Origin of the sequence: Bradyrhizobium sp. 35 (assembly GCF_023073215.1) — a bacterium.
Taxonomy (GTDB): domain Bacteria; phylum Pseudomonadota; class Alphaproteobacteria; order Rhizobiales; family Xanthobacteraceae; genus Bradyrhizobium; species Bradyrhizobium canariense_D.
This window is the reverse complement of record NZ_JADPJC010000141.1, coordinates 55,714-96,096: the sequence shown is the minus strand read 5'-3', so window position 1 is coordinate 96,096 and position 40,383 is coordinate 55,714. Positions and strand designations below refer to the sequence as shown.

At 62.5% G+C, this 40,383-nt stretch carries 39 protein-coding genes and 3 pseudogenes (1 of these 42 only partly in view); 19 read left to right on the top strand and 23 right to left on the bottom strand.

Annotated elements, in window-relative coordinates; genetic code table 11:
- Positions 1 to 282: 282 nt before the first annotated feature.
- Complete coding sequence (locus IVB36_RS28540) at positions 283 to 822, top strand: RDD family protein (protein WP_039800407.1); 540 nt, start codon at positions 283 to 285, stop codon at positions 820 to 822.
- Positions 823 to 985: 163 nt separating this feature from the next.
- A complete protein-coding gene (locus tag IVB36_RS28535; RefSeq protein WP_018458387.1) occupies positions 986 to 1,762 on the top strand; it encodes an arginyltransferase in 777 nt (258 codons plus the stop codon).
- 121 nt (positions 1,763 to 1,883) lie between these two features.
- Here IVB36_RS28535 and IVB36_RS28530 read toward each other — a convergent pair whose 3' ends face one another.
- A complete protein-coding gene (locus IVB36_RS28530) occupies positions 1,884 to 3,236 on the bottom strand; it encodes an Nramp family divalent metal transporter (RefSeq protein WP_247393915.1) in 1,353 nt (450 codons plus the stop codon).
- A 167-nt stretch (positions 3,237 to 3,403) separates the two neighbouring features.
- Between IVB36_RS28530 and IVB36_RS28525 the strand changes: the two genes are divergently transcribed.
- Positions 3,404 to 4,648 carry an MFS transporter gene (locus IVB36_RS28525; protein ID WP_018458389.1) on the top strand — a complete coding sequence of 415 codons (1,245 nt, stop codon included), beginning with the start codon at positions 3,404 to 3,406 and terminating at the stop codon, positions 4,646 to 4,648.
- Positions 4,649 to 4,762: 114 nt separating this feature from the next.
- Here IVB36_RS28525 and IVB36_RS28520 read toward each other — a convergent pair whose 3' ends face one another.
- Complete coding sequence (locus IVB36_RS28520) at positions 4,763 to 6,022, bottom strand: adenylate/guanylate cyclase domain-containing protein (RefSeq protein ID WP_026233569.1); 1,260 nt, start codon at positions 6,020 to 6,022, stop codon at positions 4,763 to 4,765.
- Between the two features lie 184 nt (positions 6,023 to 6,206).
- Between IVB36_RS28520 and IVB36_RS28515 the strand changes: the two genes are divergently transcribed.
- A complete protein-coding gene (locus tag IVB36_RS28515) occupies positions 6,207 to 7,364 on the top strand; it encodes an MFS transporter (protein ID WP_018458391.1) in 1,158 nt (385 codons plus the stop codon).
- A 31-nt stretch (positions 7,365 to 7,395) separates the two neighbouring features.
- Positions 7,396 to 7,588 (top strand): annotated as a pseudogene (locus IVB36_RS28510) (hypothetical protein).
- On the opposite strand, the gene IVB36_RS28505 reads toward IVB36_RS28510, so the two are convergent.
- The 3 genes from IVB36_RS28505 to dmeF form a co-directional block, all read right to left on the bottom strand.
- The gene (locus IVB36_RS28505) at positions 7,585 to 8,463 is read right to left on the bottom strand and encodes a DMT family transporter (protein WP_018458392.1); all 879 of its coding nucleotides are present in this window, start codon (positions 8,461 to 8,463) and stop codon (positions 7,585 to 7,587) included. The pseudogene IVB36_RS28510 and the gene IVB36_RS28505 overlap by 4 nt on opposite strands.
- 83 nt (positions 8,464 to 8,546) lie before the next feature.
- Positions 8,547 to 9,386, bottom strand: a complete 840-nt coding sequence (locus IVB36_RS28500; RefSeq protein ID WP_018458393.1) for an N-acyl homoserine lactonase family protein — start codon at positions 9,384 to 9,386, stop codon at positions 8,547 to 8,549.
- 89 nt (positions 9,387 to 9,475) lie between these two features.
- Positions 9,476 to 10,423: a CDF family Co(II)/Ni(II) efflux transporter DmeF gene (gene dmeF / locus IVB36_RS28495; RefSeq protein ID WP_018458394.1), complete on the bottom strand. Its 948-nt coding sequence runs from the start codon at positions 10,421 to 10,423 to the stop codon at positions 9,476 to 9,478.
- Between the two features lie 195 nt (positions 10,424 to 10,618).
- Between dmeF and IVB36_RS28490 the strand changes: the two are divergent.
- The 3 genes and pseudogenes from IVB36_RS28490 to IVB36_RS28480 all read left to right on the top strand — a co-directional run bounded on the left by IVB36_RS28490 (position 10,619) and on the right by IVB36_RS28480 (position 13,738).
- Positions 10,619 to 11,379, top strand: a pseudogene (locus IVB36_RS28490) (chromate resistance protein ChrB domain-containing protein).
- On the top strand, positions 11,379 to 12,764 hold the full coding sequence (chrA, locus tag IVB36_RS28485) for a chromate efflux transporter (RefSeq protein ID WP_018458396.1): 1,386 nt from the start codon (positions 11,379 to 11,381) through the stop codon (positions 12,762 to 12,764). Before IVB36_RS28490 ends, chrA begins: the two are co-directional and overlap by 1 nt.
- A gap of 278 nt (positions 12,765 to 13,042) precedes the next feature.
- Positions 13,043 to 13,738: a DUF899 family protein gene (locus tag IVB36_RS28480; protein WP_018458398.1), complete on the top strand. Its 696-nt coding sequence runs from the start codon at positions 13,043 to 13,045 to the stop codon at positions 13,736 to 13,738.
- A 196-nt stretch (positions 13,739 to 13,934) separates the two neighbouring features.
- Here the strand turns inward: IVB36_RS28480 and IVB36_RS28475 are convergent, their stop codons facing one another.
- A complete protein-coding gene (locus tag IVB36_RS28475; protein WP_039800398.1) occupies positions 13,935 to 14,324 on the bottom strand; it encodes a nuclear transport factor 2 family protein in 390 nt (129 codons plus the stop codon).
- Between the two features lie 828 nt (positions 14,325 to 15,152).
- Between IVB36_RS28475 and IVB36_RS28470 the strand changes: the two genes are divergently transcribed.
- Entirely contained in the window at positions 15,153 to 16,568 is a 1,416-nt protein-coding gene (locus IVB36_RS28470) for a site-specific integrase (protein WP_247393903.1), read from the top strand.
- Between the two features lie 472 nt (positions 16,569 to 17,040).
- Complete coding sequence (locus IVB36_RS28465; RefSeq protein ID WP_247393901.1) at positions 17,041 to 18,738, top strand: AIPR family protein; 1,698 nt, start codon at positions 17,041 to 17,043, stop codon at positions 18,736 to 18,738.
- A gap of 174 nt (positions 18,739 to 18,912) precedes the next feature.
- Here the strand turns inward: IVB36_RS28465 and IVB36_RS28460 are convergent, their stop codons facing one another.
- Positions 18,913 to 19,302: a response regulator gene (locus IVB36_RS28460; protein ID WP_247393899.1), complete on the bottom strand. Its 390-nt coding sequence runs from the start codon at positions 19,300 to 19,302 to the stop codon at positions 18,913 to 18,915.
- Between the two features lie 194 nt (positions 19,303 to 19,496).
- Here IVB36_RS28460 and IVB36_RS28455 point away from each other — a divergent pair, with 194 nt between their 5' ends.
- Positions 19,497 to 19,805 carry a hypothetical protein gene (locus IVB36_RS28455; RefSeq protein ID WP_247298197.1) on the top strand — a complete coding sequence of 103 codons (309 nt, stop codon included), beginning with the start codon at positions 19,497 to 19,499 and terminating at the stop codon, positions 19,803 to 19,805.
- Between the two features lie 1,053 nt (positions 19,806 to 20,858).
- Here the strand turns inward: IVB36_RS28455 and IVB36_RS28450 are convergent.
- Entirely contained in the window at positions 20,859 to 21,116 is a 258-nt protein-coding gene (locus tag IVB36_RS28450; protein ID WP_247393897.1) for a PepSY domain-containing protein, read from the bottom strand.
- Positions 21,117 to 21,450: 334 nt separating this feature from the next.
- Between IVB36_RS28450 and IVB36_RS28445 the strand changes: the two genes are divergently transcribed.
- Positions 21,451 to 21,663: a hypothetical protein gene (locus tag IVB36_RS28445; protein WP_247294908.1), complete on the top strand. Its 213-nt coding sequence runs from the start codon at positions 21,451 to 21,453 to the stop codon at positions 21,661 to 21,663.
- Between the two features lie 824 nt (positions 21,664 to 22,487).
- A complete protein-coding gene (locus tag IVB36_RS28440) occupies positions 22,488 to 22,769 on the top strand; it encodes a hypothetical protein (RefSeq protein ID WP_247393895.1) in 282 nt (93 codons plus the stop codon).
- A 325-nt stretch (positions 22,770 to 23,094) separates the two neighbouring features.
- On the opposite strand, the gene IVB36_RS28435 is transcribed toward IVB36_RS28440, so the two are convergent.
- From IVB36_RS28435 to IVB36_RS28425, 3 genes are all read right to left on the bottom strand, one after another.
- Positions 23,095 to 23,454 (bottom strand): PRC-barrel domain-containing protein, encoded by a 360-nt coding sequence (locus tag IVB36_RS28435; RefSeq protein WP_247393893.1) that lies wholly within the window; start codon positions 23,452 to 23,454, stop codon positions 23,095 to 23,097.
- Between the two features lie 305 nt (positions 23,455 to 23,759).
- Positions 23,760 to 24,017 carry a hypothetical protein gene (locus IVB36_RS28430; protein ID WP_247393891.1) on the bottom strand — a complete coding sequence of 86 codons (258 nt, stop codon included), beginning with the start codon at positions 24,015 to 24,017 and terminating at the stop codon, positions 23,760 to 23,762.
- A 128-nt stretch (positions 24,018 to 24,145) separates the two neighbouring features.
- Positions 24,146 to 24,703: a DUF305 domain-containing protein gene (locus IVB36_RS28425; protein WP_247393888.1), complete on the bottom strand. Its 558-nt coding sequence runs from the start codon at positions 24,701 to 24,703 to the stop codon at positions 24,146 to 24,148.
- Positions 24,704 to 25,302: 599 nt separating this feature from the next.
- Here IVB36_RS28425 and IVB36_RS28420 point away from each other — a divergent pair.
- Positions 25,303 to 25,947 carry a cation transporter gene (locus IVB36_RS28420; RefSeq protein WP_247393885.1) on the top strand — a complete coding sequence of 215 codons (645 nt, stop codon included), beginning with the start codon at positions 25,303 to 25,305 and terminating at the stop codon, positions 25,945 to 25,947.
- Positions 25,948 to 26,138: 191 nt separating this feature from the next.
- Here the strand turns inward: IVB36_RS28420 and IVB36_RS28415 are convergent, their stop codons facing one another.
- The 5 genes from IVB36_RS28415 to IVB36_RS28395 form a co-directional block, all read right to left on the bottom strand.
- The gene (locus tag IVB36_RS28415) at positions 26,139 to 26,456 is read right to left on the bottom strand and encodes a hypothetical protein (protein WP_247393882.1); all 318 of its coding nucleotides are present in this window, start codon (positions 26,454 to 26,456) and stop codon (positions 26,139 to 26,141) included.
- 1 nt (position 26,457) lies between these two features.
- The gene (locus IVB36_RS28410; RefSeq protein WP_247393872.1) at positions 26,458 to 26,781 is read right to left on the bottom strand and encodes a hypothetical protein; all 324 of its coding nucleotides are present in this window, start codon (positions 26,779 to 26,781) and stop codon (positions 26,458 to 26,460) included.
- An 11-nt stretch (positions 26,782 to 26,792) separates the two neighbouring features.
- On the bottom strand, positions 26,793 to 27,119 hold the full coding sequence (locus tag IVB36_RS28405; RefSeq protein WP_247393869.1) for a hypothetical protein: 327 nt from the start codon (positions 27,117 to 27,119) through the stop codon (positions 26,793 to 26,795).
- Between the two features lie 102 nt (positions 27,120 to 27,221).
- Positions 27,222 to 27,464 (bottom strand): hypothetical protein, encoded by a 243-nt coding sequence (locus IVB36_RS28400; RefSeq protein WP_247393866.1) that lies wholly within the window; start codon positions 27,462 to 27,464, stop codon positions 27,222 to 27,224.
- A gap of 169 nt (positions 27,465 to 27,633) precedes the next feature.
- Entirely contained in the window at positions 27,634 to 28,302 is a 669-nt protein-coding gene (locus tag IVB36_RS28395; RefSeq protein WP_247393863.1) for a hypothetical protein, read from the bottom strand.
- Positions 28,303 to 28,614: 312 nt separating this feature from the next.
- On the opposite strand from IVB36_RS28395, the gene IVB36_RS28390 reads away from it, so the two are divergent.
- The 5 genes and pseudogenes from IVB36_RS28390 (at position 28,615) to IVB36_RS28370 (ending at position 33,730) form a co-directional block, all read left to right on the top strand.
- Positions 28,615 to 30,072: an AAA family ATPase gene (locus IVB36_RS28390; RefSeq protein WP_247393860.1), complete on the top strand. Its 1,458-nt coding sequence runs from the start codon at positions 28,615 to 28,617 to the stop codon at positions 30,070 to 30,072.
- 508 nt (positions 30,073 to 30,580) lie between these two features.
- On the top strand, positions 30,581 to 30,790 hold the full coding sequence (locus IVB36_RS28385) for a hypothetical protein (RefSeq protein ID WP_247393857.1): 210 nt from the start codon (positions 30,581 to 30,583) through the stop codon (positions 30,788 to 30,790).
- A 480-nt stretch (positions 30,791 to 31,270) separates the two neighbouring features.
- Positions 31,271 to 31,582 carry a hypothetical protein gene (locus IVB36_RS28380; protein ID WP_247393854.1) on the top strand — a complete coding sequence of 104 codons (312 nt, stop codon included), beginning with the start codon at positions 31,271 to 31,273 and terminating at the stop codon, positions 31,580 to 31,582.
- Positions 31,579 to 31,857 carry an AlpA family phage regulatory protein gene (locus IVB36_RS28375; protein ID WP_247393839.1) on the top strand — a complete coding sequence of 93 codons (279 nt, stop codon included), beginning with the start codon at positions 31,579 to 31,581 and terminating at the stop codon, positions 31,855 to 31,857. Before IVB36_RS28380 ends, IVB36_RS28375 begins: the two co-directional genes overlap by 4 nt.
- A gap of 665 nt (positions 31,858 to 32,522) precedes the next feature.
- A pseudogene (locus IVB36_RS28370) lies at positions 32,523 to 33,730 on the top strand (YeeE/YedE family protein).
- A 53-nt stretch (positions 33,731 to 33,783) separates the two neighbouring features.
- On the opposite strand, the gene IVB36_RS28365 reads toward IVB36_RS28370, so the two are convergent.
- From IVB36_RS28365 to rnc, 7 genes are all read right to left on the bottom strand, one after another.
- On the bottom strand, positions 33,784 to 35,328 hold the full coding sequence (locus tag IVB36_RS28365) for a GMC family oxidoreductase N-terminal domain-containing protein (RefSeq protein ID WP_204511382.1): 1,545 nt from the start codon (positions 35,326 to 35,328) through the stop codon (positions 33,784 to 33,786).
- An 84-nt stretch (positions 35,329 to 35,412) separates the two neighbouring features.
- The gene (gene parC / locus IVB36_RS28360; RefSeq protein ID WP_247370589.1) at positions 35,413 to 37,671 is read right to left on the bottom strand and encodes a DNA topoisomerase IV subunit A; all 2,259 of its coding nucleotides are present in this window, start codon (positions 37,669 to 37,671) and stop codon (positions 35,413 to 35,415) included.
- 60 nt (positions 37,672 to 37,731) lie between these two features.
- Positions 37,732 to 38,016 (bottom strand): hypothetical protein, encoded by a 285-nt coding sequence (locus IVB36_RS28355; protein ID WP_018458403.1) that lies wholly within the window; start codon positions 38,014 to 38,016, stop codon positions 37,732 to 37,734.
- Between the two features lie 100 nt (positions 38,017 to 38,116).
- A complete protein-coding gene (gene recO, locus IVB36_RS28350; protein WP_247393836.1) occupies positions 38,117 to 38,869 on the bottom strand; it encodes a DNA repair protein RecO in 753 nt (250 codons plus the stop codon).
- A 122-nt stretch (positions 38,870 to 38,991) separates the two neighbouring features.
- Positions 38,992 to 39,372, bottom strand: coding sequence for a hypothetical protein (locus tag IVB36_RS28345; protein WP_018458405.1), 381 nt, complete (start codon positions 39,370 to 39,372; stop codon positions 38,992 to 38,994).
- 21 nt (positions 39,373 to 39,393) lie between these two features.
- Positions 39,394 to 40,320 carry a GTPase Era gene (gene era / locus IVB36_RS28340; protein ID WP_018458406.1) on the bottom strand — a complete coding sequence of 309 codons (927 nt, stop codon included), beginning with the start codon at positions 40,318 to 40,320 and terminating at the stop codon, positions 39,394 to 39,396.
- On the bottom strand, positions 40,310 to 40,383 hold the end of the coding sequence (gene rnc / locus IVB36_RS28335; protein WP_085357520.1) for a ribonuclease III. It continues 793 nt past the right edge of the window; 74 of the gene's 867 nt are visible here — the last part of the coding sequence; its start codon lies off the right edge, out of view; it ends in the stop codon at positions 40,310 to 40,312. The genes era and rnc overlap by 11 nt, the downstream gene beginning before the upstream one ends.

Genomic DNA, 40,383 nt, shown 5'->3' with positions numbered 1-40,383 from the left:
ATTGCCGCCTACAACAACACCCCGCGCAAATGCCTTGACTTCAGAACCCCGGCAGAGGCCTTCTCCTCTCAACTGTTGCACTTCGAGTGTGAATCCACCTCCTGGCTTTCGCCAGGACGACACTGAGGGTGTGGCGCCGCGTCCTTTCCTCCCGCCTCCGCCGCCCCCGAATCGCCGGAATATTTCGGCTTGTTAATCTCGGCGCCCTTGGCACGCGGACGGCCTGTTCCCATGTCCTTCCACGGGAGTCCTGCCACGGGAGTTTCCCTCGGGAGAATGGTCATGTCGTACTCGGACTCGGGCAATGCCTGGCGCAATGACGGTGGGGCGCAGCCACATGCCTACGATCCCTATCTGCACCCGGAACTGTTCCGCGGCGTTGCGACGCGGCGGGTCTTCGCCTTCCTGATCGACATGGTTGTGATCTCGGTGCCGGTGATCCTCGGCTACCTCTTCATCGCGGTGTTCGGCGTGGTCACGCTCGGCATCGGCTGGGCGCTGTTCTGGCTGGCCTGGCCGGCCTCCGTGATCTGGGCCATCGTCTATTACGGCGCCTGCATCGGCGGTCCGTCGTCCGCGACCATCGGCATGCGCGTGATGGATCTTGAGTTGCGCACCTGGTACGGCGCGCCCGGCTATTTCGTGCTCGGGGCCACCCACGCCGTGCTGTTCTGGGTGACCGTCTCGTTCCTGTCGCCTTTCGTCGTCCTGGTCGGCCTCTTCAACGGCCGCAGGCGCTTGCTGCAGGATTTCTTGTTGGGAACGGTCGTGATCAACAATTCCGTTCGTGCGCCGGTGCCCCAGGGCGCCAGGACCTACTGATCAGCGACCTTTCGATCAAGGACCTACTGATCAACCAACCTGGATCAAGAACCTATCAACCTGGACCCGCTATGCTGTCCGATCTGACCTGCCGAGTAGACCGATTGACCGGGGGCTTTCGTAGCGCGATGCTGATGCACATTTTGGAGGCCCACGACGTCCCTTGACCCAGCACTCGCGCGACACCCCACAATTTTACCTCACGGCGCCCTCCCCCTGCCCCTATCTGCCGGGCCGGCACGAGCGCAAGGTGTTTACGCACCTCGTAGGTGAGCGCGCCGGTGACCTCAACGACCTCCTGACCCATGGCGGCTTTCGTCGCAGCCAGTCGATCGCCTACCGTCCCGCCTGCGACCAGTGTCGCGCCTGCGTCTCGGTCCGGGTGATCGCCAACGAGTTCCGCCCCTCCCGCAACTTCCGCAAAGTCATCGCGCGCAACGCCGACATCATCGGCGAGCAGCGCAGCGCGGTGCCGACCTCCGAGCAATATTCGGTGTTCCGCGCCTATCTCGATTCCCGTCACCGCCATGGCGGCATGGCCGACATGACCGTGCTCGACTACGCCATGATGGTCGAGGACAGCCACGTCGAGACCCGTATCATCGAGTACCGCAAGCGCGGTCCCGACAGCGGCATCACCGGCCGCGGCGAGGAGTTGATCGCGGTGGCGCTGACCGACGTGCTCAGCGACGGCCTGTCGATGGTCTATTCGTTCTTCGAGCCGGGCGAAGTCAGCCGCTCGATGGGCACCTTCATGATCCTCGACCACATTGCCCGCGCCCGGCGGCAGGGATTGCCTTACGTCTATCTCGGCTACTGGATCGAGGGCTCCAAGAAGATGGACTACAAGGCCCGCTTCCTGCCGCAGCAGCGCCTCGCGCCGTCAGGTTGGCTGCGCATCGACGCGCAAGGCGATGCGACGTCCGAGCCGCAGGATTAGCTCTCCGTCATGCCCCGCGAAAGCGGGGCATCCAGTACGCCGCGGCGCCTCGGCTCAGTCACTACTGTCTCTGGAATACTGGGTCGTCCGGTCAAGCCGGACGACGACAGCCGTGGTGTGGTCACCCGAACAGCGTGTCCGCGAGCAGCTTCAAGTTCAAAACCACGATGATGCCGGCGACGATCCACGCGATCGCCGCGACCCATACCGGTATGACGAACTTGCCCATCTTGCGGCGGTCGGAGACGAAGCGGACCAGCGGGATGACGGCGAAGGGCAATTGCATCGACAACACGACCTGGCTGAATACCAGCAGATCAGCCGTGCCGCGCTCGCCATAGATCGCGGTGACGACGATCACGGGAATGATCGCGATGCCGCGGGTCAGCAACCGCCGCGCCCAGCTCGGCAGGCGCAGGTCGAGAAAGCCCTCCATCACGATCTGGCCGGCGAGCGTCGCCGTCACCGTTGAATTCAGGCCTGAGGCGAGTAGCGCCACTGCGAACAGCGTCGAGGCGATGCCGAGGCCGAGCAACGGAGACAGCAGCTCGAAGGCCTGGCCGATCTCGGCGACGTCGGAATGGCCGCTCTTGTGGAAGGTTGCAGCAGCCACCACGAGGATCGCGGCATTGATGAACAGCGCCAGCATCAGGGCGATGGTCGAATCCGTCGTCGCCCATTTGATCGCCTCGCGCCGGCCTTCGTCGTTGCGCTCATAGGCGCGCGTCTGCACGATCGAGGAGTGCAGATAGAGATTATGCGGCATCACGGTGGCGCCGATGATGCCGATCGCGATGTAGAGCATTTCGGGGTTGGTGAAGATCTCGGTCTTCGGCACAAATCCCCTCAGCATCTCGGCGACCGGCGGGGCTGCCGCGGCAAGCTGGACGGTGAAGCAGACTGCGATCACGACGAGCAGCGCGATGACGAAGGCTTCGAGGAAACGGAAGCCCCGATTCATCAGGATGAGCAGCAAAAAGGCATCCAGCGCGGCGATCAGCGCGCCGCCAATCAGGGGAATGCCGAACAGCAGCTTGAGCGCGATCGCGGTGCCGATGACCTCGGCGAGATCGCAGGCGATGATCGCCGCCTCGCAGGCAAGCCAGAGTAGAAAGTTCACGGCCGGCGAATAGGTCCCGCGGCAGGCCCGCGCGAGGTCGCGGTCGGTGACGATGCCGAGCCGTGCCGCCAGCGATTGCAGCAGGATCGCCATCAAATTCGAGAGCAGGATGACGGAGAGCAGCGTGTAGCCGAACTTGGACCCGCCGGCGAGATCCGTCGCCCAATTGCCGGGGTCCATGTAGCCGACCGAAACCAGATAGCCCGGGCCGACGAAGGCGAGCAGGCGCCGCCACCACACCCCCGCGATGGGGAGGGCGACCGAGGCATTCACCTCGGCCAGGCTCTTTGTCATCGGCGCGTCATTGCGCCAGCCGGCAGCATCTCGGGTCAGATCGGGAGAGCGAGCATCCATGCGGCGAGAATACCGAAGTCGAGCCTTATTGCAACTCATTTGCAACTGCATCTAGCCGCGTCGGTCCCTCGGCGGTCGCTATGTGTCGCCCCTGTCGGGAAGCGGGTGGGTTTGGGAGCCTCCCGAGGCGGATACTGGCGCCAACCCGACTTTGCAGGAAACGAGCCATGTCAATTCCCCCGCGCCTCCCCGAGACATTCAACCGCCTCGCCTGGTCCAATTTGGCGGCACAGTCGGCCGAACAGATCGCGCTGGCCGCGGCCCCCATCGTCGCGGTGCTGACGCTCGGCGTGGCAGAAGGCCAGACCGGCCTGCTCCAGACCGCGCTGACCCTGCCCTTCGTCCTCTTCGCCATCCCCGCCGGCCTGCTGGCCGACCGCATCTCCCGCCGTTCGCTGATGGCGGGCGCCGAGGCGCTGCGGGCCGCGGCCCTTGCAGCGATCGTGCTGCTGCTCGCGCTCGGCGCGCTCAATCTGCCGCTGCTGGCGCTGCTCGGCTTTGCCGCCGTGTGCGGCACCGTCGTCTACAGCGTGGCCGCGCCGGCGCTGGTGCCCTCGCTGGTGAGTTCGGACCTGCTACCGGCGGCCAATGCGCGGATCGAGCTCGCACGCACCATCGCCTTCGCCAGCGGCCCTGCGCTCGGCGGCGCGCTGGTCGGGTGGTGGGGCGCGAGCCCGGCCTTCGGCTTTGCGGCCGCGCTGTCCGCGATCGCCGTCGTGCTGCTCTCCGGCATCTACGAGCCCGCCCGCACGCCGGCGCCACGGCGGCATCCGTTTCAGGACATCCGCGAAGGCGCGGCCTTCGTGTTTCATCATCCGCTGCTGCGGCCGGTGTTCATCACCCAGTTCATCTTCAACACCGGATGGTTCCTGCAGATCGCGGTGTTCGTGCCCTATGCCGTACGTCACCTCGGCCTAAACGCGGTCGGCGTCGGCACCGTGCTGACGATGTACGGTGTCGGCATGGTGATCGGCGCGCTGTTCGCGACGCGGGTGATGAAGCGCATCGCGTTCGGCACGGTCGTCGGCCTCGGCCCCGTTACCGGCTTCGTCGCGGCGGTGGTGATGGCGCTGACGGTGCTGGTCCCCTCGCCCTGGCTTGCGGCCTTGAGCTTCTTTCTGCTCGGCGTCGGGCCGATCCTGTGGGTGATCTCGACCACGACGCTGCGCCAGTCGGTGACGCCGCCTCGCCTGCTCGGCCGCGTCTCCGCCATCAACATCATGAGCTATGGCGCCCGTCCGGTCGGCTCGGCGCTGGGTGCGATCGTCGGCGGCCTGTGGAGCGCCGAAGCGTGCCTCTATCTCGCCGCCGCCGTGTTCGGCGTGCAGGCGCTGGTCATTTGGCTCTCGCCCGCGGTGGCGCTGGACCGGCAGCCGGACATGGTGGGCGATGAGGCGGTGGCGCGGTGTTAGCTGCACCGTCATTGCGAGCGAAGCGAAGCAATCCAGAATCCGTCCGCGGAGACAGTCTGGATTGCTTCGTCGCAAGAGCTCCTCGCAATGACGGAGTATGTTGAAGCAGCCAGCCTAGTTCGCCAGATACCGCTCGTAGCTGCCTGTCACCGGCTCGCTCGCGTCCACCTCCGGATCAAGCGTGTAGAGATCCTGCGCACGGCCGATGCCACGCAGCGCGTAGCGGCCTGTGGAGACGAGATAGCGGCGGCCGGCGGCGTCGAGGCCCTTGTAGAATTCTGCCGATGCCAGCAGCTCGCGATCGACCGAACGGCTCATCGAGGCGATGCGGCTGACCTCGTTCACGGTCGGACCGACCACGGTGAAGTCGAGCCGGTCCTCGCTGCCAATATTGCCGTAGAAGACCTCGCCGACATGCAGGCCGATATAGGCGGACGTGGTGGGACGGCCCTCCGCGCCCCGCCTCAGGTTCAGCGCAGCGACGTTCTTGCGGAACAGATGCTCGGCGCGCAGCGCCGCGCGCCGGGCATGCGCCATGTCTTCACCGGTGAACATCGCAAGCACGCCGTCGCCGATCAGCTTCAGCACGTCGCCGCCGGCGTCGTGGATCGCGTCGATCACGGCCTGCGCATAGTCGTTGAGGAACGGGATGATCTCGTCGGGGCCGATGCTCTCGCTGATTCCGGTCGAGCCGCGCAGATCCGAATACCACAGCACGGCGTTGATGCGCTCGGTGACGCCGCGCGAGATACGTCCGCTCAAGACCTGCTCTGACGCATCGCGGCCGAGATAGACGCGGCCGAGCGTGCGCGCGATGTCGACCTGCTGCGCCGACTTGATCGCGAGCCCCAGCACCGGCACGAGATCGCGCAGCGCGGCGAGTTCGGCGTCGGCGAAGCCGCTGTCGCGTCGCGTTGTCCAGGAGGAGTAGAGGCAGTCCATCTGCCCCAGCGCTCCGGTCTCCCCGAAGCGGTGCACAAAGGCCAGGAAATGGCGATGACCGGTTTCGGCGAGCTCGCCGATTTGCGAAAAATCGAGCGAGGGCGCGTCGGCGAGGTCGATCACCATCTCGTCGTGACCGTGCTCGAGCAAATGATAGAAAACCGACCGGCGCCAATTGTTGGCCGCGTCGCCCTCGGCCGTCGAGCCGTATTCGACGACGTCGCTCTCGTTGGTCGGTGTATCGCTCCAGCGGAAGGCGCGACCCTCGTAGATCGGGTGCAGCGTATCGATGACGACAAGGCCACGCGAGAGTTCCAGCCCCTCGGCGCGGCAGCGCTCGCAGAAGCCGCGCAGCAGTTCGGGTTCGGGCAGGCCGGTGAGCCCCTGGCCGGCCAACCAGTTCATCAGCGCAAGGCGAGAGGTCAATTGCATGCGCCATTATGGCGTGCATTCGTGACGAGCGAAAGGCGGCGCGCGGAGCTTGCGTCGCCAAAGCTCCGCTCACGGCCAAGGCTCCCGCCCGCGGCAGGTCGCATATGTCGCGGACGCTGTTGACGCGCTCCCGCCTCGGGCGGCAAATGCGAATGATGACACCGCCGATCAGAAATACGGGGATATGAGCCAGCGCCAGCTTCCGATCATCCTGGCGCTCGGTACCACGCAGACCCTGGCCTGGGCCTCGAGCTACTATCTGCCGGCGCTGCTCGCCGATCCCATGGCGCGCGATCTCGGTATCTCCTCCAACTGGGTGTTTGGCGCGTTCTCGGCCTCGCTGGTGATTTCGGCGCTGCTCGGGCCGCGCATCGGGCGACAGATCGATCTGGTCGGCGGCCGGCAGGTCCTCTCGGTGTCGAACCTGACGATCGCCGCCGGCCTCGTTCTGCTCGGCCTCTCGCAATCGGTGGCGGTGATGGCAATGGCCTGGCTCGTGCTCGGCATCGGCATGGCGATGGGTCTCTACGACGCCGCCTTCGCCGCGCTCGGGCGCATCTACGGCACCGAGGCGCGCAGGCCGATCACCGGCATCACGCTGATGGCGGGCTTTGCATCGACCGTCGGCTGGCCGCTCACCGCCTGGGGCCTGTCGCATTTTGGCTGGCGCGACACCTGCTTCGCCTGGGCCGCTGCCAATATCCTGATCGGCCTGCCGCTCAATTTCTTCCTGCTGCCGACGATCAAGGGCGCCAAGCAAGCAGCGGCGACAGCGGCGAAGCCGCATCTGCCGCTCGACCGCACCATGGTGCTGCTCGCCTTCATCTTTGCCGCGGTCTGGACCGTCACCGGCGCGATGGCCGCGCATTTCCCGCGCATCCTGGAGGCAACCGGCGCGACGCCGGTCGAGGCGATCGCGGCCGGTGCGCTGATCGGCCCCGCGCAAGTGGCCGCACGGGTTCTGGAGGCAGGCTTCCTCAGCCGCTTTCATCCGCTGTGGTCGACGCGGCTCGCCTGCCTCACTCACCCGATCGGCGCGGTGGTCGTGGCGATCTTCGGCGGCGCCGCGGCCAGTGCGTTTGCGCTATTCCACGGCTCCGGCAACGGCATCCTGACCATCGCGCGCGGCACGCTGCCGCTGTCGATCTTCGGCCCCAAGGATTTCGGCTATCGCCTCGGCATCATCGGCGCGCCGGCACGGATGGCGCAGGCCGTGGCGCCGCTGGCCTTTGGCCTGCTCATCGACGTCATGGGCGCCAAGGTGCTGATCGTCTCCTCCGCGCTCAGCCTCTCGGCGCTGGCCGCGCTGTTCATGATCCGCGCGCAACCGCGGCCGGATTGACCGGGCCGGAGCTTTCGCGCACAAGCGCAGCATGACCGAAGACACGCGCCCACCCCGCACATTCAAAGGCCTCCTGCGCTGGGCGACTACGCCCGCCGCAGGCCTGGGGTGTCTATCTCTTCGCCGTCATCCTGGTCTGGCTGATCTCCTTCTACGCCGGCTCGCTGAAACCGAAGAAGGCGCCGGAAGCGAGCCCGCCGCCGGTCACGGCACCGCGCACCTAGGCCGGCTTCGTTTCGCCGGTCGCGATCCAGATGCCGGCGAACACGGCGACCAGCCCGATCAGTAGATTTGGCGTGATCGGCTCGCCGATCAGCAGCGCGGCGAGCAAGGTGGCGGCGATCGGATTGACCGTCATCGTATTGGCGACCCGGGTCGGCGTCGCGCGCGCCAGCGCCATGACCCAGAGGACGAAGGCGAGCGCACCGCCGCCGATGCCGAGATAGATGCCGGCAATCCACTGCGCCGTCGTGAACTGCCCCAGCGCTGCAAAGCTGCCCTTCACGATACCCGCAAGCACCAGCACGGCGGCGCCTGCTCCCATGCCGACCGTGAGAAAGCCGAGCGGGCTGGAGCGCTGCATCAGCGGGCGCGACAGCACGTTGTAGAACGCCATGCAGAACACGGCACCGGTCATGATCAGCTCGCCGCGCCAGGCCTCGGGCGGGCTTTGCGCCAGGCCCGCGGCCAGTGCCGCCGCCACGCCGAGCACCGCGATGCCGACGCCGGTGATCTTGCGCGCCGTCAGCCGCTCGACGCCGAGGATGGCGCCGACCACCATGGTGTGGAGCGGCAGCGTCGCCAGCGCGAGACTGGCGCGCGCGGCGGTCGTGTAGGACACCGCGATGTTGTAGAGGATGAAGAACACGCCGAAAAAGCAGATGCCGAGCAGCGCCACGGCCGGCCAGTCGGACCGCTGCGGCCAGCGCACGCCGAGCAGAAGCGCGCACGGCAGCAGGCAGAGAAAGCCGATCCCCCAGCGCAGGATCGCGAGCAGGATCGGATCGGCGCCGCCGACCAGATAGCGGGTGATCGCCGCGGCAGTGCCGCCAAGGCTGCTCGACGCCAGCGCGATCGCAACCCCGGCCCACTCACCCACAATCGTCTCCCGTTGCGGAGCTTGCTGAGGGCGCTAGCACGCCCCTGCTGCCACCGTAGTGGCAACAGGGGCGTCGCGGGAAGCTAGTCGTAAAACTCGGGCGACATCTTCTGGCTGTCGCGCTGGATCTTGTCGTGGTTGATCCAGAGTTGCGCCTTCTCCTTGCCGAGCGTGTCGGCGATCTTCTGCATCGAGGCCGCGCTCTGGTCCTTGTTGGCGTTCATGCTCGGCACACGGCGGTTGTCCCAATTGTCTTTGAAGTGCACCGCATCGCCCGACAGCACGACGGCGCCGGTCTTCGGCAGCGTCACCAGCAGCGATTGGTGTCCCGGCGTATGGCCGGGCGTCGACAGGATGGTCACGCTGCCGTCGCCGAACACGTCCTTGTCGCCCGCAAGCAGCTCGACCGGATGCGACGGCTTGAAGCGCGGCTCGTTGTTGGCGCCGGGCCAGTCATACTCGGCCTTCTGCACATAGAGCATGGCCTGCGGGAACAGCTCGACATTGCCGGTATGGTCGGGATGGGTGTGCGAGACGGCCATCATCTTGACGTCACCGGGCTTGAGGCCGAGCTGTTCGAGCTGCGCGGCAAGCGTCTTCGGCCGGCGCCAGGTCACGGCTTTGGGATCGGCGGGCGCAAGGCCATTCGGCATCGCGGCGACTGCGTCGGCGATGCCGGTATCCCACAGGAACCAGCCCTTGGCGTGCTTCACGAGATAGCAGCTGTCGACGAAGTCCATCGTCTTGCCCTCATTGAGACCGGGCGTCCAGCGCGAGATGTCGCCGGCGGTGCCCTCGCCGCAATTGAGCACGTAGAGTTTTTCGACACCGGTCTTTTCGGACTGCGCGAGCACCGCATGACCGGACAGAACGAGTGCAGCGACAACGACGGCGAGCTTGATCTTTTTGATCTTTGGCATCATTCGTTCCTCCCTTGCAGCCAGGTCGGCTGTCTTGTCGGCTGTGACCGAGGGTCAACCCCGGTCCGTTCGCAGAATTCCCGCAGACCGCTTCAGTGCGGGCAGGTCTCGACCTCGACGGTGACGTGGCTGAGGCCCTTCAGCCCGGCGAGCCGCTTCTTGTAGACCGCCGGCTGCTTCGGCTTGTCCGAGACCACCGACACCAGCACGGCGCAATGGCCGGGGCCGACCTGCCACAGATGCAAATCGGTGACGCGGTCGTCACCGATCTCCATGCGCGCCCGGATCACACGCTCGAGCTTCTCGTCGGCGCGCACGTCGAGCAGCACCGCGCCTGATGTCTTGATCAGGCCGAACGCCCAGCTTGCGATCACGGCACTGCCGATCAGGCCGACCGCCGGATCGGCCCAGGCCCATCCCGAATACATGGCGACCACGAGCGCGGCGATCGCCAGCACCGAGGTCGCTGCGTCCGCCATGACGTGGACATAGGCCGCGCGGAGATTGTTGTCGTGATGGTGGTGGTGATCATGGTCATGATCGTCGTGATCATCATGCGCATGGCCGTGATGGTGATGACCATGGCTGTCGCGGAGCAGCCAGGCACTGGCGAGATTGACGCACAGGCCGAGGGCAGCGACCACGATCGCCTCGCCATAGACGATCGGCACCGGATTGATCAGCCGCAGCACGCTCTCATAGGCGATCTCGACCGCGATCAGGCCGAGGATGATCGCGCTGGCGAAGGCGGCGAGATCGCCGAACTTGCCGGTCCCGAAGCTGAAATGCGAGCTCCCCAGATGCCGCCGCGCAAAGCGATACGCGAACGCGGCAATCCCCAGCGCCGCCGCATGCGTGCCCATGTGCCAGCCATCAGCGAGCAGCGCCATCGAGCCGAACAGCGAGCCGGCGACGATCTCGCCGACCATCATGACCAGCGTCAGGATGACGACGAGCAAGGTGCGCCGCTCGTTCTCGTCGTGCTTGTCGCCCAGAAAGGCGTGGTCATGGGTCCATTGTTCGATGGAATGGGAATGCATCGCAAAGTCTCCGAAAGGTCCGGGCCGTTGACCCCTAATATAGACCTGCGAGTCTTCTGGGCAAAATCGCCGGAATGAGCCGATTGACAGGTAGGTGCCGTTTCGGTGTAATGACGGCCATGGGGATTTGAGCGATCTCCCCACGAGGCGACATGCCCAAGTATCGCGTCCCGTTTGTTCTTACGAGGGCGCATCATGTCTTCCTACACGACGATATCATCTGACAAATTGGCACGGTTGATCGGCACGGCGAACGCCCCTGCCCTGATCGACGTGCGCACCGACGAGGATTTTGCCGCCGACCGGCGGTTGATCCCAGGTTCGATCAAGCTCAGCCACGACAATGTTCCGGAATGGGGTGCCGAATTCGCCGGCCGCACCGCCATCGTCTCCTGCCTGCGCGGCGCAAAGCTGGCGCAGGGCACGGCGGCCTGGCTCAGGCAGCTTGGGGTCCAGGCCGAGACGCTGGAAGGCGGCTTCGAGGGCTGGAAGGACGCAAAGCTGCCGCTGCTCGATACCCGCAAGCTGCCGCCGCGCGACGCCAAGGGACGCACCGTCTGGGTGACGCGGGCGCGGCCCAAGGTCGACCGCATCGCCTGCCCCTGGCTGATCCGCCGCTTCGTCGATCCCAATGCGGTGTTCCTGTTCGTGGCGCCCTCCGAAGTGGTCGCCGTCGGCGAACGCTTCAAGGCAGCCCCCTTCGACATCGAGAACGTGTTCTGGAGCCACCGTGGCGAGCTCTGCACCTTCGACGTGATGATCGAGGAGTTCGGGATTGCAGCGCCGGCGCTGCTCCGGCTCGCAACACTGGTGCGCGGCGCCGACACCGGGCGGCCCGACCTTGCGCCGGAGGCCAGCTCGAGGCCGGCATGCTGCTCTACGACGCCTTCTATCGCTGGTGCCGTGACGCCACGTCCGAGACCCACAACTGGCCGACCAACAAGGCGAAGGCTTGATGGATACCCGCACGATCGAAGCAGGAGCTGATGCCGGTCACGGCGTCAGCTTCAGCGAAGCCTTTCGCGTCTGGCTCCGCGTCGCCTGCCTGAGTTTTGGCGGGCCCGCGGGCCAGATCGCCGTCATGCACCGCATCCTGGTCGAGGAGAAGAACTGGATCTCGGAAGCCCGTTTCCTCCACGCGCTCAATTACTGCATGCTGCTGCCGGGCCCGGAGGCGCAGCAACTCGCGACCTATGTCGGCTGGCTGATGCACCGCACCGCCGGCGGCCTGATGGCGGGCGGGCTGTTCATCCTGCCCGGCATCATCGCCATCATGGGACTGAGCTACGTCTACGCCGCCTACGGCAATGTCAGCTTCGTCGAGGCGCTGTTCTTCGGCTTGAAAGCCGCCGTGCTCGCCATCGTCGTCGAGGCCGTGGTGCGAGTCGGCAAGCGCGCATTGAAGAACCGCATCATGATCGCGCTCGCCGCGATCGCCTTCGTCGCGATTTTCTTCTTCGCGATCCCCTTCCCGGTCATCATCATCGCCGCAGGCGTCATCGGATATATCGGTGCCAAACAGGGACGTCCGGAATTCGCGCCGGCCGGTCACGGCGCTAGCGGCAGCAGCGCCGTGATCGACAGCATGCTCGGCGACGCCGTGCCCGAGCATGTACGCCCCAACACCGCGCGCACTATTCGCGTCGGCGCGTTGTGGTTGGCGCTCTGGCTGGTGCCGGTGATCGCGCTGTTGCTCGCTGTTGGACAGGACAATGTCTTCAGCCACATCGCGCTGTTCTTCTCGAAAATGGCGCTGGTCACCTTCGGCGGCGCCTATGCGGTGCTGGCCTATGTCGCCCAGCAGGCGGTCGAGCACTATCACTGGCTCAAGCCGCACGAGATGCTCGACGGCCTCGGCATGGCCGAGACCACGCCGGGTCCGCTGATCATGGTGCTCCAGTTCGTGGGCTTCATGGCCGCCTACCGCGACGCCAGCGGTCTGTCGCCGATGCTTGCGGCCACGCTCGGCGGATTGCTCGCGACCTGGGTCACCTTCACGCCCTGCTTCCTCTGGATCTTTGTCGGTGCTCCCTACATCGAACGGCTGCGCGGCAACACCGGGCTTGCGGGCGCGCTGAGCGCTATCACCGCCGCCGTCGTCGGCGTGATCCTCAACCTCTCGATCTGGTTCGCGCTGCACACGCTGTTCCGCGAGACCGTGCCGGTGCATGCGTTTCCGCTGGACTTCGACATGCCGGTGCTGACCAGCATCGACATCCCCGCGCTGCTGCTGTCGATCGCGGCGGCAACTGCGATCTTCCGGTTCAAGCTGGGGATGTTGACGGTGCTGGCCGGCAGTTGCGCGGCGGGCGTGGCGTTGCGGCTGGCGGGGGTGATCTAGGACACCGACTGATTGGTTCGTCACGTCCGGTTTGCCAATGGAAGGCATCGCTAGGCGGTCAGGGTTGCATGGCGACTATGCTCAGGGGCAAGGACCCAAGGACCGACCTTGATGAGCAGGCGTTTGGCCTAGAGGCCACGCGCGCTCGAAACACCGCAGCGACCCGCAGCAGGATCTTTTGGACCAACCGAGCGCTTTCCAAATAGTTGAGCGAAGGTGTCGGAACGAGGTGCCGCCGGACGTCTTCCCAGATATCGGCCCCAACCAGAGGTCATGCAATGGATAGTTCCATCCTGAAGCCTGCTTCGGAGCTTGCTGGTACGAACAAGGCTCATTTTCCCAACGAAAGCGTCGATTATCGCCGCGCCCGGCAAGACCTCCTGACGAAGGAGATCGAGCTGCGTCGTCAGATCGAGCGTGTCGCTGAACTGCGCCGGGCGCTTCCGCCCGGCGGCGAGGTGAAGAAAAACTACGTGTTTGAAGGCGAGAATGGCAAAGTGAATTTCGCCGATTTGTTCGACGGCAAGCAGACGCTCGCGGTCTACAGCTACATGTTCGGGCCGCAGCGGCAGACGCCCTGCCCGATGTGCACCTCATTCATGAGCACATGGGAGCACAAATTACCCGACATCGAGCAGCGTATCGGGTTCGTCTTCATCGCGCGGTCACCGATCGCCAGGTTGATCGAGGCAAAGAAGGCGCGCGGCTGGACGCGGCACAAGGTCTTCTCTGACATCTCCGGCGATTACACGCGCGACTATGTCAGCGCCGAGGATGCCGACGTGCCCGGCTACAGCGTGTTCACACAGCGCGACGGCACGATCCGACATTTTTGGTCCGGCGAGATGAGCGGCACGATGGCCGACCCCCAACAGGATCCGCGCGGCGCGCCCGACTTCGATCCGCTCTGGACCATCCTCGATACCACGCCAGAAGGCCGCGGCACCGACTGGTACCCAAAGCTCGCTTACTGAGCCTCCTGCCGTCAGTGATAGTGATAATGCGCGCGCGGCTTCGCTAGCATGTTGCAATGCCATCCGCGCGAAAGCGATGCCTGTGATCCTGACGAACCCGGACGAGGTCGAGACGTGGATGACCGCGCATGGGATGAGACCAAGGGCCTACAAATGCCAAAGCTGCGTTGTTGATCGTAGCTCGACCGGCATCCCGCTAAGCGTGACCCTCGCCGTCATTTTCGACGGAGCCGCCTTTCGGCGCTTTGTGAGGCATATCCCATCCAAAGTAGACTTCCACCCGAACGATCTTGTCTCCGCGAGCAGTGGTTACCTCGCAATTACGAAACCTGTGCCCCCCTGCGGCAGCTGCCTCATAGACGATGACTGCTCGGCTTCCATCCTCGGTCGCGATGACTTCATCGAACGAATTGGTCTTCTCGCTGTTGGGCCAGCAACGGCGCAGATAAGTCGCACGATCCAACTCATTGTCGACTGGACTTGAGAAGTGATAGTCGTCCGCAAGAAGCGCTTCGATCGCTGTCCGATCCTTATCGACGTATGCCTTTAACCTGGCACGTGCCAGATCGAGCGTGCTTTTCGTCATGCCGTTTTTCCTTTTAGAGTTCGACCGAACGTAAGGCCGACCGCGACTCTTCAACAAAGAGCTCGGGGCCTCAAGCTGGGCGAAAGCGCCTTCCCTTGCTGGCGTCATGCCACGATAGAAGCGACATCAGATAATTTGAGCCTTAACAACCTTCGGTAAAAATCGTTCCGGGCTCGCGCTGCACGCGCTTGGCCAGAATTCCATGAGGAATTTCGAGGTTTCCGTTGAATGTCCGTCCAGGGGCACAAGCCGTCGATGATGACCGCGCCGGCGGACTTACTCTCTGTCCTCAAAAGCTGCCGTCTCAACTCTTTGGGCGAAGCCGTCGTCCTCGCCTGCCCGTGCCCGTCGGGCAAAACAGCGACGACCACTTCCGCCACATCGCCCGTCAAGCCCACCTCGTAAAATATTCCACTTTACCGAAATTCGGATTTGACGTACAAGCGACATACCCTGGCCCGAGACAAGGGGCGGATCGCGATCGTCACGAACCGCGGGCTGGGCAGCGATGGACGCGACGGCGTCGGGCATAATAGGCATTGCAGGGCGGCTTCGGCTGTGAGCAATGGCTTTCGTGCCTACGACACGATGCCGAAAGCGTCTTGGCATGGCTTCGGGTGTGAGCACACGCCAGCACCCGAAGTCCCAGCGAGGACGTGCGCGGACGAACAAGTCGTGTGGTCTATATTTTGGCATTCGGTGAAACACGCCGAAACTATGAAAACCCTATGAAAACAAGCCTTTTTGGTTAGGTTTGTTGCGGGGCGTTTCTGCGGGGTTCATCAAATCCAGGGCCTGGCCCTAGTCCAAAAGCAGGAGCCAAAGCACATGACCAGCACCGACATCATCGAACCAACTGGGGAAAAATCCCCAGTTGCCAAGCGCCCCCGCCGCACCAGCACCATCCTCACCGACCGCCTCTGCCAGAAGCGCGTCAACGAGCGCACCAAGGTCTATGACCGCAAGTGCCGGGGACTCTATGTCAGCATCATTCCGGCTGGCGTGGCGACCTTCAATTTCAAGTTCACCGATCCCGCGACGGGCAAGCAGCGCTCGACGGTGCTGGGCGTCTACAATCCCGAGACCTTCGGAGTCGAGGATGCCCGCAGCAAGGCCTACGCGCTGAAGGTCCTCGATCCGGCGGCACTGGTCGAGCAACTGCGTCAGACCAAGACCGCAAAGGGCAGGCACGGCAGAACGGTGGCGGAGATCGTTGAGGCCCGCATCGACTGGATGCAGCAATTGGAACAGAAGGCTGACGGCGAAAAGCGCCCCCGCATAGAGAGCTGGGAGAACGTCGCCAGCCACCTGCGGCGGTTCGTCAATCCGTCGCTGGGCAACAAGATCGCCAGCGACGTGACGCGGCAAGATATCGCAGAGCTGTCGAACGACATCCTCGACGGCAAGTATGGCAGGCCCTCGATCAGCAATGCCCGGCACACGCGCCGCGCGGTATCCGGCCTGTACCGCTGGGCGTCGGAGGCAGGCCGCGACTACGTCCCCGAAACCTGCCGCCCCTGCTTCAACCTGCCCAAGCTGCCAAAGGAGCACGCCCGCAAGCGGGTCTTGAGCGAGGGTGAGATCAGAACGCTCTGGCATGGCCTAGACCGCGACAACCTGCCGTGGGATCGCCGCACCCGGCTGGCGATCAAGTTCGAGCTGGTCACCATGCTGCGCTCGGCCGAATTGGTCGCCGCCAATCGTGACGAGCTGATTGATCTCGACGGCGACGCGCCGTTGTTGCGCATCCCGGCCAAGCGGGTCAAGAAGCGTCGGGTCATTGAACAACCGCTCTCGCCGCTGGCGGTGGAGATCGTCAAGGAGGCGCTCGCAAGGACCGATCAGCAGTTCGTCTTTGAGAGCCCGGTTTATCCCGGGCAGCCGATCCACCGCACCGTGATGGCGACGGCGCTGCGCGGCACCAAGCACGAGAAGTGCAAGGGCAAGACCAAGACGCCCGGCCTGTGCGAGTTGCTGGGCCTGAAGCCGTTCTCGCCACATGATCTGCGCCGCACCGCTGCGACGCTGGCTGGCGAACTCGGCTTCTCAGAGGCGGCTATTGCCAAGTGCCTCGACCATGTTGTGACCAAGGACGATGGCGAGAGGGTGCAGCGGGTGACCGGCGTCTATGTCCGCTCGAAGCGCATGAACCAGAAGCGCGCGGTGCTGGACGGCATCGCAGCCGAGCTGCGGCGGATCGTCGGCGCCGCGTCTGTCGTGGCGGAGTTGGGGGCCGCAGCCTAATTCATTGCCCAACCGTTTGCGCCAAGGATTTCAGAAGCCGCCCATGCGCGGCTTCTGAATAGGTGGCGGCCCCGCCTTCCTTGACCCTTGATGATGCTACCGCGTCCCGGCAGACGGAGGGAGAAAGGCTTCTGGGTCATCTGATTTACTTATCAATAAAACTTGGAATCAAATGTGGACTTTGGTGCTTAGGAAAGGAAGAAATTTGGAAGTAACGCGCCCCAGCTGGCAGTGCTTGACCAGCGCCCTACATGCTTTGCCATGACAGAAATAGATGCAAACAGGTTCCGAAAAGAGGCGGAGGAATGCCGTTAGCAAGCCGTTGGGCAAGGGCTTACCGCCTGATTCGAATGATCGGCCTGTGAATAACCGGGACAAGCGTCCCGATCCTCCCGTTACTACCTTGCATTGTGCCATCGTGAAGGCTCCCGAATCGGCTTCAAGAAAGCCAGCCGTTGGGAGGGGGCACGTCATGGATATGATCACTGAAGGTCTGTTGGCCGAGTTTTCCAAGGAATTCCAGATCGAAGCATTGCAGGAGGATAAGCGATTTGAGCACCTTTGTGGATTCATCGTCGTAAAGCGTCATTACTCGGAGACCTTCGACCCAAAAGAGATTGTCGTAGGCGCAGGTGGGGACCTAGGCATTGACGCTATCGGAATCGTCGTGAATGGCATTCTCGTTACAGACAGAGATCAGCTTGAGGATATGCTCGGCGACAATCCTGACTACTTGGACGTCGTCTTCATCTTCGTTCAAGCGGACCGAGGGTCTAACTTCGAGGCCGCCAAGCTGGGAAGCTTTGGTTACGGGGTAGGCGAGTTTTTTGATCCCAGCACTAAAGAACCTCGTAATGCACGCATCATGGATTTTGTTGAGATCATGCGCGCAATCTATGCACGGAGCAGCAAGTTCAAGCGGGGCAATCCCGCATGCCTGCTCTATTACGTGACCACCGGAAAGGTGGTTGGCGATGCGTCTCTCGCGGCTAGGTCCGCGAAGGTAATGCAAGAGCTTGTTTCGTTGGAGTATTTTAGTGAGGTGGACGTGAACCTCATTGGGGCGGCGGACATCTTAAAACTTTATACTTTCTCGAAGAATTCCATCTCGCGAGAGTTTGCATTCTCTAGCCGACAGGACATCCCCGAGATTCCAGGAGTGAAGGAAGCGTTTGTCGGCTTCATACCCGCGCTGCACTATCTCCCGATTGTCTGCGACAATGACGAAGTCGTGCGAAGCGTATTCTACGACAATGTTCGCGACTGGCAGGGATATAACGACGTAAATGACGAAATTCGCGCGACCCTTAAGTCGGATCGCCGAAAACGCTTCGTGCTGATGAACAATGGCATAACGATCATTGCTAGGAATATGACGCATACTGGGAGCAAGTTCGTCATTGAAGACTTTCAAATTGTGAACGGCTGTCAGACGAGCCACGTTCTTTTCGAAAATAAGGAGCATCTCGATGAAACCGTCCTCGTGCCACTGCGTCTGATCTGGACGCAGGACGAGGAAGTGATTGAGGATATTATTCACGCAACAAACAAACAGACTGAAGTCACCAGCGAGCAGTTCTTTGCTATCACCACATTCGCCCGACATCTTGAAGCATTCTTCAAGAATTTTCCGGAAGGAAAGAGACTGTACTATGAGCGACGTTCTCGCCAATACGATGGTCTGCCGATAGAGAAAACCCGCGTCGTGCTTCAAACGAATGCTGTTCGGGCTTTTTCTGCGATGTTTCTTGCCGAACCTCACAGCACGGTTCGCCGCTATAAGAGTCTTTCAGAGCGTGTAGGCAAGGATATTTTCATTCATGAGCACAAGCTCTATCCCTATTACACCTCAGCTTACGCGCTGTACCTACTGGAGTTTCTTTTCCGCAATCAGAAGGTTGACAGCAAATACAAGGTTGCAAGATTCCAAATTCTCTTGGCGGTTCGACTGCTGGGCAACAGCAGTCCAATTCCGAAATGGAACGCGAATGCCATGGACAAGTACTGCGAAGCTATTTGCGAGAGCCTCTGGGACGCCTCAAAAGCTGACGCGCTGTTCGACAAGGCCCTTAAAGCAATCGATGCGGTGGCTGGAGCGAGTCTGGATCGCGACAAACTTCACGAAGCGAAATTCACCGAAGAGCTGATGCTTTATTGCGCTACATTGTGATTCCTACACTAGCGTGCTTTTTCTCGGCTCAAGGAGGCATCGGCTAGGGTCGGATGCCGGTGACAGCGCCACCACAAGCCGGGCCGCCATCCTCGCGCTCAACCGAGTGGTAAGCAGCGGTCCCTTGGTAGAAGCCGCCAATCCATTGGCTGAATGGCTGCAACTGAAACGGGCCTATGTTTTTGTCGAGGCAACGTTCAGAAGCTGAGCGACAGCGGTGACGACCTGAACTGGTGCGAACGGTTTGGTGAGAAGGATGCTGCCCGGCACGCCGTGAGAAGGCCACTCGTCGCCCGAGACACCCGTCATGTAGATCACCGGCATGTCGGGCTTGATCTCGCGCACGCGCTTGGCGACCTTCCAACCGCTCAATCGACCCGCCAGATTGACATCTGTCAGCAGAGCGCGAAACTTCTCTTTGTCGGCGCTGAGTATCATCAGCGCCTCTTCGCCTGATGACAAGGATACGGCGCCAAAGCCGGCCTCGTTGAGTGCGTCCTCGATGAACCCCTGAATGGCGTGCTCGTCTTCGACGACGAGAACGACCGGCAGCAACTCTTTCACACCGAAGTTCCCCTGAAACCCTTAGCTTAAGTTACAAAGTGCACACTTGTTCCGGAAGATATTACCGCTGAGCAGCAGCTTGGGCCTGTCGGGGCTTATCCGCTTGATATACCTCCAAATTCCCGAATGCGCCCCTACACAGGGTGGCCGGAACACGGTAAGGTTCCTCTTCGCTCCAACGGGAGTTGCTGTGTATGCCTCGCTCCCCCTCCATCGTGCCGCATGTCGATCACGACACCTATCTTGTGCTGAACGATTTTGGCAGCTTCGGGCGCGCCTGGTGCGAGGCTGACGAAAAAGACAGTGACCGCGCATCACTTCTCCGCCGCCTTTTGGAAGACCAATTTAGTCATCCCGTGCGGATCGTCGCGTTCAATACCGCCGAGGGCTGGTCGCGCGACGTGACGGTAGATATTGCCGACGAGCTGCGTCGCCGTTTTGTCGAGTACGATGACGTGCCAAGTTCTGTGCAGGAGTTTGTGGAGACCGCAGTCCGGCGGTGACCACGCCACAAGGTTCGAGAGCAAGCGGGCGAGCGCTTCCGCGATGCAATGCCGGCCTACGCGCCAAACGCGCGGCTGATCTCGCGCACAAGCCTGAGCGCCGCGTCACTATGTCGGCGCGAGCCGCCGCTAGACCGCGAGAAACGTAAGTTGTCTGCGCACGGGAAAGGAGCGGAGCCGATCCGCTCGCTCATTGGTGAGGCCCTGACGGACATGCCGCCCTAAGCCTCATACCCTCAGCAGCCCGCCGGGTTTCATTTTTGGAACAAACGGGCGGTCTGCATGTTTCCGAGCATTGTTGCTCGGGAAGCTGCAAAGATGCTTACGATGATGGCAACGCTCGCCGCGCCTGTCGTGGTGCTGACGATATTGATAATCCTCGCCTGTGAGATCAGGGACGCCTGGCATAGAAACCGCATCGAATAGTAAGACCGCCTCAGTGGGCCGGGACCGCTACAACCCGTTACCCAGGAAGGACCATATCAGGGGATTGGCCATGGGCATCGAGTGCATGCACTCGGCGAAATACTGGCGGGCTCGCGCGGAGGAGCTTCGCGCCAAGGCAGACAACTGCGAGTATCCCGAAACGCGAGATGCGCTTCGCAGTGTTGCCAAGAACTACGACGACCTCGCGCGAAGCGCTGAGCAAATCGGACGCACGGCCGAAGCTCGGCTAGTCGCTGAGGAATATGCGAACGACCAACGCGGGCTACAGCAGAAACTCCGCCATAAGATGAATTAAGGCCGCCTCGGTTGGCGGCCTCTGTCCACACCCACGACCAGCAGTAGCTCGGCGCCGTTCCGAACTGATTTCCGCCGCCCTAATTTCGCGGTGCCTATGCGCAAAGGCCCGCGCAAGCGGACTTACGCTGCGAACGGTCTGGCCAGTGGCCAGACGAAGTCAGGCTCTGCGATCTTGAGCCGCGCTTCGTCTGCAAGGCATGCGGGCAGCGCGGCGCCGACGTCAGGCCCGGAAGCGAGCCCACCGTAGCCGCTGGCGTGCTGCCCGCACGAAGAGAGTAAGGCCCCGTGAGTTGGCGGCCTGTCACGGTGTCAATCGTCCTGCTTTTCTGAGGTGATCTGACCAGTCCTTGGATCGGCATGGAAATCCATCCTCTTGCCGTCCTTGATGCCTTCACCCTCCCATCGGCCATCATCGGCTTCCAGCTTCGTGACCTGCGAATAGCCAGATTGCTTAACTTTCGCCATGACCTGGTCCATCGGCATCCAATCTGGCCCAGGCTGATCAGCATAGGCGAATGGCGGAGCCAACAAGATCGAGGCCAAGGCGGCTGCGGCGAGTTTGCGCATAGTGATCTCCTATCTGGGGATCACCTCCAACGAGGCGAGCGGATATTCGTTGCCTCACGGTTTGCTGCAAAAAGTGGCCGTGCCCAGTTCGGCTTCTGCTGCGCGGAACCAATCCGCTGTGTGCCTTTTTGCACAAAATACGGAACGGATACCGCTCTTGCGAGTCATTCCGCATTCGGGCCTGGGAGATAGCGGCGTGCCGTCAGCGGAATACTATTTGCGACAAGCTGAGGTCGCATCAAGGATGGCCCTCACAGAGGGCCTTCATCGAAGCGAATGCTAGCCGGCCCTTTGCGGTCCAACTGGCGCTTCCACTACGTGGAGTTGCTTGAGCATGGCGTGCCTGACCCCCGCCGAGAAGATTGAGCAGAGCTATGACGACGCCATGATCGCGCTGGCCGACTATCTCACGCGCGACTGCGATGCCGAGACCACCGTCGACCGGCTGCTCCGCATCCTCGATCGCGACAGCCTCCGAGATGCTATCACTGAGGTCTTGGTCGATGCGCGGGTGCATCCTAGGCCGAGGGCGGATGTGCTGGAATAGACGGAGCGGCCACGCGGCTTACCGGCTGATGCGGAACAAATAGCACACCTATGGTTCCGGTGACTCTGACCTACGCTGGTGCGAGAGCCGTTGTGCCTCCTCGTTCTGGACCTGTTCAAGCAAATCGAGGGTGGCGGCAAGGCCAGCGTAGGTTCTGGACACGTTTATAAGCAGGTTGGCGACCCGCTTTGTCGTACCTTCAATGTTGGCGCGTGTTCGATATTCAGCCGCGAGTTTGCGGCACTGTTCAGAGCTTTGCCGTGCTGCCGTGATCATCCACACCCGCCCACATGTCCCAAGCGCATGCTTACCGATTTGGATTTCTCAGTGCACGTCAAATCCGACTGAAGAACTACATACGAAGGTTTAGACGCTGCGATTGCAGCCGACCGAACAAGGGCGCGGGTGTCCGCATGGGCGAAGAGCTGATCCGAAGTGAATGAGCACCGCAAGCGACTGCTGCGGGTCAAAAGCGTCAGTCTAGCACTCCGCTGCAAAAACTTCCGGTCTACCGCTCTGAGCCGACATGTAGCGGCACCGCCCCAATGGTAGCGATGGGCCAGAACCGGAAGTCTCGCATCTTTCGCCCGTCCCATTTTCTAGGGAGCACCCGCACGCCCATTCGGGCAAGCCCGCCACTCGAAAGGCGACCAGCCTCAACTCGACGCGAACAGCTCAGATTTGCGCCTATGGACAGTCGCCGACTGAGCACCAACACCCCTGCATGTAAGCACCTTGCGGCGCAGGTACGGAACAACGTTACACCCAAGAGATTCTCGGAACGAAACGGGTCGTCAGTGTTTCTCTGGCTTTAGGAGGTGCCCATGACTTCTCTTGCGATAGAAGGCGCGTGTGCGTTCGCATGGCGGAACTACTTGCTCCTCCACAGCGGCATCAGCGAGAACGATCACAGGCGTTCCGCCGTTTATTGCTACGTCGCCAATCTTCGTGATACCGGCGAGCATGATTTCGATCTCTTGCAAGTAGCGGCAGTCGCTTACTTGAAAAAATTGGACGAATTGCATGACGACCGACGTGCGAGACTCGCTGCGGATCAAATTTTGGCCGAGTGTTTGGAATCACGCCGCGCACGACCGGACACTTAGCAGGCCGATATCTGTCGGTACCTACACAGCCGGGCCGTCGTTCGAGAGGGAGGCTGAAACTACAGCTGACGTTTTGAAGGAACTGGAGACCGCCGCTTTTGGCTATCTGCGCGAGCGCTTGTATTCAGAGCAGCGGGTCGCACGCAGCGACGCGACATGCGCCGTGTTAGTACCGGCGAGCGGCGGTCTCTTTCGATCGGCAACCACCGCGAATACCACCGCCATCCTACTGGAATGCGGCACTCCAGGCCGCGCACGCCATGGTGGAACGCATCCGAGTGACGCCAAAAGAGAAGGACCGCCTTTCGGGCGGTCCCCTTGGGAATTAGATAAAGGTGCTCTCGTAGTACTTGTTCACTCTGCTCTCACTCTGATCCGACCAATTCCAGCTACTTTCGTCATTGTACTTGGGCGCGGACTTCAGCCGGTCTTCGGTAATATTCGTTAGATAGCCACCAAGGCCCTCGTCATATCTCAGGGACTGCCACGGCAAGGGATAGTAGTCGTCGCCGATACCCAGGAAACCGCCGAAGCTCAAGACGGCGTATTTTACCTGACCGCTTCTTTTATCGATCATCACACGTTCGATGGTACCGACCTCACGTCGGTCCGCGCCGTACACCGTCGTTCCCTCAACCTTATCACTTCCGATCAGATTACTCGTTTCACGATCTTGCATTCCCATGATTACCTCCGCTGCTTAGGAGCTTGGAATCGCGCTGATGGTCAGCGCCATCAGCAGCCGCAGTTGGAGAACGGGATAAACGGGCAAAGGGTTCGCTCGAAACGAGCGGACTATAAGGTTTTAATGTTTCGGCGGAACGCAAGTGTCTTGGGTGCTTTCAAGCTGCTCGGCCATCGCTAGTGGCATTGTCCCGTATTCGACTGGTCAAAGCGGGAAAAAATGGCATCGGCCGGAACGTTCAAGAAGTTGGCTGAGTTGAAAGTCATGCGCCTCGCGCTCCGGTTAATTCTGCGCGGCGCAGCCGACTAAAAACCCGCAAGAGGCTGCAAACTTGTCTCCGACGTGCAATCGCAGCACGGCCGTGCGAGGATGTGATGTACACCACCGCGATATACGATGAGCTGAGGCAGATAGAGGCGGATGTCGTCGAAGGGGAACGGCGCCTCGCCGAGCAAGAGGCGCTTGTTATTGAGCTGAAGCGCCAGAACCAAGACACGGAAAAAGCTGAAGCCGAGCTTGAACGGATGCGCGGAGATCAGCAACGTCGCGATCAGGATCGACAACGTCTGCTCTCACGGCTGCAACCCTGAAACAGCCACCCGCATTCTTACGGGACTTTAAGCGGATCAGCTAAGATCGCTCCGGTAGTCGGTCCAGAACGGGCCATTTCCGGATTTGTGAACCTCAGCAATCAGCGTGGGATTTTGGTTGTGTCGATGGCGGTGCTCTCGTCCGTCTGCGCAGGAGGAGGTTTGGCCACGCGCTCACGGTACGATGGCAGATCGACAGCATTTGCCGCCGGTGGGTTGGCTTCCAGTCGCAAGATGTCGCGTTCCATTTCGACGATCTCCCGGACCTGCGCATCGATAATACCGTCCGCAAGCCTCCGCACCTCTGGGTCTTTGATGTGCGCCCGCTCGCTTGTCATGATGGCGATCGAGTGATGGGGGATCATGGCCTTCATGTAGGCGACATCCCCAATCGTTTGCTGGCTGCGGACGAGCCAAAGCGAAGCGCCGAATACAATCGCCGCGACGGCAAGAATGGCAGCATTCAGCCGATAGCTCCTATACATGCCAAACATGAAGCTGAGCATGATTATCGCCATCGCCGCTCCCATGAGCAGGGCCATATAGACCCGCGTCTCACTGAAGCGCACGTGTTCCAAGGCATACGTGTTAAGGTACATCAACCCGAACATCACGACGGTCGAGACGGTAATCATGGAGAAGAAACGCGGGTAGGACATGGGCCACCTCCGCAGAGGAGACTCGTTGAAGTTTGCGCGGTTCCTCGACCGGGCGGCTTTCAGCTTCGAGGCATGACTGACCTAGCCCGATGCACTCGGCAGTCTGCTGACCCAATCAGTGAGCTAGCCGGTCACCTCCTTCTGGGGCGCAAAGCTGCGCGAGCGCAATAGATCATCCCGCCAGCTAAGATGAGAAGAACGGCCGCCCCAGCGAGGAAGTGCAAAATCGCCATCGCAGCGCTCTCTAGGGCTTTTCCGTCCTTCGCTGGACAAGCAGCGCCACCAGCAGCAGGGCTGCCGTGGCCAACAGGAATGTCCCGGAACTGATTTCAGCGGGTCTGCGTCGCATCCCGAACGCTATCACGATCGCTGATGGCCGCATTCACCTGAGTTAACACCGTCACTTACTTCAAGGCAGCGACAAAGAGGGAGCCTTAAAATCAGCTAGGGGTTAAAAGCGTCGGTCTAGCACTCCATTGCAAACTCCCGGTCTCCCCCTCTGAGCCGACATGTAGCAGCACCGCCTCAACGGTAGCGATGGGCCAAAAGGCGACCGAACTCGACTAGCGATTGGCCTCAATTCATCTTATCTTCGGCCCATGAATGATTGCTGTTGTCCTCCGCCGCCCCTCAACTTGGGCGGAAACAAGAAGCGGGATGCCGCTTACCGCCGGGTGCTCTGGGCTGTGCTCGCGATCAATGCCGCAATGTTTGCGGTTGAGGTCGTCGCGGGCCTCGCTGCTGGATCGGCGTCGTTACAAGCAGACGCGCTCGACTTCTTAGGTGACGCTGCAAACTATGCCATAAGCCTGCTCGTAGTTGGCATGGCACTCCGCTTTCGCGCTGCTGCTGCTCTTGCGAAGGGCGCTACAATGGCCGCCTTCGGTGCATGGGTCATCGCAACAGTCGTTTGGCATTCGCTCCACGGAACGCTCCCAAGCGCAGTTGCTATGGGCACCGTTGGAGTTGCGGCCTTGGCTGCCAACGCCGCTTCATTTGGTCTTCTTTGGGCGTACCGTCATGGTGACGCCAACATGCGATCTGCATGGATTTGCACCCGTAACGATGTGCTTGGGAACCTCGCGGTCTTATTGGCAGCCGCTGGCGTGTTCGGGACCGGCACAGGATGGCCCGACGTGATCGTGGCCGCCATCATGGCAGTGCTTGCTATTCAGGGTGCTGCTATCGTCATCCGGCAAGCCGTCGGAGAGCTGCGCGTAGGCCGTTTGGCAGCAGCCGAATAAATCCCCTTGCCAAGGCTAATGTTCGTTTTGGGTCAAAACCTGCCCTGATGGCGCGGCCGGAGAATGTCTCCCAGTCCCCCGGAAGCGGACGTGGCTTGAGTTTGGCAGTCCGGTTCACCTCGCCTCTAGGGCGCGAACTAGCGGCAGCGGAATAAGCAAGGGATGTTTCGGAAGGCTGGCCGCTGGACGGGTCAATCGCTTCGGTTTGCCCCTCCGCCAATGACTTCCGGTATACCCCGGGTGAACGGACATTGGCCTGATACCCGAGCCTCCGCTGAGAAGAATCGTCTGTATGCCTTCGCATCGAATGCTTCCGATTCCCAGGGCCAGTCGAAACAGCAAAGATGGCTGCCCCCGTACCACAGAAAGTAAGCCGAAACGGTGCTGCCGCCGCGATCATCATCGTTTTCGTCTAAATAGATTTCCCATTCGACAATATCGCTCAGCAGCATGCCCTTCGATGCGAGGAATTTCGCAGCAGCTACCTTTGCTTCCCGCGCTGTTTGCACGTCAATGCGCTTTCGATTTGAGGGCTAAAGTCCAGCTTGAACTTGTCCCTGGCTTGTCGCGAGTGGTGCTCACATTGCAATGCCAAATGCCGCCGTCAAACGTCACCATCATTCCGCGCGAGTAGTCCTTTGGTGCTTGCCAGCTTCCCTGATACCGGATGCCGCCGCCAGCTTCGAGTTCGCGAATCCGCGTCTCTAACGGGGCGATGGCCTTGCCAACGAAATCTGCGATGATCGGGGCAATAGCGGACATAAGGTCGGGTAAGTCGGCGGTTCGTATTGGTCTAGCGAGTTGTTCGGCAGTGAGGTCGGCGGGCTTTTCCATCGCTTTGCTGCTCAACGCCGCTTTTGCGTTTCGGACGCGATCTGCTTGGCTCGCTCCCCGATCAGATATCTGACGTTTTCACCATGGGAGGCTAAATATGCCCGAGCGATTTTTAATTCGATTAGTTCGGTTCGGGTGAAGCTGCGTTTCGTGCCGGGCCGGCGGGTACCTGTAGCCTTCAGCACGACGATCTTGTCATAGTAGAATTTCACGTTAGCCGAGTGCCCACCCGCTACCGCTTTGCCCAAAGCGATCTCCAGACCGAAAAGCTCGGCATCCGTTGGTCCGGCGAAAACTACTGGCGATCTTTGGCGGCTCTGAGTGATGGCGGCTGACATAGTTGCGGCCCTCTCGGGATTGCCGAGTGTCGCATACTCGCGACAGTCATGCAGTCACCCGTGACGGTCGCAACGATGTTGGACGTGTAATCAACGCCGGTTTCATGTGTTTTTCCGGCCCGTCCTATCCAGCCATGCCGCGATCACGATGGCCAATGCAGCGCCAATCTTCTGCCGGTCCTCCGCGTGGCTCTTCTGCAATAGCGTTTCTGAGAGCAGCGCCTCGGTCACCCGGATTTCATCGACCTCGACCGGTACGACGATCCTGCCGCACTCCTGTCGCCGGCGCTGCCTGCGCTTCCGCTCTGCAGCTGTTAGCGGTGCGGTTGGTAGCCATACAGTCATCTCTCCTGCTCCTTCAGCAGCATTTCAAGGGTACGTGGTAGATGGTCACGCGAAGGCCCATTGCCAATTTGCTCCCGGGACAAATGCAGCGGCCGGTGCGGTTCTCGGGGCCTTGTTGGGCCATGTTTGAACATACCCCCCGGTATCACCCCGCTCCGGCGCCCATTGGCTAGTCGATAATGTCGCGACGCTCCAGCTTGAACCGACGATCAAACGCGTCGCGCTGACGCAGCGTCTGCCACTTCTCAATCACAGGCGAGATGCGCGGCGCAATCGCAGCCGCGAGCAGGTCCGCGCCAGCGTCCAGCTCTTCCGGTGTCGGCCAGATACGGTCAGGAAAATCGATCTCATGTTGCGCGGCGCGAGCGCGCACGGTCGCCAGCGCGTCATGCAAGCGGATACAATAGAAACTGACCTTCGGCGGCTCGGCACCGGCGCCGTTCTTGAAGTGCTGCGCGACCGCTTGCATGGCATCGATGACGGTGCCAGCGGAGAGCACGACCCAGCGCTTGCCGTCGTGCGCGAAGCAGAGCTGCACCGGCTTGCCGTCGTCGAGATCGTTCAGCCGCGAGATGATTTCGAACTCCAGATCGCGCATCGCATGATCCACCGCAGCGCGGGCAGCACCGGCATCAACCAGTAGATCAAGCGCGCTGACGATCACGGCGTCGGCCGCGATGAAAATCTGATCGCGCCACAGGCCATCGGCGCGCTGCTCCGGGCTCGGCACGATGAGCGGCTGCAACTGGCCGCGTTTCTTCATGGCTTTGCGGTTGTGCTCGGTCTTGCCGATGAGAACGTCGAATTGGTGAGGCGGGATCGGTGTGAGGCAAAACATGGTTCGGATTTCCCAAATGCTTCGGCGGAGGCAGAGTTGCCTCTTGCGGAAAACCACGAGCCCGATTAATAGTCAAGACGATTTAGCCAATGTTTTCAATGGCTTATGGCGGATCGGTGAGGTTCAGTGCGGCTCGGTGAGGTTCAGAAACACCTCGGTGAGGCTGCTTTGAGCGAGCGAAAGAATCCCGCCGCCGGTCTGGCAACCGGGGCGGGACAGAAGCCGAAGTGAAAGGAAAGACGAATGCATGACGAACATACATCGACTGCGGTCGAAGTGTCTACTGCCACTTTGCAGGAGCCCGACGACGAATTGCACACCATCGGCGCGTTCACCGTCTGCACGAACGGTCTGACTGCGCCGCGTGGCGGTCGCCGCAGTCCGGTGCCGCGCAAGGAGATCGAGATCGCCAAAAATTTCCTGAGCAAGTGTCTCCGCACGCGCTGGGCGCGCGACCCCGGCTCGCCGTCGGCAACGATCCTGTGCGATCTGGTCAACGAGTGGGCTCTCGATTGCAACCAGTACACCGACGGCATCAGTGTAGGGGCTATCATCGTCGCCTCCTTGGAGCTGGGCATCCCCTGCGTGCCCAAGGGCGAGAGGGATGCTCTGATCGGAGTCAACTTTCAGGACGCCTGTCTGGGCACCAACCTGCCGATCGACCCGGGCAAGGTGCAGAATGATGTGTGGCAGAGGTATGCCAAGGAAGCCGGCTGCCTTGAGACCGACATCAAGTTCATGAACGAGACTGCACCGCCACCGCCGCGCGAGTGGGCGGTGCCCGACCATATCCTGAAGCGACAGGTGACGCTGCTCTATGGGGAAGGCGCCATTGGCAAATCGCTCCTCATCCTGCAACTGGCGTGCTCGACGGTCCTGTCGAGGGAGTGGCTCGGCTGCCACCCTGAGGCAGGCCCGGTGATGTACCTCGGTGCCGAGGATGACGAAGTCGAGCTGCGACACCGCCTCCATGACATCGCCGCGCACTATAATGAGCCGTACTCCGCACTGATCGAGAACGGTCTATTGGCGTCGAGCTATGCCGGGCAGGACATGACGCTCGCGCGGTTCGACAGCGACGGCAATCTCGTGCCGACGCCGCTCTTTCACGCCCTGTCGGGGTGGGCGCAAATCCTGCGGCCGGTCGTGATCATCCTCGACACGTTGAACGACATCTTCGACGGCGACGAGAACAATCGCGGGCAGGTTGCCGCGTTCGTCGGACTGCTGCGCAGTCTGGCAATGAACGCCAACTGCGCTGTTATCGTCAACGCGCACCCGAGCCAATCTGGCAGCAGCAGCGGCACGTCCGGCTCGACTGCATGGCACGGCAAGGTCAGGGGCCGTCTGCATTTGCGAGCCGCCAACAAGGACGAAGGCGGGCTGACCGATCCCGAGGTACGGGTGTTGGAGTACAAGAAGGTTCAATATGGCCCGCTCCCCCCGAAGGTCATGTTGCGCTATCAGAACGGCGTCTTTGTTCCCGAGGCGCCGGGCGGATCGACCGACTCGCAGATCGTCGAGCAGCGCGCCGAGCAGGTGTTCCTGGACTTGCTCGACCGCTTCACGCGCCAAGGCCGCAACGTCACCGACAAGAAGGGCACCACCTACGCACCGGCATGCTTTGCCAAGGAGAAGGAGGCCACGTCCGAGAAGCTGAATAAGAAGGCGCTCGCCGAGGCCATGTTGCGGCTGTTCGAGGGCAGGAAAATCCGCGTTGTGACCGAGGGGCCGCCATCGAAGCCGCGCTCGCGGATCGTTGAGACGTGAGGGTTTCGACGTGAGAGAAACCGTTTCCAGCAACCAATTCCAGCAGCTTCCACCAGACTTCCAGCACCTTCCACCTGCCTGTTCTTCCACCCCCCTTATACCCCCCGTTGGTGGAAGAAGGGGCCGGGCTGGAAGCCCGGCCCCCCTTCTACCAACCGGCGGCTTGGGGGAGTGCGAGTTTAGGAGGGCAACTTCGCCTCGCCCCGCATTCCCTTTCTTCGCTCGGCGCCTGCTCGGAGGTCGTGGTCGTCGGAGTCGTCGGCTGCTCGGAGGCGTCGCCGCAAGGTACTGTGCGCGCTCCCACAAGGGAGCCGTCGGCGCCCGCCCTGCAAGGCCGGCCGTGTCGAGCCGTTCAGCTTCACCGCGATCAGGTTCTCGAATTCGTTGGAACCTGTGGCACTTCGAACAGCTCGCCAGCGAGCGGCGCGTGATCCGGTACAAGCGCGCCAGCCGAGCCGGTGGCTCTGAGCGTATCCCAAGGACGCCGAGCGGGAGTCACTGGACGCGTTTGGTCTATGCCACCGCTGCCCGGCAGGCGGTCCAGATTAACTTCGATCAGCGGGCCGCAGAACTGGCCGCAGCGCCCATGCCTGGCGCCGCCGAGGGTGATCCGGTCGGAGTGGACGAGACGGTGACCTTCGGCGCCCAAGGTCCGCACCGCCAGCTCGACGTCGCGCCGGCTCCATGTCGGGCCGACAAGCGATGCCGCTTGCTGTAGAGTTTCGAGACCTGAAACTGCTTGACCGTATAGGGCGAGCGCTGGCCGCACAGGCGACGAGCGGCTCAATCCGCCGTACCACCAATGTGCGCACGGATTCGTGCGCACATCCTCTCCAGCGTCTCGGCAACCGCCGCTTCGGCGCGCTCGGTGAGGCTCGTTGTCTCGTCATCTGTCCCATTGGGTCACCTAACGACTTGCGAGCACGGGAGTCTCCGCACCGCCAGCTCAACGGTCATGGTCCAATCGCGCCGACTCAGTTGCGGTTCCAAAAGTCGCGATCCGTGCGACTTTGTCCGCCCATCGCCCCCCGACGCGATGCGCTGCCGCCGCCTCGCGCCGCAATTCCGTAGTCGCGCCTGTTCAAAAGACATGTTTGCGGCCTGTGGTGATCGATAAGACACTCCCCAGCGCCTCCCCAGCAACTCCATGCGGCGCTAAACTGCTCAGCGTCATTCGTTGAGGAGATTTGCAAGTTCCATGGCAAGCAAAAGCAAGGCCGCGAACGCCGCCGCCGCCATCGCCAACAACATTCCGCGCACGAGCTTCACGATCTTGGAGTTCTGCGCGATGGAAAACATTTCGGAGAGCTTCTATCGGCTGCTGCGTGAAGCTGGACTCGGCCCGAAGGAAATCCGGCTGGGTCGGGCCGTGCGCATCACGATGGGGGCCGCCACCGAGTGGCGGGTGATGTTCTCGCAGCAGAGCACGCAGGACGCGTTCAGCAAATTCTTGCAGGAGCGCAAGGAGCAGCGCTCGCGCCGCAAGCAACAGCAGGAGCAGGCGCTGTGAACCGCACAATGGCTGCCGCGACGGAAGACGGCGCACCGAACGAGTCCGGCCCCCGGCGCATGCTCAATGAGGAGCAGGTGTTGCAGATCATCCCGGTATCGCGAACCACGCTGTACCGCATGGAAAAAGCCGGTCGCTTCCCCCGTGCAACCTACATCTCGCCAAACCGGCGCGTTTGGTTCGAGGATGAGATCGTGGCGTGGCAATGCGCGGTTGATGAATTCAACCCGAACCGTGGTCGCGGCAAGGGGCGTCGCCAGCGTGTTTCAGCCTGACACCATCGTGGTCTAGGGCCTAATCGGGCCGAGCCGACCAAAAGCAGCGAAATCACCGGGGAAAACGGCCTTGACGCCAAGTCGTGTGGTCCTGACGCCCGGGGTCTGTGCGTCAAGTCCTGCGGTGATGTGGCGGCCCAACCGGGCCGCGCGCATCAGTCATCTGCATGGCGACGGGGGCAATAGTGCATCGCTCCCCGAGGAGAGCACGAAGGACACGTTAAAACCATCGTGCACGGAAGGCCGGGCGATCCGGCGAACCTGTGGTCCACCCCGTGTGCATTTCTATCGCGCACGGACCTGCGGGTGCCAGCCGGCGCCCGGCCTTCCCTGCGCCCTTGTCTCAATGAGGGCGATGCGACGACGCAAGACTCGGGCGGAACGCGCCGCGAGATCGCGAACTCTCGTCCGCCGTTTGAAACGTGCATCGGCGCGACGACTAATCTTGCCCACTCTCGCTGTCGTCGCCCGGCTTGACCGGGCGACCCGGTAGCCCGAGACAGTCGAGATTTGAGAAGAGAGGCCGCGGCGTACTGAATGCCCCGGTCGAGCCTGGGCATGACAGGCTAGCGCTATCGCATCAGTTCCAAGGTCGAAAGATTGGAACGGGCAGAATTCGCCCCGGTTAGCTCTCACTGCCGAAGAAATCCGCTTTTGGATGAGCCATGACCGATCTATCTATCGATGCGCGGCTGCTTGCCCCTGACAATGACCGGCACGGCGCCAATCTCACGGTCGTCGCTGTCGCGGCGGCTGGCGGGCGCAGCGGCCTTGTCAGGCACGATTTCGTGGCAACAGGGATTGTTGTTTCTTCTCGGAGGCGCACTTGGCCTGACGCTGTACCATGCGCTGTTCGGGTTCACCTCGGCTTGGCGCGTCTTCATTGTCGCACGACGAGGCGCCGGCCTTCGCGCCCAAATGGTCATGCTTGTGCTGGCAACCGCCCTCTTCTTCCCGGCCCTGGCGCAAGGCACTCTGTTCGGCGTCGCCGTGCGTGGCGAGCTCGGCGCGGTGGGCGTGGGCATGCTCACCGGGGCATTCCTGTTCGGCCTTGGAATGCAGCTTGGCGGCGGCTGCGCGTCGGGAACGCTTTATACCGCCGGCGGCGGCAACACCCGCATGCTTGTGACACTGGCGGCCTTCATCGCCGGATCGACGCTCGGTGCATTGCATCTGCCGTGGTGGAGCGCACTGCCGAACATCGGCGCCGTCTCGTTGATCGAACGGCTCGGATGGCTGCCGGCGCTCGTGCTCTGCTGGGCTGTTATGGCTGCAATTTATCTCATCACCCTCAGGGCCGAGATCGGCCGCCACGGCGAACTCGAGCCGGGAGCGCGGACGAAGCTCCGCGGCGCGCGCCGCTTCATGCAGGGGCCATGGCCGCTGCTGTGGGGCGCGATCCTGCTCGCGATCGGAAATTTCGCCACGCTGTATCTTGCGGGACGTCCCTGGGGCATCACCTCCGCTTTCGCGCTCTGGGGATCGAAGATCCTGATGAGCCTCGGCGTCGACGTCGCGTCATGGCCCTATTGGCAGGGCGCTCGCGCGACCTCGCTGCACCAAAGCGTCTTCGCCGACATCACCTCCGTCATGGATTTCGGCATCATCCTGGGAGCGTTGCTGGCCGCAGGCCTCGCCGGCAAATTCCATCCGACATGGCGCATCTCCGCATCCTCGCTCCTCGCCGCCATCATCGGCGGCCTGCTTCTCGGCTATGGCGCCCGGCTCGCCTATGGCTGCAATATCGGCGCTTATTTCAGCGGGATCGCATCGGGCAGCCTGCATGGCTGGTGCTGGCTGGTGGCGGCTTTCGTCGGCGGACATTCTGGGGACACATCTCCGACCGCTGTTCGGCTTGGCCGTCGAGCGGTAGGTTTTCGTCTGCGCGCGGTTTCATCAGACCGCCATGGCGGACGACGATTGAACCTAACGCATCATCATCCGCGCGATCGCCTCGCCAATCACCACGGTCGTGAAATGCGTGTTGGCCCGGCAATCCGATGGCATGATCGAGGCGTCGGCGATGCGCAGGCCGGAGATGCCCTTCACGGTGCCGTCAGGGTTGACCACGCCGTCGGCGCTCTCAAAGCCGGTCATACGACAACTGCCGGCGGCGTGCTGGATATCGCCCGTCTCACGGCGCAGCAGCGCATCCAGTTCATGCTCCGGCAAGGCCGCGGCTTGCGGCAGCGTCAGATCGGTGTCCGCGAGCCGGATCCAGTCGACGATGCCTGATAGCGCCGGCTGGGAGGTGATCACGGCGAGCCGCTTCACCGCATCCTTCATGCGCAACATGTCGCGGGGATCGGCCAGCATGTTTTCCTCGACGACAGGATCAATCGCGGGGTCGGTCGAGGCCAGCTTGAGCGAACCACGCGAATACGCGTTGAACAGCCCGGCGCCGATCGCGCCCGGCACGCCGATGCCGCGGTGATTGAAGGCGATCAGGATCATGTCGCGCTTGCCGCCGTCGGCGAGGCCCGACGAATAGGTCACGCAGCAATTGGTATGGCGGGTGTCCGGATCGGTCGGCCGCAGATTTTCGTGGAGCTGGATCGTGGCGCGAAACAGCGGATGGTCAAAGAAGTGCCGGCCGACCGGCAAGTCCCGCTCGACCGCAATCCCCATCGCCTTCAGCTCATCCGCAGGTCCGATGCCCGAGCGCAGCAGGATCGCCGGACTGTGGATGGCGCCGGCGCACAGCACGATCTGGCGCGCGCTGATGTCGCTGGTCCCCTGCCCTTCGATGTGGACGCGGAGGCCGGTTGCCCGGCCGTCGCTGATCAGCACGCGGTCGACCAGCGCATGCCCGCGAATTTCCAGATTGGCGCGGCCCCGCGCGGGCTCCAGATAACCCTCGTTGGTGGTGATGCGGCGGCTGTCGCGGCTGTTGATGGGATAGCAGGCGACGCCCTCGCCGTCAGGCCCGTTGACGTCAGCGCACCAGGGATAGCCGCTGGCCAACGCCGCATCGCGCAAGCCGCGGTCGATCGGCCCCCATTTTTCCGCCGGCGCGCGATACACCGGCAGCGGTCCACCGCGGCCGTGGCCGGCGGCGTCGCCGAAGTCCAGATCATCCTCGATCACCGAGAACAACGGCATCACGTCCGTGGCCGACCAGCCGGTGCAGCCATTGGCGGCCCACTCGTCGAACGCAGCAGCGACGCCGCGGATGGCGATCTGGCCGTTCATCATCGACGAGCCGCCGAGCCCCTTGCCGCGCCAGTAGAAGCGCGGCTCCTGGCCGGCCACACGGCGCGTCAGAAGATCCGGCCATTGCCACTTCTCCTGGTACTCGCGCTTGTGGATGATCGGGATGGGATTTGGCGTCATCACCTCCCAGGGCGCCTCGTCGGCGCGCCAGTCCAGACCCGCCTCCAGCAGCAGGACGCGCCGTGCGGGATCTTCCGAGAGCCGCGCCGCAACAGCAGCGCCGGCCGAGCCGCCGCCGACAACAATGACATCGTACATCGCGCTACTTCTCAACGTTCCAGAACACCGGGATGGCGGACGGTATCAGACCGCGCGCACCGGCGGAACCAGACTGTCGCCCGACTACCCGATCCCCCTGCCGAACTTGTTCGACTTCGGGAATCCCTTCGGCGGCAGACGGCCGGCGTCCGCGCGAGAGCCTTTCCACTCGGCGAGCTCCTTCATGGTCGCGGAGAATTCGCGGCCGGCGGAGTCCTTCCAGGTCAGGCCCGTCTTGGCGTCGAACACTGCAATGTCGGAGAGGCCGCCGTCCTTGTACTTCTGCAGACGCACACCGCGGCCACGCGCCATCTCCGGCACCTGGTCGAGCGGGAACACCAGCATCTTGCGGTTCTCGCCGATGACCGCGACGGTGTCGCCGATCACCTCGGTGACTGTGCGCGCCTCGTTCGGCATGTCGACGTTGAGGACCTGCTTGCCCTTCTTGGTGGTGCCGACGCAATCGTCCTCGCTGACGACGAACCCTTGGCCCTCGTGGCTCGCGACCAGGAATCTGCGTCCGCCCTTGTTGACGAACAGCGTGACCGGCGCGGCCTCCGGCTCGAGATCGATGAACTGGCGGATCGGCTCGCCATGACCGCGGCCGCCCGGAAGTTTTGCGACATCGAGCGAGTAGAATTTTCCGTTGGTGGCGAACAGCAGCAGCTTCGAGGTCGTTTCCGCGAAGAACGCGAATCCGAGCTTGTCGTCCTGCTTGAAGGCCAGCCCCGAGAGATCCTCGACATGGCCCTTGAGAGTGCGGATCCAGCCCTTGTCGGAGACCACCACCGTCACCGGCTCGCGCTCGACCAGTGCCTCCTCGATCGCAGCGAGATCATGCTCTGGCGCGTCGGCAAAGGTGGTGCGGCGCTTGCCGAGCGGGGTCTTCGGTCCGAACATGTCGCGAACCTTGCCGACCTGCTCGCCGACTTTCTTCCACTGCTCGGGTTCGGACGCCAGCAGTCCCTCGATGCCCTTCAGCTCCTTGCGAAGATCCTTGTCCTCGCCGCGGATCTCCATCTCCTCGAGCTTGCGCAGGCTTCGGAGCCGCATGTTGAGGATGGCTTCGGCCTGCACCTCGGTGAGCTTGAACGCCTTGATCAGCGCCGGCTTCGGCTCGTCCTCATTGCGGATGATCCTGATCACCTCGTCGATGTTCAGATAGGCAATCAGCAAGCCGCCGAGGATCTCCAGCCGGCGCTCGATCTCGGCCTTGCGATGGTTGGTGCGACGGATCAGCACGTCGCGCAGATGGTCGAGCCATTCGCGCAAGCACTCCGCGAGCCCAACGACTTTGGGAATGCGGCCCTTGATCAGCACGTTGAGGTTCAGCGGAATCTTGTTTTCGAGCTCGGTCAGCCGGAACAGCGATTCCATCATCAGCGCGGGATCGACGTTCTTCGATTTCGGCTCGATCACGATGCGAACGTCTTCGGCCGACTCGTCCCTGATATTGCCGACCAGCGGCAGCTTCTTCTGGTCCAGCAGCTCGGCGATCTTCTCGATCAGCCGGGACTTCTGCACCAGAAAGGGTATCTCGGTGACGACGACGACCCAGGTGCCGCGCGCGCCCTCTTCCTGCTCCCATCGGGAGCGGACGCGAAACGAACCGCGACCGGTGGTGTAGGCTTCAGCGATCGCCTGCTTGGAATCGACGCAGATGCCGCCGGTTGGAAAGTCCGGACCCTTGACCCATTTCAGCAAGGCCTTCGACTTCGCGTCGGGCTTCTCGATCAGATGCAGCGCGGCGTCGCAGAGCTCGGCGGCGTTGTGCGGCGGGATCGAGGTCGCCATGCCGACTGCGATACCTTGCGCGCCATTGGCGAGCAGATTCGGGAAGCCGCCGGGCAGCACGATCGGCTCTTTCGACTGGCCGTCGTAATTGGGGCGGAATTCGACGCCGTCCTCATCGATTCCGTCGAGCAGAAGCCGCGCGACGTCGGTCATGCGCGCTTCGGTGTAGCGATAGGCGGCGGGATTATCGCCGTCGATATTGCCGAAATTGCCCTGGCCGTCGACCAGCGGGTAGCGCGAGGAGAAGTCCTGCGCCAGCCGCACCATGGCGTCGTAGATCGCCTGGTCGCCATGCGGATGGAACGAGCCCATCACGTCGCCGACGATTTTGGCGGACTTCTTGAATGCCGTGCCCGGGTCGAGCCGGAGCAGCCGCATGCCATACAGGATGCGCCGGTGTACCGGCTTCAGGCCGTCGCGCGCATCCGGCAGCGCGCGGTGCATGATGGTGGAGAGCGCGTAGGCGAGATAGCGCTCTTCCAACGCCTCACGCAGCGGCACCTCGTGAATTTCGGCCGGTTCCTCCGGCGGAATCAATCGTTTTCCCATGCCGCCCGGTTAAACCGTGGAAGCGAATCGGGCAAGGATCGATTGGTTCCCTGTGGCGGCCTACTGGCCGGCCCAGCCTGCGGTGAAGGTCTGGGTGGGTGGCGCGGCTTTAGCCTGCGTGGTGGCCGGGGCATTGGTCAGGCACCGCCGCGCGGTGTCGATCTCGGCCTCCGTCGCCCCTTTGGACCGTGCCCATGCCTCTGCGGCTGCAGCGGAATATTTAGCCACATAGAATCTGACGACGGTACAGGAAGCACGGCGAAAGACGCCCGGCTGCTCACCCGCGAGGGCGTCCGGCGCCAGCGCAATCAGCGCTGCCGATATCACAAGTCCCTTGATCAGCATGAGGCTATCCCCGGTTGGAACCCAAAATGGCAAGTCCGGGGAACCGAGTTTTGTTCCAGCAAGGGCTGGTCCACTGAGGCAACGCAGAGCCGCGCCAAGCTCATGGCGCGGGAACGGCGGCCTTTGCCTGCTGTCGCGTCAGCGCGTTGATGAAGCCTGCCCGCGCATCGGAATGGCCTTGCCCGCGTGGTTCCAGCACGTGGCGCAGCAGGAACAGGCCGGTCAGTCGAAAGCCGTCCTGGAGATCCTGATCGGTGAGGTCGCCCTGCACCTCGCTTTGGCGCAGGAACGGTGGCAGCCGCAACAGGCGGTCGCGCCACGGCTCGCCCGCCCCGCGGGACACCGCGCCGCCGGATTTGGGCGAGACGTAGATCAGGTCGGTGGTCTCTCCTGTCACCGCGCAGTTTTCCAGCGCCAGCCCGAAGCCGAGTTCGGTGAGCATTGCCAGTTCGAAATGGATCACGTGCACGGCCGCGCTGCCGATGTCGTCGAAATCGTCCAGCGAATGTTCGAGCAGCGCCAGGAGGTTTTCGTGCGGATCGCGCTCCGGCAGCAACCGCGCGATCGAGGCGAGATGGGTGATGCCGTAGACGCCGTGGGATGATCCCAGCAGCGTCGCCGCCCGCAGCTTGAGGCCCTCGATGGCATAGGTGCCGAGATGCTCGTCGAGCCGCGCCCGCCATACCACGCGGAGGCTGTTGCCGGGCTGCAGCAACGGACGCATCCGAGAGCCGGCGCCGCCGCGGACGAGACCGAGATGGCGGCCGTGGGCACGGGTTAGCAACTCGACGATGGCGCTGCTCTCGCCATGCCGCCGCACCCCCAGCACGATGCCTTCGTCGGTCCATTCCATCGGTGAAGTCTAGCGGATTCCGGTCTTCAATCGTAGGGCGGATTGGCCGAAGGCCTAATCGGCCAATCGCGGGGGCACGCCTGGAAGGTGAATTGCGCGCCGCCAATCCACCCGACACGGCCTCACGCGTTGAACCAGCCCTGCGCGTCGCCGCGGAACGAGAAATACAATCCCATCGCGGTCAGCACGCAGGAGACGATCTCGATGGCGCTGTCGAGTTCCATGCCTTTCTCGCCGATGATCTGGCCGAGCGAGATCACCGACAGCACGAGCGCTGCCGCCAGCACCCAGCGCGGCCAGTTCTTGCGCCCGTGCGCGGCCAGCCGGACGAAATACACCAGCAGCAGGATCATGCCGCCGGCGAGCAGCGACGACGTCATGATCATCTGTTCGGTCATCTCGGCAGTCGGCGTGCGGTCCTGCACCGCCACCGACAAGGCATCCAGCATCAACGATGCATAGAGCAACGCTTCGAAGCGCCGTACGTTGCTGGGTACGCTCATCGTCGACCGATCTTTTCTTGGTTATTCTTTGGGAAATTCCAGGCCCATCTCGCGGTAGCGATCGGGATCGTCGCTCCAGTTCTCGCGCACCTTGACGAACAGGAACAGGTGCACCGGCACGCCCAGGATCTCGCCGATCTCCTTGCGCGAGTCCGCGCCGATCGACTTGATGGTGGCGCCACCGGCGCCGAGCACGATCTTGCGCTGGCTTTCGCGCTCGACGAAAATCGTCTGCTCGATGCGCACCGACTTGTCCTTGCGTTCTTCCCACTTGTCGGTCTCGACGGTGGACTGGTAGGGCAGTTCCTGGTGCAGTTTGCGAAAGATCTTCTCGCGCGTGATCTCGGCCGCGAGCTGCCGCATCGGCGCGTCCGACATCTGGTCTTCGGGATAGAGGAACGGCCCCGGCGGTACGATCTCGGACAGTGTACGCCTGAGGTCATCGACGCCGTCGCCGGAGATCGCCGCGATCATGAACGTCTTTGCGAAGGCCATGCGCTCGTTGGCAGCCTGCGCCAGCGCCAGCAGCTTCTCGCGCTGGACCAGGTCGACTTTGTTGATGACCAAAATCTTCTCGTGCTTGACGCTGGCGACCTTGGTGAGGATTGCCTCCGCTTCCTCGTCGATGCCGGCCTTGGCATCCAGCAGCACGCAGACGAGGTCGGCGTCATGCGCGCCGCTCCAGGCGGTCGAGACCATGGCGCGGTCGAGCCGGCGCTTGGGCAGGAAGATTCCGGGCGTATCGACCAGGATGATCTGCGCGTTGTTCTCGATCACGATGCCGCGGATCAGCGCGCGCGTGGTCTGCACCTTACGCGAGACGATCGTGACCTTGGCCCCGACCAGCGCATTGACCAGCGTGGATTTGCCGACATTCGGCGCGCCGATCAGCGCGACGAAGCCGCAGCGCGTGGCAGTGGGCGCCTCGCCGCTTGCTTCAACCGTCATTGCCGCCGCCAACGCCTTCACGTTCGATCATCACTGAAGCTGCCACTTTCTCTGCCGCGCGCT

Bases quoted from the DNA above. Each gene is read 5' to 3' on its own strand.
- IVB36_RS28540 (WP_039800407.1), top strand. From the start codon at position 283: ATGTCGTACTCGGACTCGGGCAATGCCTGGCGCAATGACGGTGGGGCG.
- IVB36_RS28530 (WP_247393915.1), bottom strand. From the start codon at position 3,236: ATGGATGCTCGCTCTCCCGATCTGACCCGAGATGCTGCCGGCTGGCGC.
- IVB36_RS28525 (WP_018458389.1), top strand. From the start codon at position 3,404: ATGTCAATTCCCCCGCGCCTCCCCGAGACATTCAACCGCCTCGCCTGG.
- IVB36_RS28520 (WP_026233569.1), bottom strand. From the start codon at position 6,022: ATGCAATTGACCTCTCGCCTTGCGCTGATGAACTGGTTGGCCGGCCAG.
- IVB36_RS28515 (WP_018458391.1), top strand. From the start codon at position 6,207: ATGAGCCAGCGCCAGCTTCCGATCATCCTGGCGCTCGGTACCACGCAG.
- IVB36_RS28500 (WP_018458393.1), bottom strand. From the start codon at position 9,386: ATGATGCCAAAGATCAAAAAGATCAAGCTCGCCGTCGTTGTCGCTGCA.
- dmeF (WP_018458394.1), bottom strand. From the start codon at position 10,423: ATGCATTCCCATTCCATCGAACAATGGACCCATGACCACGCCTTTCTG.
- chrA (WP_018458396.1), top strand. From the start codon at position 11,379: ATGGATACCCGCACGATCGAAGCAGGAGCTGATGCCGGTCACGGCGTC.
- IVB36_RS28480 (WP_018458398.1), top strand. From the start codon at position 13,043: ATGGATAGTTCCATCCTGAAGCCTGCTTCGGAGCTTGCTGGTACGAAC.
- IVB36_RS28475 (WP_039800398.1), bottom strand. From the start codon at position 14,324: ATGACGAAAAGCACGCTCGATCTGGCACGTGCCAGGTTAAAGGCATAC.
- IVB36_RS28470 (WP_247393903.1), top strand. From the start codon at position 15,153: ATGACCAGCACCGACATCATCGAACCAACTGGGGAAAAATCCCCAGTT.
- IVB36_RS28465 (WP_247393901.1), top strand. From the start codon at position 17,041: ATGGATATGATCACTGAAGGTCTGTTGGCCGAGTTTTCCAAGGAATTC.
- IVB36_RS28455 (WP_247298197.1), top strand. From the start codon at position 19,497: ATGCCTCGCTCCCCCTCCATCGTGCCGCATGTCGATCACGACACCTAT.
- IVB36_RS28450 (WP_247393897.1), bottom strand. From the start codon at position 21,116: ATGCGCAAACTCGCCGCAGCCGCCTTGGCCTCGATCTTGTTGGCTCCG.
- IVB36_RS28445 (WP_247294908.1), top strand. From the start codon at position 21,451: ATGGCGTGCCTGACCCCCGCCGAGAAGATTGAGCAGAGCTATGACGAC.
- IVB36_RS28440 (WP_247393895.1), top strand. From the start codon at position 22,488: ATGACTTCTCTTGCGATAGAAGGCGCGTGTGCGTTCGCATGGCGGAAC.
- IVB36_RS28435 (WP_247393893.1), bottom strand. From the start codon at position 23,454: ATGGGAATGCAAGATCGTGAAACGAGTAATCTGATCGGAAGTGATAAG.
- IVB36_RS28425 (WP_247393888.1), bottom strand. From the start codon at position 24,703: ATGTCCTACCCGCGTTTCTTCTCCATGATTACCGTCTCGACCGTCGTG.
- IVB36_RS28420 (WP_247393885.1), top strand. From the start codon at position 25,303: ATGAATGATTGCTGTTGTCCTCCGCCGCCCCTCAACTTGGGCGGAAAC.
- IVB36_RS28410 (WP_247393872.1), bottom strand. From the start codon at position 26,781: ATGGAAAAGCCCGCCGACCTCACTGCCGAACAACTCGCTAGACCAATA.
- IVB36_RS28405 (WP_247393869.1), bottom strand. From the start codon at position 27,119: ATGTCAGCCGCCATCACTCAGAGCCGCCAAAGATCGCCAGTAGTTTTC.
- IVB36_RS28400 (WP_247393866.1), bottom strand. From the start codon at position 27,464: ATGACTGTATGGCTACCAACCGCACCGCTAACAGCTGCAGAGCGGAAG.
- IVB36_RS28395 (WP_247393863.1), bottom strand. From the start codon at position 28,302: ATGTTTTGCCTCACACCGATCCCGCCTCACCAATTCGACGTTCTCATC.
- IVB36_RS28380 (WP_247393854.1), top strand. From the start codon at position 31,271: ATGGCAAGCAAAAGCAAGGCCGCGAACGCCGCCGCCGCCATCGCCAAC.
- IVB36_RS28365 (WP_204511382.1), bottom strand. From the start codon at position 35,328: ATGTACGATGTCATTGTTGTCGGCGGCGGCTCGGCCGGCGCTGCTGTT.
- parC (WP_247370589.1), bottom strand. From the start codon at position 37,671: ATGGGAAAACGATTGATTCCGCCGGAGGAACCGGCCGAAATTCACGAG.
- IVB36_RS28355 (WP_018458403.1), bottom strand. From the start codon at position 38,016: ATGCTGATCAAGGGACTTGTGATATCGGCAGCGCTGATTGCGCTGGCG.
- recO (WP_247393836.1), bottom strand. From the start codon at position 38,869: ATGGAATGGACCGACGAAGGCATCGTGCTGGGGGTGCGGCGGCATGGC.
- IVB36_RS28345 (WP_018458405.1), bottom strand. From the start codon at position 39,372: ATGAGCGTACCCAGCAACGTACGGCGCTTCGAAGCGTTGCTCTATGCA.
- era (WP_018458406.1), bottom strand. From the start codon at position 40,320: ATGACGGTTGAAGCAAGCGGCGAGGCGCCCACTGCCACGCGCTGCGGC.